The sequence below is a fragment of the Labrys sp. (in: a-proteobacteria) genome (assembly GCF_047605565.1).
Lineage (GTDB): Bacteria > Pseudomonadota > Alphaproteobacteria > Rhizobiales > Labraceae > Labrys > Labrys neptuniae.
The window spans coordinates 1-46,844 of the sequence record NZ_JASGFM010000050.1; the positions used below are offsets into that span (position 1 = coordinate 1).

A 46,844-nucleotide genomic window follows, 5' to 3' on the forward strand; every position below is an offset into this window, starting at 1 on the left:
CGACCCCGGCGGCGGCTCCCGCCCCGGCGGCACCTGCGCCTGCACCCGCCCCGGCCGCAGCCGCAGGCATTCCCGCCGACATCAAGGTGCCGAGCGATCCGATCGCCAAGGCCGCCTTCGACGTCCTGGACAAGCATTGCTCGCGCTGCCACCAGAACGGCATGCTCAACCGCGAGAAGCCGGCCAAGAATTTCGGCAATATCCTGCATCTGGACGAGATCGCCGCGGATCCGCATCTCGTTCAGGCCGGCAATCCCGAGGGCTCCAAGCTGTTCCAGCAGGTGCTCAACAAGGAGATGCCGTATGACGTGAACTACGAGTTCGACACCACGAAACCGGAAGTCACGACGGCGGATATCGAGGCGCTGCGCACCTGGATCAAGGCCACCGGCGACCAGGAGGCCGCCGCCTGCACCGGGCGCAAATTCGTCACGTCCGAGGACATCGTCGCCGCGATCTCGGCCGACCTGCAGAAGCAGGACGATCATCGCGTCCGCGGCATGCGCTATTTCACGCTGACCAATCTCTACAATGCCTGTGCCAGCGACGAAGCGATGAACGTCTATCGCCAGGGCCTGGTCAAGCTGATCAACGGCCTCGGCCGCCGTTCCGACGTGGTGAAGCTCGCCACCGTCGACGAGGCCAAGACCATTGTGGCGGTCAATCTCGAGGACCTGGGCTGGCAGGAAAGCGACTGGAACACGGTGCTCGCCAACTATCCCTACGCCGCCAAGCCGGATGTGCGGGCCTACGATTTCATCGCTCAGCAGACCAATACCGAACTGCCCTATGTGCGTGGCGACTGGTTTGCCTTCACGGCCTCCCAGCCCCCGCTCTATGACACGCTGCTGCAGCTGCCCAACGACTTTCCCGGCCTGACCGACAAGCTCGGCGTGCCGATGGCGGACAACATCAACAAGTTCATTGCCCAACGTGCCGGCTTCCAGAAGTCGGGCGTGTCGCAGAACAACCGCCTGATCGAACGCCATCCCATCAGCACCGGCTATTTCTGGACCTCCTACGACTTCGCCGGTTCGAAGGGCAAGCAGAGCCTGTTCCTGCATCCGCTCGGTCCGGAGCAGGACGGCATCGCCAACGGCTTCCATCATGATGGCGGCGAAAGCATCTTCTCCCTGCCCAACGGCTTCCAGGGCTATTACCTGAACAAGTCCAACGGCGAGCGCCTCGACAAGGGACCGACGCAGATCGTGCGCGATCCCTCGCGGCGCGACCTTTCGGTCACCAATGGCATTTCCTGCATGGGCTGCCACGACCAGGGCATGCGCAAGGCCAAGGACGAGGTGCGCAAGGCGGTGACCGCCGACCGTTCCTTCTCCAAGGACATCCGGGATACCGTCGCCTCGCTCTATCCCGACAATGCCAAGATGGATGCGATCATCGAGGACGACTTCCAGCGCTTCAACTCTGCGATGAAGCGGGCCGGCCTCGACCCCACGCTCAAGCTGGCCGGCGTCGAGATGACCAATGCCCTGTTCAAGCGCTATGAGGACGACCTTTCGCTGCGCCGGGCTGCTGCCGAATACGGCTATCCGCCGGAAGAGTTCAAGCAGCGCTTCATCGACGCCGGTCCCGAGGCCATCGCCCTGATGCGGCGCCTGGAGCAGGGCATCGTGCCGCGCGACCAGTTCGAGCAGCTCTTCCTGAAATTCGTGGAAGGCGCCACCGAGGATCGTGTGCTCGATACCTCCAAGCTCGAAGGTGCCCAGGCCGTGGCGCCGCCGATCGACAAGCCTGCGTCCGGCGGTTCCTTCGATCTGCAGCTGACCTCGGACAAGAGCGCCTATAACATCGGCGACAAGGCGGTGTTGCAGGTGATCTCCACCCGTGACTGCAACCTTTTCGTGGTGAATGTCGACAAGATGGGCACCGGCACCATCATCTTTCCCAACAAGTTCCAGACCGAAAATGCGGTTCGGGCGGGAGAGCGGGTGGTGCTGGGCGGTTCCGGCTCGAAATTCGCCTTCAAGCTGCGCGATCCCGGCCAGGAGAAGGTGGTGGCTGTCTGCCGCGTGGGTAATGCGACGCGCAGCATCGCCGGCACGACGGTCGATCCGGTGGCCAACAGCTTTGCCTCGATCCCCAATTTCGAGCAGGGCCTGACCCGCCAGATCATCGTCGAAGCCAATGAGGACCGCCAGCAAGCCTCCGGCCTTGACAATGACAGCCGCAAGCAGGCCCAGTTCGCCAAGATCCAGCAGGCCCTGGGCAACAAGGTGGCACCCGGCGCTCCCGACGCCGCCAAGCAGTCGGTCGCGTCCACTGCCATCGTGATCCCGGTGCGTTGAGGGAGGTGAGAATGGGCGTCTCCTTCATCCTGAAGCTCGGCGCCGCCACGGCCATCGGCCTAGCGGCGGCAAGCGCAGCCCTGGCCGATTGTGCCAGCCTGGATGGTGAGGTGAAGGCGGCGATCGGGGCCGGCAAGGCCGATGCCCTGCCGGCGCTGGCGGATGCGATCGCCAAGGATACGACCTGCGACAGCGCCTATGTCGCCAAGGCACGCCGCTCGATCGCCCTTGCCGTCCTGCTCGGCGGCGAACAGGCGGGGGGAGGCTACAGCTCGCAGGCCGTTGCCAGTGCGGCGGCGATCGCCCGGCCCTGGCAGGTGGCGATGGCGCTGGGCGACGTCAAATATGACGGCAAGGATTATCCGGCCGCGGTGGAGGCCTATGAAGCGGCCATCAACGACATCCGCAACGTCAAGGACGTGCCCAAGGCGCCGCCACGCGAGATCGAGGAATATCTGGCCAAGCGCGCCTATCAGGCCAAGTCGCTCGCGCCCAGCTATATTTCCTCGCGCGGCGTACGGGGCCAGGCCGAAGGCGTGATGGTGCCGACCTTCCGCAATTTCACCGCGGTGTCCGTGCCGGTGCCGATCCGCTTCAACACCAATGAGGCGGTGCTGACGCCTGACGGCGACAAGGCCGTGGACGACCTCTTCAATTTCCTCAAGACCCAGAGCGCCGGCGCGGTGATCCTGACCGGCCATACCGACGAGCGCGGCGATCCCCAATATAATATGGACCTGTCGCGGGCCCGAGCCCGGACCGTGGCCGACGCCCTGCGCCATCGCGGCCTGACCCTGGTGATCCGGGTGGAAGGCCGCGGTGCCCGCGACCCCTTCGCGGCGGACGATCGCTCCAAATACAGCCGCGACGACCTCTATTCCTTCGATCGCCGGGTGGAATATCAGGTGAAGTGACGGAGCGGTGGGGCCTCCACGGGCCCCGCAGCCGGCGCCGGCAGCTCGGTCTTGCATTTGTCCGATTATTTCGCTGTCCACCCCGCCGGTACGCTTGACTTTGGACCGGTGCTCCCGGACCTTTTGCCTCCCTGACGGTTCAGAGGCCGCAGGAGGAGGAAGGGTTTCCAGAGGAGAGCCATATGAAGTTTTCACGTCGCATTGCAGGCGCCGCGTTGACGGGGGCCGCCATGGCCCTGGCGCTGGGGCTTGCCGGCCCGGCATCGGCCCAGAGCCTGAAGAAGGTCGGCATTTCGGTCGGTTCGCTCGGCAATCCCTTCTTCGTCGCCACGATCAAGGGCATTACCGACAAGGCCAAGGCCATCAATCCCAACGCCGAAGTAACGTCGGTTTCCTCCGATTACGACCTCAACAAGCAGTTCACCCAGATCGACAATTTCATCGCCGCCGGTGTGAACGTCATCATGCTCAACGCCGTCGATCCGCAGGCGATCCTGCCGGCCGTGAAGAAGGCACAGGCTGCCGGCATCGTGGTGGCGGCCTTCGACGTCGCCGCGGCTGGCGCCGATGTCACGGTGATGACCGACAACGTCAAGGCTGGCTCCGAAGCCTGCCAGTACATCGTCGACCAGCTCAAGGGCAAAGGCAGTGTCCTGATCGTCAACGGGCCGCAGGTCTCCTCGGTGACCGATCGCGTCAAGGGCTGCAAGGAGGTGTTCGCCAAGAGCCCCGACATCAAGATTCTCTCCGACGACCAGGACGCCAAGGGCTCGCGCGATGGCGGGCTTGCCATCGCCCAGAGCCTGCTCACCCGCTTCCAGAAAGTCGACGCCGTCTTCGCGATCAACGACCCCACTGCCATCGGCGTCGAACTCGCCGCCAAGCAGCTCAACCGCAGCGAATTCTTCATCACCAGCGTCGATGGCGCCCCGGATATCGAGGTCCAGCTCAAGAGCGGCACCTCGATGATCAAGGCCTCTGCGTCGCAGGATCCCTATGCCATGGCCGGCAAGTCGCTGGAACTGGCGGCGGGGATTGTCGATGGCAAGAAGCCGGATCCGAACGTCATCCTGCTCGATCCCGTGCTGATCACCAGCGAGAATCTGGCGAACTACAAGGGCTGGGAAGCCGCTCGCTGAGCGATATCCCGGGAGCGGACATCCTGGCGACAGAACTTCCTGTCGCTCCGTCCGCTCTTCCTTTCCCGAAAACAAGACCCGGGAGCGCCTATCGCGACATGTGGCATGTCGTTGAGATATCCGTTCCCGGACCGGCGCTCTCGTCTCGGCTCCTTGACACCACCGGGTTCGTAACACAGAGTGAAACCGGTTTCACTTAGCAAAGAAGCGGGCATGCGCTTCGATCTCGCCATCCTCACGCCCTATGTCGGTTTCCTCGCCCAGGGGGCGCTGCTGACATTGGAGGCCTGTGTCCTCGCTCTCGCCGGCAGCCTCGTCTGCGGGGCGCTGGTGGCGATCGCGCGCACGTCGGCCTCGCCTTGGTTGCGGCGGGTTGCCTTCGTCTATGTCGACCTTTTCCGCAACATCCCCTTCATCGTGCAGCTTTTCTTCTTCTATTACGGGCTGCCCGAGATCGGCATCTATCTCAACGCCTTCGCCACAGGGGTGATCGCGCTCTCCATCGCCGGCGGCGCTTTCGCCTCCGACGTGATCCGCTCGGGGATTCTCGCCATCGACAGCGGCATCCTGGAGGCGGCGGAAGTGAGCGGCCTGTCGAAGCGCGCCATCTTCACCCGCATCGTCATGCCGATCGCCCTGCGCACCTCGATCCGACCGCTGGGCTCGGTCTTCGTCAATCTGGTCCTGACCTCCTCGATCCTCTCGGTCATCACGCTGAACGAGTTGACCGGCACGGCCAAGATCGTGGCCTCCAACACCTTCCGCCCCTTCGAGGTCTATGCGGCGCTGCTCGTCCTCTATGCCGCCATGACCTACCTCATCTCGCTCGCCATCAGCCTCATCCATCGCCGCCTCAACCGCGACATGATGGAGGCGGTCCGCTGATGCGCTACACCGAATTCACGCCCTACGACCTGGTATTGCTGGTGCAGGGGCTGGGCGTTTCCCTCGGCCTGTTCGCCGGCACTACGCTGGCCGGGCTCGCGCTCGGCGCCTTGCTGGCCGGGCTGCGCTTCTATCGTCTGCCCGGCTTGAACCCCGTCCTGACGGCCGTGACCGAATTGCTGAAGAACTCGCCCGTCCTCGTGCAGCTCTTCCTGGTCTTCTTCGGCCTGCCGGCCTTCCTGAAGATCAACGTCACGCCCGTCACGGCGGCATCGATCACCCTGACCGGCAACACGGCCGCCTTCGTCTATGTGATCGCCACGGCGGCGATCGACGCGGTGGGGCGCGACCAGCTCGAAGCCGCCAGGGTGTTCGGCCTCTCTCGCTGGCAGGTGCTCAAGCATGTGGTGGCGCCCCAGGCCACGGCCTTCGCCATCGGGCCGCTGACCGGGCTCCTGGTCAACCAGCTCCAGGTCACCTCGCTGATCTCGGTGATCGGGGTGATGGACCTGACCAAGGTCGGCAACATCCTCAACCTGCGCACGCTCAAGCCCTTCGTGGTGTGGAGCGTGGTCGGCCTCTTCTACTATGCGGCGGCTAAGACGTTGGCCTGGCTGGGTGCGCGTTACGAGACGAGGCTCAGGGCCCATAGCGCCTGGAGAGGTATCTGACGTGCTGAAAGTCGAGAAAGTCTGCAAGGATTTCGGCGCACATAGGGTGCTCGACGGCGTGGACCTCGCCATCGAGCCGGGGCAGGTCGTCTCCGTGCTCGGCTCGTCCGGTTCGGGCAAGTCCACCCTGATCCGCTGCATCAACGGGTTGGAGAGGCTCGACGCCGGCCGCATCACCATCGACGATTTCGACGTGTCCAGGCCGCGCGACCTCGTCGAGGCGCGCAAGCGTTCGGCGACCGTGTTCCAGCTCTTCAATCTCTATCCGCATCTGACCGTGCTGCAGAACATCACCCTGGCGCCACTGGAAGTGCTGCGCCAGGCTCGGGTGGAAGCCGAGCACCGCGCTATCGTCCTGCTGGAGCAGGTCGGCATGGGCGACAAGGCGGGTGCCTTTCCGGCCCAGCTCTCGGGCGGCCAGCGCCAGCGTGTCGGCATCTGCCGGGCGCTCGCCATGAACCCGCGCTATCTCCTGCTCGACGAGGTGACGAGCGCGCTCGATCCGGAAATGACCGCCGAGGTCCTCACCATCCTGGCCAAGCTCGCCCGCACCGGCACCACCATGCTGTTCGTCACCCATGAGGTGGAATTCGCCCGGCGCATCTCGGATCGCATCGTCTTCCTCGAACATGGAAGGTTGCTGGTCGACCTGCCGACGGAAGCCTTTTTTGCTCCCGAAGTCGGGCGCGACCATCCGCGCATCGCGCAATTCCTTTCGAAAATGCGGAAAGATTAGGCTCCATCATGCTGCTCCTTGCCAATGCCGAAGCCTGGCCTGGATTCCCGCTCGCGGTCGAGATGCTGCGGGCCGGTGCCGATAGCCTCGATGCCATGGTTGCCGGCATCGGGCAGGTCGAGGCGGAACCGCGCGTGCGCAGCGTTGGCTATGGCGGCTGGCCCAACATGCTTGGCGTAATGGAATGCGATGCCGCCGTGATGAACGGCACCACGAGGGAGGTGGGGGCGGTCGGCGCCGTGCCCGATACCATCCCGGTCGCCGCCTTGGCCCAGGCGGTGATGCAACGCCTGCCCCATGTCATGCTGACAGGAGCGGGCGCCCGGCGCTTTGCCAGTGAAATCGGTTTCTCCGTCGATGAGGTGCTGATCGACGATTCCAGGCGCGTCTGGCGCGAACGCCTCGAAGTCGAGCTCGAAGCCGAGCAGCTGGCTCGCTTTCCCGATATACCGCTCGCGCCTTTATCGCATGCGATCACAGATCCGGAGCGAGTGAGGGATACCACCGTCTTTCTCAGCACCGACGCAAGGCGCGGCAGCCACACGGCGACCTCGACCTCGGGCTGGGCCTGGAAATATCCGGGCCGCCTCGGCGACAGCCCCATTCCCGGCGCCGGCTTCTATGCCGACAGCCGCTACGGCGCCGCCGCCTGCACCCATACCGGCGAGATGACCATGCGCTGCGCCACCGCGCGCACCATCGTGCTCGCCCTCAAGCTTGGCCGCTCGCTGCGCGAGGCTGTCGATCTCGCCGTGGAGGAGCTCGCCGAGCTCCGCGAGGGCTTTCTCGGCGGCGTGGTCATCCATGCGGCCGATGCCCAGGGCCGCCACGAGGTTGTCAATTTCCGCTGCGAGGGCGAGATCCGCTACTGGCTGTGGGACGATACCATGGCCGAGCCCGAGCTCCGGCCAGCAAGAACAATCTGACAGAGGGGAGTGCACAATCATGAAGAAGATTCTGTCTGCATTATTGGGATTGGCGATCGCCGCCTGCGCCGCCCTGCCGGCATTTGCCGGCAAGCTCGACGACATCCGTTCGCGCGGCAGCGTGCGCATCGGCGTCTCGCTGGGCGGCGAGCCGATCGGCTTCCGCGATGCCCAGAACAATCCGGTCGGCTACGACGTCGACGTCGCCAATCTTCTCGCCGAGAAACTGGGCGTACCGGTGGAATTCACCGATGTCTCCGGCGACGCCCGCATTTCGATGCTGGTCTCCGGACAGCTCGACATCGTGGTCGCCAATACCTCGGCCACGCTGGAACGGGCGAAGACGGTGAACTTCTCCATTCCCTATAACCGGGCGGGCCTACGCATCCTGGTGCAGGCCGATGCCGGCATCACCAAGCTGGAAGATCTCGGCGGCAAGTCCGTGGTGGTGGGGCGCGGCACCACCGGCGAAAGTTTCCTCAAGAAGGCGGTGCCGACCACCAATCTCGTCTATGTCGACCAGTTCGCGCCCGATGGCGTGCTGCAGCTCCAGCAAAAGCGCGTGGATGCGGCGATCGAGGATTCATCCCTACTCGACTATCTCGCCACCAAGAATCCCTCGCTGGTCACACTGCCGGGGCTCTATTCCAACGATCCCATCGGCATTGCGGTGGCCAAGGGCGATCCCGAATTCGTGCGCTGGCTCGACATGTTCGTGTCCGACTATATCCAGTCCGGCGCCTATGAGGCCAATTACAAGAAGTGGTGGGGCGAGAAGGCCAATCCGCCCAAGCTGACCCCTCTTTGGTGAGGGGGCGGCTATCACCCCGTCAGGCGTGGCACGTAGCGGGTCGGCACCAGCTCCGGCGCGAACGTGCCTTCGCCGGCCGGCGGTTCGTTGAGCAGGCGCAGCATGCGGGCGACGTAGGCGGCCTTGTCATAGCCGATCGAGGAGATCGGATAGGCTTCGAAATCGAGCAGCGAGAGATTGTCGAAGCCGTAGAGGCGGAAGCGCGCCGGCCGATTGTCTGGAAAATCCGTCCGAAAGACGTCGAGGATGCCCATCGCCATGGCATCGGAGGTGCAGAAAACGGCGTCGGGCTGGCCACCATCGAGCAGACCCGGTGCCAGGGCGTGGCCGGAACGATAGGAATAGTCGCCCTGCCAGGTTCGCAGCAGCTGGATGTCGTGGAACTGGAAGGCTCGGCGATAAAGGCCGATGCGCGCCTGCTCAACCAGGGAACTCGCGCGCCCGGTGACAAGGCTGGCACGCTTCACGCCCTTCGCGGCGGCATCCGCGACAGCCTGGCCGATGCCGACGGCCTCGTCCGGGATGATGGCGGGCGAGCGATGATCGTGGCGTCCGTTGAGCATGATCACCAGATCGGAGCGGAACATGCGCCTCACCGTCGCGGCATCGGCGAAATCGGAGAATACCAGGGCGGCGTCGACATGATAGGCCACGCCCTGGCGCAGGAATTCCTCGACCTTGTCGGTAGAGCCGACCCGCACCAGGATGACCTGCCGGCCGCCCGCCTGGATCTCGGCCAGCAGCAGATCGAACAGATCGAGGTCGGAAAGGTCGTGAATGTGGTTGACCAGGACGGCGACGAGATTGACGGTCTTGGTCGTCAGGCTCTGTGCCAGGAGGTTGACGCGGTAGCCGAGTTCGGCGGCAGCGGCCAGGACGCGGTCGCGCTTGTCACCGGACACCGGCCGCTTGGAGGCGGAGAGTGCGCGCGAGGCGACGGCCCTGGAAACGCCGGCAAGCGCGGCCACGTCGCTGATGGTCGGTGCTGCCTTGCGCCTCATGCGGCCTTATAAGCTCCTCCAAAGCGTTTTGCGATTTGGCGGCGTGGCCAAGAATCGCAAAGACGCGTCGAACCAAAGAGTCAGAGCAACGCAGCGTCGGTGTGTAAACGCGCTTTGCTCCATGGGAGTGCGAAATCATAGCTGACGCCACGCCCTAATACAGGAAACAACGGTTTGGAAGGTCCCTTCTGTCAATGACGATCTGCTTCGACATCGGCGGCTCCGCCATCAAGGCGGCCATCGCCTCGCCGCGAGGCGAGATCAGGCCCTTTGCGCGGGTTGCGACGCCGCTCGGCGATTTCGAGGCCTTCGTAGCGGTGCTTGCGGATCTGAGGCGGCAAGGCGGAGCCGGGGCAGGGGATGTCATCGCCTTGTCCATCACCGGCGTCGTCGATCCCCGCAGCGAGATCATCACCTGTGCCAACATTCCCTGCATCGATGGGCGGCGGCTCGCTCCCGACCTGGCCGAGCGGCTTGGCGTGCCTGTGCACGTCGCCAACGATGCCGATTGCTTTGCCCTCGCCGAAGCCGTGAAGGGGGCCGGGCGCGGGCATCGCATCGTCTTCGGCATCATCATCGGCACCGGCATCGGCGGCGGCCTCGTCATCGACGGGCGGATCCTCGCCGGGGCTGGCGGTTTTGCGGGCGAGTGGGGGCATGGACCGGTCGCGGCGACCGAGGCGGGCGATCCGCCGGTCGCGATTCCACGCTTTGCCTGCGGCTGCGGCCAGAAGGGCTGTGTCGACACGGTGGGGGGCGCGCGCGGCCTCGAGAGGCTGCATCGCCACCTCACCGACGAGGAGCGCGACAGTACCGAGATCATCGCGGCCTGGCGATCCGGCGATGCCGCCGCGGCGCGCACGGTGGCCTGCCAGGTCGATCTCGTCGCCTCCCCCCTGGCCTTGGCCGTCAATATCGTCGGCGCCGATATCGTGCCGGTCGGCGGCGGCCTCGCCAGCGTGCCGGAACTGATATCAAGGCTGGACGAGGCCGTACGCCGCCGAATCCTGCGGCGGACCGCCGGGCCGCTGCTGGTGCCGAGTCTTCTGGCGGCGGAGCCCGGATTGATTGGCGCGGCCCTCTTGGCCCATCAGGGAGAACGCGCATGACGGCCCTGCTCGAAGTCTGCGTTGCCGACGCCTATAGCCTGGAGGCCGCGATCGAGGGTGGCGCCGATCGCATCGAACTGTGCTCGGCGCTCGAGCTTGGCGGATTGACGCCGTCATCAGGCCTGATGCGCTTGGCGGCGCAGGCACCGATCCCTGTCTATGCCATGGTCAGGCCGCGGGCCGGCGACTTCGTCTTCTCGGTCCGGGAAGGCGAACTCATGCTGGCCGATATCGAGGCGGTGGGTGGAGCGGAGCTCGCCGGGGTGGTGCTGGGCGCCTCCTTGCCCGATGGCAGGCTCGACGAGGCCCTGCTGACGCGCTTGCGCGGACAGGCGCGAGAGCTCGGCAGCACGCTGCATCGCGCCTTCGATCTGGTGCCGGACCGGCATGCGGCGCTGGAGACGGCCATCGCGCTCGGCTTCGAGCGCATTCTGACGTCGGGAGGGGCGCTGACCGCATCCGCGGGGCTGGACGAATTGGTGCGCCTGCATCGGGCAGCCGGCGGCCGCATCGGCATCATGCCGGGCTCGGGATTGACGCCGGCCAATATTGCCGCGCTGCTGGCGGCCCTGCCCGTTGTCGAAGTGCACAGCTCCTGTTCGGCTGCCGGGGAACCCTGGAGCGCCGATGCCATTCGCCTCGGCTTTGCGGTGGGCGGGCGGCGCCAGACCCAAGTCGAAATGGTCCGCGCTTTCCGCGCGGCGATGTCGTCGGTCTAAAAAGAAATGGCCGCCCGAAGGCGGCCATTCCAGCGAACGGGATGCGCCGCTTTAGATGATCTGGCGTAGCACCACGAAGAGCACGAAGGACAGGGCCATCGAAGCGGGCAGGGTAAGCACCCAGGCCATGATCAGGTTGCGGACTGTCGACATCTGCAGCCCCGTGCCATTGGCCGCCATGGTGCCGGCGACACCCGACGACAGCACATGGGTGGTGGAGACCGGCAGGCCGAGATAGTCGGCAGCGCCGATCGTCGCGGCCGCGACGATCTCGGCCGAGGCACCCTGGCCATAGGTCAGGTGGGTCTTGCCGATCTTCTCGCCGACAGTCACCACGATGCGCTTCCAGCCCACCATGGTGCCGAGGCCGAGGGCCAGGGCGATGGCGACCTTCACCCAGGTCGGGATGAACTTGGTCGTGTTGTCGGTGGCCACGTGATAGGTCTTGATCGTCTTCAGATCGGCATCCGACACCGGCAGCAGCTTCTTGGAATCGATCAGCTTGAGGGCTTCGCCGATCAGATACATGTCGTTGCGGGTGTTGGAGACCAGTCCCGCGGGCACCGCCGCGGCCGAGCCGTAGGGCGAGAGCTGGGAGGTGGTCTGTTCGATGAAGATCTTCAGGGCCGGCGTCGTCTCGTCGCTCCAGTTGCGCGTGCGCACCGCCTCGGCGACCTTGGCCTTGGCATCGGCAGGAGCAACCGTCACGCCCGGCTTGATGTAGTTGCCCAGCACCGAACCGGCTGCGGCCGACGCAGCCTTGTAGGTCTCGAGATAGTTGATGTGGGGCGTACGATTGAGGGCGAAGGCGGTGGGCACCACGCCGATCAGGATCAGCATGATCAGGCCCATGCCCTTCTGGCCGTCATTGGAGCCATGGAAGAAGCTGACCAGCGTGCAGGTGAGGATCAGCAGGCCACGGATCCAGAGCGGTGGCGGGTTGTTGCCCTTCGGCTCGACATAGAGGGCCTTGTTGCGCACCACGGTTTTCATCAGGAGCAGCAGGGCGCCGGCCAGGAAGAAGCCGAACAGAGGCGAGATCAGCAGCGACAGGCCGATATTCTTGGCCTGGGACCAGTCGACGCCGCTGGTGGCGGAGCCCGCCGGCGCCAGGAACTGGTTGGCGAGGCCGACGCCGATGATCGAACCGACCATGGTGTGCGAGCTCGAGGCCGGCAGGCCGAAATACCAGGTGCCGAGGTTCCAGACGATGGCGGCGATCAGAAGTGCGAACACCATCGCCAGGCCCGCACTCGAACCGACCTGCATGATCAGTTCTACCGGCAGCAGCGAGATGATGCCGAAGGCCACCGCACCGCTCGCCGTGAGCACGCCGAGGAAGTTGAAGAAGCCCGACCAGATCACCGCGAATTCAGCGGGAAGCGAATGGGTGTAGATCACCGTCGCCACCGCATTGGCGGTATCGTGGAAGCCGTTGACGAATTCGAAGCCGAGCGCAATCAGCAAGGCGAGGCCGAGCAGGATCCAGGGCACGGCCACCGCGCCGGTAAGATCGGCGACCAGCGCGTAGCAGACATAGCCCAGGCCCCCGAGCAGGATCAAGGCGATCACGATATTGGGCAGGTTGCCGAGAGAGCTTGGCCTGTCGAGCGGATGACCGCTTCTTTGGCCCGATGTAACGTCCGTCATCTCCAAAACACCCCCGTGTTTCCATGGTCTGGCGACCCTTAGGCGGGGTTCGTGAAGCTTAGATGACAAAATGTTAATCTGGCGCCGCGGGTACGGAAGAAGAGGGCCCCATCAGGCCTCTTTCGCGGGGGAAAACACCTGCCGGCGCCAGAGCAGCTGTACGGCCCGGTCGAAATCGGCAGTGGCCTTGTCGAAGGCGCCGAGCTGGCGATGCACGATGCTGCGCTTGAAGAGGGCATCGGCATGGCCGGAGTCGAGCGCGATTACCCTGTCATAATCGGCGATCGCCTGGGGGAAGGCCCGTTTGTGGTGATAGGCGAGAGCCCGTTCGTACAAGGTGTCGACGGCGTCGGGCTTGCGATCGATGGTCTGGCTGAACTCGGCGATGACCCTGTCGAGGTCCCGGTCGTCGGACTTTGCCGGGCCGGCATCGGCTGGCGTGGTTTCGGATTCGGACATGCTGACGGAACGCCCTTGCATCTCGGTGGCACCTACCGGGAGTACGGCGAAGCCCTCCTTCATCCGCCGCAGGGTCCCGAGTCACGCTCGAAAGAATCTGAGCGTATATGAACAGCAACGTTAGGGAATGTCCATGACGTTGCGTTAGAGGGCCGGGGGACGAAATTCGCAGCTTGGACGCTCTCAGTTCCGTAGGCGCTCGAGGGCCAGCTTGCGCCCCGCGATGGCTTGCGGCAGGCCGGGCTTGAGCTGCAGGGCACGATCGTAGTCGGCCAGCGCACGTTCGAAATCGCCACGTTTGCGATAGGCGCCTGCCCGGTTGAGAAAGGCCAGCGCATTGCTGCCGTCGAGCCCGATGGCCTGGTCGAGATCGGCGATGGCGCCGGCATCGTCGCCCATGAGGCCGTGGACGGCACCGCGCAGGCGCAGCGCTTCGGCATGGCGCGGATTGAACTTCAGCGCACGGTCATAGTCGGCGATGGCGAGATCGAACTCCCGGCGGCTGGCCCGCGCATAGCCCCGCGAGGTCAGGGCCAGCACATGCTTGGGATTGAGCCGGATCACGCTGTCATAGGCGAGGATGGCCTGTTCGAGATCGCCCTGGCGTCCATAGAGCCCGGCAAGGGCGTAGAATCCGTCGGGATTGCGTGGATCGAGCAGCGTGGCCTGGCGCAGATCCTCCAGAGCCCGGGCCGGCTGCTTCTTCGCGGCATAAGCACTGCCGCGCGCGATCAGGGCGACAGCCCTGGCCGCGTCGTTGACGCCGCTGAGATCCACGATCGAGGTGCAGGCGATGATGACGCGGTCAGGCGCACCCTGGCGGCAGGCCTTCCAGTCGAGAGGGCTGGCGGGACCGTGCGGATGAAGCGCCAGGAAGGCCGGGACCAGGGCTTTGAGAGGCAGCATCGTGAAGTCGCGATGAGGCGATAAACGCGGTTCCCATCTATAGGCTCGATCGTCTGCGGGGCAAATGGTTGCAAGCGGGCATTGGCCCTTGTTTTGTGCGGTCCTCGGGGAGGGAAGGGCAGGCAGGAACGCCCACAATTGCGAGAAAGGCGTTTTGCCTGGCTCGAATGTTCATGCGATACGGCGTTTGTTTGCTTTTTCCTTGACTTTGCGCTGCAAAAAGCGCAGCAACCGCGTGTAACGACCGCTCGGGGGTTCGCGCGGCGCGCTGGTTTTTGGCTTTTTGAGAAGCAGCGCCTCATCCCCGGCCGTCCCCAACAACATTCCGCTGCTCCCATCCGCGCGTGGGTCGCGATATCGCCGTACCGTTTCATCATGCCATTGCGGCTGAAGACGGGCTGTGATCGCGGACCCGGACGGTGGCCGCGCTGCCGTCCGATCGACGAGCGTGGCATGAAGGATTTGATGTGACTTCCGAAGTAACTTTTGCAGCGCTCGGCCTTGCCGAGCCGCTTTTGCGTGCGCTTGACGCCGCCGACTACCAGAACCCCACCCCGATCCAGCACAAGGCGATTCCCGCTCTCCTCGAAGGGCGCGACATGATGGGCCTGGCGCAGACAGGCACCGGCAAGACGGCCGCCTTTGCGCTGCCGATCCTGCAGCGCCTGTCGAAGTCGCGCCATGGCGCCGGCCCCAAGGGCGTGCGCGCCCTCATCCTGGCGCCGACGCGTGAGCTCGCCATCCAGATCGACGAGAGCTTCCGCACCTATGGCGTGCATATGGGCTTTCGCATTGCAGTGATCTTCGGCGGCGTCAGCCAGGGCCCGCAGGTCAAGGCGCTCGCCGACGGCGTCGACATCCTGGTCGCCACGCCCGGCCGCCTGCTCGACCTGCAGCAGCAGCGCAAGGTCCGCCTCGACAAGGTGGAGATCCTGGTGCTGGACGAGGCCGACCGCATGCTCGATATGGGCTTCTCGCGCGACGTGCTCAAGATCGTCGATGAGACGCCGCTGGAGCGCCAGTCCTTGCTGTTCTCGGCCACCATGCCGAAGACGATCAAGAAGCTCGGCGAGGAGATTCTCCTCAACCCGGTGCATGTGGAAGTGACGCCGGAAGTGGTGACGGTCGACAAGATCGACCAGCATGTCTACCACGTGCCGGCCTCGGTGAAGCGCTCGCTGCTCCTGCACCTGCTCAATGATCCGGCGATGAGCCGCGTCATCGTCTTCACCCGCACCAAGCACGGCGCCAACCGCGTTTCGGGCCATCTCGACAAGGCCGGCATTCCCTCGGCGGCGATCCACGGCAACAAGTCGCAGAATGCCCGCCAGAAGGCGCTGGAGGATTTCCGCTCGGGTTCCACGCGCATCCTGGTGGCGACCGACATCGCCGCCCGCGGCATCGATGTCGACGACATCACCCATGTCATCAATTTCGAGATGCCGGTGGATGCGGAAAGCTATGTGCACCGTATCGGCCGCACCGCCCGCGCCGGGCGCAGCGGCATCGCCTATTCGTTCTGCGATCCCAATGAGCGCGACGAGCTCAAGGCGATCGAACGCCTGACCAAGAAGCCGCTGATGGTGGCCGCTCCGGTGCAGGGGCTCGAAGCCGATCAGAAGCACGGCGAACGTGGTCCCCGCCACCCGCATCAGGGCAAGCCGAACGGCAAGCCCCGGAACAACAACGGGCAGCAGGAAAAGTCTCATTCAGGCCAGCCGCGTTCGGGGCGTTCGCGCCGTCCGGGTGGCCGCAACAATCAGCGTCGCGCCGCCTGAGGGCGCGGCCTTTTCATTCCCTCAATAGGACCTGCACATGGCAAAAGAAGAACTGATGGAATTTGAAGGCGAGGTTTCCGAAGTGTTGCCGGACGCCCGTTTCCGCGTGAAGCTCGACAATGGCCACGAGATGATCGCCTACACGGCCGGCAAGATGAAGAAGAACCGCATCAAGACCATCGAGGGCGACCGCGTCACCGTCGAGATGTCGCCCTACGACCTCGACAAGGGACGTATCATCTTCCGCCACAAGGACGAGCGTGCGTCGTCCGGGCCCCGTCCGCCGCAGCGCGGTGGCGGCAATATGCGCCGCCGCTGATCGGGAAGGCGGGTCTTCGGGCCCGCCCGCTCAGGCGCCTTCAGCCTGGGAGCACCGGGTTGGTGTGCCGGTCTCCTCAGCTCCATGTGATGGAGCGAGACCGGCCGGCTTCCCGCGCTCAATATCGCTCATTCGACGATTTGGGCTTGCCACCCCCGGCCCTTCTTCCGCATCGATGGCACAGCCTCGAATCCGGAAGATCCAATATGAGCCAAGACGATCCGCGCAAAGACGAACTCGACCTGCGCCGCGCCATCATCGACAAATGCCGCTGGATGAATGCCAACGGCCTCAACCAAGGCACCTCCGGCAATATTTCGGCCCGCTGCGGCGACCGCATGCTGATCACGCCTTCGGCCATTCCCTATCACGAGATGGAGCCGGAGATGATCGCCGCCATGCCCTTCGAGGGCGAGTATGGCGCCTGGGAAGGGCCGCTGAAACCCTCGGTGGAATGGCGCTTCCATTTCGATATCCTCAAGGGCCGCCCGGATGCTGGGGCCGTGGTGCATACCCACGCCACCTGGTCCACCATCCTCGCCATTGCCCATAAGCCGATCCCGGCCATCCACTACATGATCGCGGCCTTTGGTGGGCCCGACATACGCTGTGCGCCCTATGCCCGCTACGGCTCGGAGGAATTGTCGCGCTTCGCCCTCGAGGCCCTGGAGGGCCGCAATGGCTGCCTGCTCGCCAATCACGGCATGATCGCCGTCGGCTCCAGCCTCGACAAGGCAATGTGGCTGGCCCATGAGCTCGAAACCCTGGCCAAGCAATATTACCACGCCCTTCAGATCGGCGGCGCGAACATCCTGCCCGACAGCGAGATCGCGCAGGTGGTCGAGGGCTTCAAGAGCTACGGCCTGCAGGACAAGAAGCCATAGACTTCGCAGCCTCTGGAAGCGCCGGCGGGGTGCGTTCGGAAGAACGAAACCCTGCCCTGCGATACCCGGGGCTCACCAGGTCGGCACATAGGCGCCCTTATATTTGGCCAGGACGAAGTCCCGGACCTCGGGCGAGCGATAGGATTGCGCCAGGAGCGGCACCCAGGGCTTGTCCTTGTCCGCGGCACGCACGGCAATCAGATTGGTGTATTGCGGCTTGAGTTCTTCCAGGATCAAGGCCTGCCTGGTCGGGTCGAGGCCCGCAGTGACGGCATAATTGGCATTGACGGCTGCGGCATCGACATCGTCGAGGGAGCGCGGCGTCTGGGCGGCGTCGACCTCCAGGAAGCGCAATTGCTTGGGATTGGCGGTGATATCGGCCACGATTGGCTTGTATCCGACGCCGTCCCTGAGGCCGATGATGCCCTTGTCGCGGAGCAGGAGAAGGGTGCGGCCGCCATTGGTCGGGTCGTTCTGGATGGCGATGGTGGCGCCGTCGGGCACCTCGCTCCAGGCTTTGTGCCGGCGCGAATAGACACCCAGGCGCGAATTGATGATCGGGGCGATGCCGACGATCTTGTAGCCGCGGTCGGCGATCTGGTTGTCGAGATAGGGCTGGTTCTGGAAGGCATTGGCCTCGATTTCCCCGGCGTCGAGCGCCGCATTGGGCACGACATAGTCGGAGAATTCGATCACCTCGATGTCCAGGCCGAGCTTGGCGGCGACGGGCTTGGCCGCTTCCAGGGTTTCGGCCATCGGTCCGGGCGTGGCGCCGACTCGGATGCGTGTCGGTGAGGCGAGGGCGGCTGCCGGCGCGGCGAGCAGGGAAGCGGCAGCCAGCGTCAGGACGGAGCGGCGGTTCAGGGAAGAGGGCATCGATCGGTCTCATTGAGGAATGGGTCGATGCGATGGTAGGGAAATTAACTCATTAAATCCATAAAAATTATATACTATATGACTGCATTATTCCCCAATTCATTGAGAATCGATCCGAAGTTGGCGCAACCAGCCTTCTCTACGAAGTGGGCTTTGCATTGCATTTCTGAAAAGAAATGCATGGGGTGGCCTCGCAAAGCGGGGTCGGAGCGGGCGGGCAACGCAATAGTCATTGAAGGCTCGCACAACGGTCGCACAAGCTCGTTGTGCGGTGAGTGCTGCCCGCCACATCATCCGACCCGGCTCCGCCGGGCTACCTTCCCCAGTTGCGCTGGAGAAGGTAGATCGCGCCTCTTCCTGCGCGGGCGAAACCCGATCCTCAGAGGATGAACTGGCTGAGATCGGTGTTCTTGGCGAGGTCACCCACCGTCTTCTGCACATAGTCGGCGTCGATCGTCACTTTCTCGCCGCCCTTGTCGGGCGCGGTGAAGGAGATCTCGTCGAGGATGCGTTCCATCACCGTCTGCAGCCGGCGCGCGCCGATATTCTCGACGGTGGCGTTCACCTGCACTGCGATGGCGGCGATGGCATCGATCGCCTCGGGCGTGAAGCTGAGCTCAAGGTTCTCGGTGCCCATCAGCGCCACATATTGCTTGATCAGGCTGGCTTCCGTGTCGGTGAGGATGCGGCGGAAGTCGTCCTGGGTCAGCGCCTGCAATTCGACACGAATCGGCAGGCGACCCTGCAACTCGGGCAGGAGGTCGGAAGGCTTGGCGACATGGAAGGCGCCCGAGGCGATGAAGAGGATGTGGTCGGTGCGAACGGCGCCGTGCTTGGTCGACACGGTGGTGCCTTCGATCAGCGGCAGGAGGTCGCGCTGCACGCCCTCGCGGCTGACATCGGCGCCACCGCGGTTCTCACGGGCGCAGATCTTGTCGATCTCGTCGAGGAAGACGATGCCGTTGTTCTCGACCTGGCGGATGGCTTCCTGCACAATCTGGTCCTGGTCGAGCAGGTTGTCGGCCTCCTCCTGGATCAGCTGGTCATAGCTGTCGCGGACAGTGGTGCGCTTGGTCTTGGTGCGCCCCGAAAAGGCCTTGCCGAAGATGTCGCCGATCGAGACGACGCCCATCTGGCCCTGCGGAAGACCCGGCAGCTCGAAGGACGGCGAGGAAGTGTCCTTCATCTCGATCTCGATTTCCTTGTCGTCGAGCTCGCCGGCGCGCAGTTTCTTCTGGAAACTATCGCGGGTCGCCGGGCTCGCCGTCGCGCCGACCAGGGCGTTGAGCACGCGCTGTTCGGCGGCCAGATGCGCCTTGGCCTGGACTTCCTTGCGCTTTTCGGCCTTCACCAGCGCTATGCCGATATCGATGAGATCGCGTACGATCTGTTCGACGTCGCGCCCGACATAGCCGACCTCGGTGAACTTCGTCGCCTCGACCTTCAGAAAGGGCGCGTTGGCGAGCTTGGCGAGACGGCGCGAAATCTCGGTCTTGCCGACGCCGGTCGGCCCGATCATCAGGATATTCTTGGGCATCACCTCTTCGCGCAGCGTCTCATCGAGTTGCAGGCGGCGCCAGCGATTGCGCAGGGCAATGGCGACGGCGCGCTTGGCGTCGTGCTGGCCGACGATGTGGCGGTCGAGTTCTGAGACGATTTCGCGGGGGGAGAAATTGGACATAGGCACTCGGGAGGAAGGGTAAAGCTGCTACATAATGGCTGAAACGCGAAAATCCAGCATCGAGAATTGAAGCCGACCCCGCAATTGCGCGAAGCGAATGGCGCGAGGGCGGTATGATGATAACGCAACTTCTGTCCCGGGGCATATTGGTCTGAAGATTTGTGAGGGATGATGGGCTCTTTGCCTTGACAGGAGTCTTGTCCCACCGTCAGGATGCCGCCGCCTGTGGGGACCGTCTGCACCGATGGTGGGCCGGCTCCGGCAGGCTTTCTAAGTGTTCGCAACGGTCCGAAAGAGGCCGAAAAGGCAGAAATGCCGCCCTTGGTGGCGGTGATCGGGCTCATCATCCTTTTGCTTGGGGGAAACGTCGTGGCGTCAGTCGACTTCGTCAATGTCAGGAAATCATTCGGGACCCACCCCGTCATCAAGGGCGTGGACATCGAGATTGCCGATGGCGAGTTCGTGATCCTGGTCGGCCCCTCGGGCTGCGGGAAGTCCACGCTCCTGCGCATGCTGGCGGGCCTGGAGAACATCTCGGACGGCGAGATCCGCATCGGCAAGGACGTGGTCAACAACCTGCCGCCCAAAGAGCGCGACATCGCCATGGTGTTCCAGAATTACGCGCTCTATCCGCATATGAGCGTGGCCGACAATATGGGTTTCTCGCTCAAGCTGAAGGGCGCCAGCAAGGCCGATATCGAAAAGCGCGTGAAGCCGGCTGCCGAAATCCTCGGGCTTTCCAAGCTGCTCGACCGTTATCCGCGTCAATTGTCCGGTGGCCAGCGCCAGCGCGTTGCCATGGGCCGGGCAATCGTGCGTGACCCGCAGGTCTTCCTGTTCGACGAACCGCTCTCCAATCTCGACGCCAAGCTGCGCGTCGCCATGCGTGCCGAGATCAAGGAACTGCATCAGCGCCTGAAGACGACCACGGTTTACGTCACCCATGACCAGATCGAGGCCATGACCATGGCCGACAAGATCGTGGTGATGCATGACGGCATCGTCGAGCAGATCGGTGCTCCGCTCGATCTCTACGACCAGCCGGCCAATCTGTTCGTGGCCGGTTTCATCGGCTCGCCGGCGATGAACTTCATCAAGGGCAAGCTCGATCCCGCCGATTCCAGCCGCTTCATTGCCGAGGATGGCAGCGTGCTGCCGGCGCGGGCGCCGCGCCAGGCGACCGACAAGCCGCTGATCTACGGCCTCAGGCCCGAAAGCCTGCGCATCAGCGGCACCGGCATTCCGCTGACCGTCGTGGTCACCGAGCCGACGGGGTCCGAGACCCACATGACGGCCAAGCTTGCCGGCACGGATGTGACCTGCGTCTTCCATGAGCGCGTGGCGGCCCAGCCCGGTGAGACCGTGCAGGTCGCCATCGACGTCGGTTCGACCCATTTGTTCGACTCCGCAAGCGGGCAGCGCCTGGAGCCGGCCGCCTGATTGGCCCCAGGCCTTGCGGGACTGAGTGCATCGCCGGCCGGCGCGGGATCTTTCCGTGCCGAGGCCGGTGTTATTTTCCGGGATGCCGCGGCCTGGAAGCTCGCCTGTGCGCCCGGCATTCCAACCAAAAATAAACGGCGATCCTGAGGGAGGATTTCGATGACGATCAACAGACGCGATCTGCTTGCCGCTTCCGCCGGCTTCGCCGCGGCCGCCGGCCTCGGCCAGTTCGGCCTGGCGCCAGCCTTCGCCCAGGGCGCCGAGCCCAGCTACAAGCCCGAAGAGGGGGCGAGCCTGCGCGTGCTGCGCTGGACCCCCTTCGTGCAGGGCGACGAGGACGCCTGGCTCGCCAACACCAAGAAGTTCACCGAGGCGACCGGCGTGCAGGTCCGCGTCGACAAGGAAAGCTGGGAGGACATCCGTCCGAAGGCGGCGGTCGCCGCCAATGTCGGCTCGGGGCCGGACATCGTGCTGTGCTGGTTCGACGATGCCCATCAATATCCCGACAAGCTGACCGACCTCACCGAGCTCGGCACCTATCTCGGCGGCAAATATGGCGGCTGGTATGACGGCCTGAAAGGCTATGCCACGCGCGAGGGCAAGTTCATCGCCCTGCCGCTGGCGGCAATCGGCAACGCCATCTGCTACCGTGACAGCCATATGAAGGCGGCCGGCTTCAGCGAGTTTCCCAAGGATACCGCCGGCTTCCTCGAATTGTGCAAGGCGCTCAAGGCCAAGGGGACGCCTGCCGGCTTCCCCCATGGCAAGGCCGTCGGCGACGGCAACAACTATGCCCATTGGCTGCTGTGGAGCCATGGCGGCAAGATGGTCGACGAGAGCGGCAAGGTCACCATCAACTCGCCCGAGACCATCGCCTCGATCAAATATGCCAAGTCGCTCTACGAAACCTTCATTCCCGGCACCGAGAGCTGGCTGGACATCAACAACAACCGGGCCTTCCTCGCCGGCCAGGTCTCGCTGACCGCCAATGGCGTCTCGCTCTATTACGCCGCCAAGAAGGACGCCAAGCTCAAGGAACTGGCCGCCGATATCCGCACCGTCAACTTCCCGGTCGGTCCCGTCGGGCAGAAGATCGAACTGCACCAGACCACGTCGGCCCTGCTGTTCAAGCATTCCAAATATCCCGAGGCGGCCAAGGCCTATCTGAAGTTCATGTATGAGGAACCTCAGATGAATGCCTGGATCGGCGGATCCAGCGCCTATTGCTGCCAGGCTCTGAAGGCGTTTGCCGCCAATCCGGTCTGGAAGGCCGACCCGATCCATGAGCCCTATTCGCATGCCTCCGAAACGCTGCGGCCCAATGGCTATGCCGGTCCCCTTGGCTATGCCTCCGCCGGCGTGATGGCCGATTACGTGCTGGTCGACATGTATGCGGTCGCGGTGACCGGCCAGATGTCGCCGGAGGACGCGGCGGCCCAGGCCGAGAAGCGCGCCAATCGCTATTATCGGGTGTGAGGTCGCCAGGAGCAGTATCGTGGTGCTTGTACCCCTCATCCCCCTGCCGCCACCTCTAGCCAACTCCAAGGGAGTTGGCGACACCCGCAAGGGGAGAAGGGACTGGATCCTGAGAGGTTGGGTCGACCAAGCAACCTTCACTACGGCTCGACGCTCCCAAAACAATCCCCTTCTCCCCTTGCGGGAGAAGGTCCCGGCAGGGGGATGAGGGGTAAAGCCTCCTTCCTCCTTCCCTCCCACCAAGGCACTCCATGAGCATCGCGACATCGAGATCACGGCCGCGACCTTCCGCCTTCGCCAGGCTGGCGCAGAGCAGGGGAGCGCTCGGCACGCTCTTCATGCTGCCGGCGGCGGTGTTCCTGATCTGCCTGTTGGCCTACCCGCTGGGCCTGGGCGTCTGGCTTGGCTTCACCGATACCAAGATCGGGCGCGAGGGTATTTTCATCGGGCTGGAGAACTACGAGTTCCTCTGGGCCGATTCGGTGTTCTGGCTGTCGGTGTTCAACACCGTCGTCTACACGGTGGTCGCCTCGATCCTCAAATTCGGCCTCGGCCTCTGGCTCGCTCTGCTGCTCAACCAGCATCTGCCCTTCAAGTCGCTGTTCCGGGCGATCGTGCTGCTGCCCTGGGTGGTGCCCACCGTGCTGTCGGCGCTGGCCTTCTGGTGGATCTATGATTCGCAGTTCTCGATCATTTCCTGGTCGCTGATGAAGCTCGGCCTGATCCAGCAGCCGATCAACTTCCTCGGCGATCCCATCAATGCCCGCATCTCGGTGATCGTCGCCAATGTCTGGCGCGGCATTCCCTTCGTCGCTATCTCGCTGCTGGCCGGCCTGCAGACCATTTCTCCTTCGCTGCAGGAAGCGGCCTCGCTCGACGGCGCCACCAGCTGGCAGCGCTTCCGCCATGTCACGCTGCCGCTGCTGACGCCGATCATCGCGGTGGTGATGACCTTCTCGGTGCTGTTCACCTTCACCGATTTCCAGCTCATCTATGTGCTGACCAAGGGCGGACCGGTGAACGCCACCCATCTGATGGCGACGCTTTCCTTCCAGCGCGGCATTCCCGGCGGCCAGCTCGGCGAAGGCGCGGCCATCGCGGTGGCCATGGTGCCCTTCCTGCTGGCGGCGATCCTGTTCAGCTTCTTCGGCCTGCAGCGCCGACGCTGGCAGCAGGGCGGCGGGGAATAGCGGAGGCATGACGATGAGCTCGAACCAAGCTACCGCTCCGCTCGCCGATCACGTCGAGGGCATGGGCTATCTCTCCAGCCTGCCCCGGCGGGTGGTGACCGTCTACCTGCCGCTGCTGGTCTTCGTCATCGTGCTGCTGTTCCCATTCTACTGGATGGCGATCACCACGGTGAAGCCCAACGACCAACTGACCGACTATGCCAATTACAGCCCGTTCTGGGTGGTGGGCCCCACCCTCGAACATATCCGCTATCTCCTGTTCGAAACCTCCTATCCAGGCTGGCTGCTCAACACGATCTATGTCTCGGTGGGCGCGACGGCGCTGGCGCTTGTCGCTTCCGTCCTCGCCGCCTATGCGATCGAGCGCATCCGCTTCAGGGGATCGCGGATCGTCGGCCTCCTGATCTTCCTGGCCTATCTGGTGCCGCCCTCGATCCTGTTCATCCCGCTCGCCTTCATCGTCTTCAAGCTCGGCATCTACGATACCAAGCTCGCTCTGATCGTCACCTATCCGACCTTCCTGATCCCCTTCTGCACCTGGCTGCTGATGGGCTATTTCCGCTCGATTCCCTACGAGCTGGAGGAAAGCGCGCTGGTGGATGGAGCCTCGCGCTGGCAGATCCTGGTCAGGGTCATCCTGCCGCTGGCGGTGCCGGGCCTGATCTCGGCCGGCATCTTCGCCTTCACTTTGTCGTGGAACGAGTTCATCTACGCACTGACCTTCATCCAGTCGTCGGAGAACAAGACCGTGCCGGTGGGCGTGCTGACCGAACTGGTGCGCGGCGACATCTTCGAATGGGGATCCCTCATGGCCGGGGCGCTGTTCGGCTCCCTGCCGGTGGTGATCCTCTATTCCTTCTTCGTCGACTATTACGTGTCGTCGATGACGGGGGCAGTGAAGGAGTAACCGGTTCGCATCGCGACCGCTTTTCCCTGGGACCGCCAGCATCCTGCTGGCTCTTGGAAGCGCGGCCCTTGTTGGGAACAAGGAGCCAGCAGGATGCTGGCGGTCCCAGAGAGCGGCGATCGACCAGGCGGTAGCCACGCCGTCTCAGCGCCGGTTGCGCCGGTCCTCATACATCTGTTCGAGCGGGTCGATGAAAGATCCGCCGAACAGCACATAGGCGACGACGAAATAGACGAATTTGGCAAGGGTGAAGAAGCCAATCCATTGCAGCAGCACGAAGGGCGCGCTCACCGCGACGAGGCCGAAGCAGATCAGCGCGCTGGCGACGAGGCATGCCAGCAGCACCACCAGATGCATCAGCAATTGCGTCGCGCTGTCATAGGCGCTGAGATCGAATCTGCCCTTCATGCCGCCTCCGGTTCAGGACCGGGATTCTCCGCTATTAGTCCTGGGCGAATTTGTAGGCAGCCGCTTCCGGCGCCTTGCCGCTGATGCAGGCCTTGAACTTGGCGACCTCTTCGGGTCCGAAAGTGCCCAGGCCCTGCGCCTGGCATTCCGAACTCGCCTGGCTGTATTCGGCCTCGAGCTTGACGCAGCGCTCGCGCTGCGGCGAGCCGGGCCTGACGCCCCTGCGGCTGCAGGTATCGCCGGCAATGCCCTGGGAGGCCTTGCGCCGCATGCAGTCCGTCATCGCCGTGCCCGCCTTCACCCCCTCGGCCTGGCAGGCCTTTTCGAGCGGATTGGTGGTCGGAAATTCGGGTTGCTTGTCCGCCGCGCAGCCCGCGAGGGCGAAGGCGGCGAAGACGATGGGAAGGCTGATCCGGAAGGAGAGCATGCGCGGGCGGCTTTCTGCCTGTGGTGACTCTCGCCCTCTTATCAGAGATCGATGCTTTCGATTACCAGATTATGGTTGGTATAGACGCAGATATCCGCCGCGATGTTCATCGCCTTCTTGACGATCGCCTCGGCATCATAGTCGGTGTCAACCAGCGCCCTGGCAGCGGCCAGGGCATAATTGCCGCCCGAGCCGATCGCCATCACGCCGCCTTCGGGTTCCAGCACGTCGCCGGTGCCCGTCAGCACCAGCCCGGCCGACTTGTCGGCCACCAGCATCATCGCCTCGAGCCGCCGCAGATAGCGGTCGGTGCGCCAGTCCTTGGCGAGTTCGACGCAGGCCCGCGTCAGCTGGGTGGGGTATTGCTCGAGCTTGGCTTCCAGCCGCTCGAACAGCGTGAAGGCATCGGCCGTGGCGCCGGCGAAGCCGGCGATGACGTCGCCCTTGCCAAGCCGGCGGACCTTGCGGGCATTGCCCTTGATCACGGTCTGGCCGAGGCTGACCTGCCCATCGCCGCCGATCACCACGCGCCCGCCCTTGCGGACCATCAGGATGGTGGTGGCATGGAAGGGAGAGCGGGGACCGCTGTCAGGACTGGCGGAAGGGGGGAACGTCATGGGAACCTCACTGAAGCGTTTCGCACTTTGGCGGGATCGCCAAGAATCGCAAAGACGCGTCGAACCAAAAAGTTAGAGCAAACAAGCATTCGCACTTGGACGCGTTTTTGCTCCAGACATGTCCTCTATCTAGGAGGTCGCACGCAAAAGGCAAAGGGCAGAGAGGCGAGAGCGATGCGGTTCACTTGAGCGGCGTCCAGATTTGCACGATCTTTGGCATTGCCGGGCTCGACCCGGCAATCCAGCGCCTTGCGCCCGTGGCTCCTCGATAGCCGGGGCGAGCCCGGCTATGACAAACCGGAGTGCTCTCCCCTGAGCGAACCGCATTTGGGAGGGCGAGAGGCCCCTTTATCCCTTTACCCAACTCGTCTATCGATCGAGTATGAACAGCATCTTCGCCGGCCTTTCCACCACCATCTTCGAGACGATGTCGCGGCTTGCCCGCGAGCATGATGCCGTCAATCTCGGCCAGGGCTTTCCGGATGATGCCGGCCCGCTCGATGTGCGCGAGAAGGCGGCCGAGGCCGTGATGACGGGCTGGAACCAGTATCCGCCTATGCTCGGCCTGCCCGAGCTGCGCCGTGCCGTCGCCGAGCATTATGCCCGTTTCCAGGACGTGGCGCTCGATCCCGACAGCGAGGTAATGGTCACCTCCGGTGCCACCGAGGCGATCGCCGATGCGCTGATGGCGCTGATCGAGCCGGGCGACGAGGTGGTGCTGTTCCAGCCGATGTACGATGCCTATCTGCCGCTGGTGCGCCGGGCGGGCGGGGTGCCGCGCTTCGTCACGCTGCAGCCCCCGCATTGGCGTCTGACGCGCGAGGCGCTCGACGCGGCTTTTTCCGCGCGCACCAAGGTGGTTCTGTTCAACAACCCGCTCAATCCGGCCGCCATTGCCTTCCGCGACGAGGATCTGGCCCTGCTGGCGGAATATTGCGTCCATTACAATGCCATCGCCGTCTGCGACGAGGTCTGGGAACATGTGATGTTCGACGGCCGCGTCCACCGGCCGCTGATCGGCTTTCCCGGCATGCGCGAGCGCACGGTGAAGATCGGCTCGGCCGGCAAGATCTTCTCGCTCACCGGTTGGAAGGTCGGCTTCGTCATGGCCGCCGCGCCGATCCTCAAGGTGATCGCCAAGGCGCACCAGTTCTTCACCTTCACCACCCCGCCCAATCTGCAGGCTGCCGTCGCCTATGGCCTCGGCAAGGAGGGGAACTATTTCACCGGCATGCGGGTGGACCTGCAGCGCTCGCGCGACCTCTTCGCGGCGGGGCTGGCCGAGCTCGGCTTCGCCACCCTGCCGAGCGAGGCGAGCTACTTCCTCAACATCGACCTGCCTGCTAGCGGTATCGAGGAGGACGATGTCAGCTTCTGCCAGCGCCTGGTCGTCGAGCACAAGGTCGCCGCCATTCCGGTCTCGGCTTTCTATGCCCAGGATGCGGTAATGACGGTGGTTCGCTTCTGCTTCGCCAAGCGGGACGAGACCCTGGCAGCCGCGCTCGCCAATCTGAAGGGCGTGGCACGCCGGGGGTGATCGGGAGGGTGGTTCTGCCCTCAATCGCGCCGGCGCGCACCCAGCCGGGCCAGGAAGGCAAGCGAGACACTGGTGAGGCCCAACGCCATCAGCCACCAGGGCTGCCAGGCGGCGAGGCCTGCAAACATCATCACCAAAGCCGAGGCCGAGACGGCGAGGGCGGCAGGGGCCGAACGATCGTCGTCGCGGTTCATGCCCATCAGCGTCAGCCAGAGGGCAAGCGCCGCAAGCGCCACGCCGACGAGCCCAAGTTCCAGCCAGATCTGCAACGCGGCATTGTGAGGCGAGGCCAGGAGCTGGCCACCGACGCCGCGGGTCAGCGAGGAACTCGAATCGTATCCGAAGCCGGCTAAGAGATGATTGGGGAGGGCGTAGGTCACGTCGCGCCAGAGCGCCACCAGGTGATCACCCTCCGCCGGCAGCAGGAAGCCGCCCCAGCGCGCCATCATCCAGCCTGCCAGCGGTGCAAGCACCAGGAGGACCAGGGCCGAGATGGCCACGGCCAAAGCGGCGGCCCGCCGGCGCCAGAGGGCCAGGGTCATCACCACGATGCCGGCGATGAAGGCGGCGAAGATCACCAGATCATGCACCAGCCAGAGCGCCAGGATCATCACCAGACAGATCAGCAGGGCCTGCCAGCTCCGGCCGCGGGCCAGGACTGCGCCCACCGCCGGCCAGGCGAGCAGGGCCATGAGCATGGCCGCGCGCGTGCTTTCGGCATCCTCGGTCCCGGTCTCGCCAAGCCCCTGCAGCGGCGACCCCGGCAGGTATTCGAGGATCAGGGTCACGCTGGCGATGGCGACGCCGATCGGGATGAGGTTGGCGTCGCTGAAGCGCACCCGCGGCTTCAGGCAGGAAATCGTGACGGCAAACAGGAGCACGATGCCCAATATCCCCGGCAGCCGGCCGGCGGCCGAAGCGGGGCGGGGCGTCCACCAGATGCTGATGGCGGCCCAGACCAGCAAGGCGAGCAGCGCCAGGGTACGGGGTGAGGTCAGCGCGCCTTGCAGGCGGCGCAGCGCCGTCGGCAGACGATTGTCGAGCGCCGCGGCCAGGATCAGCAGGGCGGTGGCGATCGGCACGATGATCGCCACGGCATGGCGCGAGAACATGGCAAAAAAAGGCGCGAAAATCACCAGCAGGAACAAGCCCAGCCGGGTCAGGAGGCCCGACACCGCGAGTGCGGGGTCGAGCGGAGCTTCATAGGCGCGCCGTTCCATCGCCTCGTCCTCAATCGTCGAGAGCTAGCTATGGCCGAAGGCAGGCGAGGCGTCGATGACGAAAAAGTCACACTATGGTTAAAATCGTCCCGCGGCCTGCACGCTGCAATGCCACATTGGACGTAGTCCCTCATCCCTCACCACCTCCTTCCAGGAGAGAGGGCGCGATGATTGCCGGAGTTGCAGGCCGGGTCCGCCATTGCGCTTGCTCCCTGGATGCGTCACATCGGCGCGATGCGCGTGTTCGACCAGCCCCTGCCCATCGACGATGCCCTGCCAGCCCTCAGGCAAGCCCTGCAGGCGGGTTCCAATGCCGTCCTCGTTGCGCCGCCCGGCGCCGGCAAGACCACGCGCGTGCCCCTGGCCCTCATCGACGAGGCCTGGACGAAAGGGGGCAAGATCATCGTGCTGGAGCCTCGCCGCCTCGCCGCCCGTGCCGCCGCCGCCCGCATGGCCGCCACGCTGGGCGAGCCGGTCGGCGCCACCGTGGGCCTGCGCGTACGCCTAGAATCGCGCATATCGGCCAGGACCCGCATCGAGGTGGTGACCGAAGGCGTGTTTGCCCGCATGATTCTGGACGACCCCTCGCTCGACGGCGTGGCAGCCGTGCTGTTCGACGAGTTCCACGAGCGCTCGCTCGATGCCGACCAGGGCCTGGCCTTCGCGCTCGATGCCCAGGCCGGGCTGCGCGAGGACCTGCGCATCCTGCCGATGTCGGCTACGATCGACGGTGCGCGCGTCGCCGCGCTTCTGGGCGATGCGCCGGTGATCGAGAGCGCGGGCCGTGCCTTTCCTGTGGCCACGCACTATCTCGGCCGCGATCCGCGCCAGCGGCTGGATGACGCAGTTGCCGATGCGGTGATGCGGGCCCTGCGGGCGGAGACCGGCTCGATGCTGGTCTTCCTGCCCGGCCAAAGCGAGATCACCCGCACGGCCCGGCTCCTGGCCGAGCGCAATCTCGGGGATGGCGTCGACATCGCCCCCCTGTTCGGCGCCATGGAAGCGCGCGACCAGGACCGTGCCGTAGCACCGGCGCCGCCCGGGCGTCGAAAGGTGGTGCTGTCAACCTCGATCGCCGAGACCAGCCTCACCATCGAGGGGGTGCGCGTGGTCATCGATGCAGGCCTCGCCCGCGTGCCGCGCTATGAACCCGATCTCGGCCTGACCCGGCTCGAAACCGTCAGGGTATCGCGGGCGAGCGCCGACCAGCGGCGCGGCCGTGCCGGGCGTACCGAGCCCGGCGCCTGCTACCGGTTGTGGGAGGAGGCGGCCACAGGCGCTTTCGAGGCTTTCGCCAAGCCGGAGATCCTGGCGGCCGATCTCAGCCCGTTGCTGCTCGATTGCGCCGCCTGGGGCGTCGGCGACCCCCTGGCGCTCGCCTGGCTCGATCCACCGCCTGCTCCCGCGCTCAAGGAAGCAAGGACGCTGCTGACGGCAATCGAGGCGCTGGACGGCGATGGCCGGCTCACCGACATGGGGCGTCATCTCTCCAGCCTGGCGCTGCCGCCGCGGCTGGCCCGCATGATCGTGGCTGCGGTGCCCGCCGGCGAGGCCATGCTGGCCGCCGAGATCGCTGCCATCCTGTCGGAGCGAGGCCTCGGCGGCGATAGCACCGACCTCGTCGAGCGCATCGAGCGCTTTCGGCGTGACCGCGGCGGGCGGGCGCAGGACATGCGCCGCCTGGCCGGAAATTGGGCCAGGACGGCCGGCAAGGAAGCCGGAGGCGGCAAGGGCAGTCGGGACCTGGGCGGCGACGGCGATCCGGCCCGGGCCGGTGCGATTCTCGCCTTGGCCTATCCCGACCGCGTCGCCGTGGCGCGTGGCCAGCCCGGCAGCTTCACCATGGAGAATGGGCGCGCCGCGCGCCTGGAACCGCATGATCGGCTCGCCCGTGAACCGACGCTCGCCATTGCCGAGATTGCCGGCAGCGCCGGTTCGAGCCGCATCCTGCTGGCGGCCCCGATCGGCGCCGAGGAGATCGCTGCCCTGTCCGGCATCAGTGAAAGCGTGAGCGTGGGCTATGATGCCGCCAGTGCCAGTCTCAAGGCGCGCGCTGTCAGGCGCTATCGCCGGCTGGTGCTGCAGGAGGGCACGGCGCCGCTGGCCCTTGGCGCCGATGCCGCCGCCATGCTTGCCCGCGGACTCGCCCAAGGCGGCATCGGCCGGCTGCCGTGGAGCAAGGCCCAACGCCAGTTGCGCGACCGCATCGCCTTCCTCAGGGCCAGCGGTTCGCCGGACTGGCCCGATCTCTCCGACCGGGCCTTGGCCGAAACGGCCGAAACCTGGCTCGCTCCTGTTATCGAAGGGGTGCGAGGGCTTTCAGGCATCACGGCAGAGCATCTGGAGAATGGCCTTGCGGGCCTGCTGCCCTGGCACGAACGCAGAAGGCTCGACGTCGAAGCGCCGCCCTTTTTCGAGGCGCCGACCGGTTCACATCTTGCCATCGACTACGAGGCGGAGGGCTGTCCTGCCATTTCGGTCCGCGTGCAGGAATTGTTCGGTCTTGCCAACCATCCCAGCATCGCCGGCGGCCGGGTGCCGCTTACCATCAACCTGCTTTCGCCGGCACATCGGCCCGTGCAGGTGACCAAGGACCTGCCGGGCTTCTGGAGGGGGTCCTATGCCGCCGTGCGGGTGGAGATGAAGGGGCGCTATCCCCGCCATCCCTGGCCGGAGGACCCGGCCGTAGCCATGCCCACCACGCGGGCGAAACCGCGCGGCACCTGAGGGACCTTTCTTCTGCGTGATCGGCCGCTGCAGGTGGAATCGCGATCAGGATTTGGTGTTGTCGCTATGAGCCGCTCGCAGGGCTTCGGCGAGGGCGCGGGTCGCCTGCGTCCGCGGCATCGAGACGATACGGATGTCCGGCCGGGCTGCCTCTTCGTCGGCAGGATCGGGGCGGCACGGAAGATGATCCAAAATTCGATGCAATAATGCCAGAATGGACATGTCGATAACCTCGAATTTTATAATATTGATCTAAGTATTGATTTTGAAAGTGGCTAAAATCAGAGTGCCGAAATTCAAGAATGTTAACCAAATATAACACAAGGCCGGCGATTTTATGATCGCATTGAGTCGCTGGCCGAGGCGGATGTATGAATATCAGATGCCGAGTTGCTTTTTCATGAACGTTGCAGAGAAAAAGCCGGTGTGCGCCAGTGAAGGTTCCGGCTTCTTGATCGCCGGTCCTAACGCTTGCGCACGAATTCCGTGCGCAGGACGAGGCCCTTGATGGCATCGTGGCGGCAGTCGATTTCCTCGTCATTGTCCGTCAGTCGGATCGACTTGATGACCGTGCCCTGCTTCAGGGTCTGATTGGCCCCCTTCACCTTGAGGTCCTTGATGAGGACCACGGAATCACCATCGGCAAGGATGTTGCCGGCGGCATCGCGCACCACGAACTGATCGGCCTTGGCCATGGCCGCCATCTCCGAGGCCGGCCGCCATTCGCCGGTCGCCTCGTCATAGACATAGTCGTCGTTCTGGTCGGCCACTTCCTGCACCTTCGGTTATGGAATCTTCGCCCGTCGAGCTCGAGGCGCCGTCACGGACAGATCCACTTCACAAGCCGGGTCGAGGCCATCTACATCACCACAATCGATAGATCGAGGCAAAATCTCGGCGGCCTCCGGGCGCGGCCCGCAACGCTTGGCATAAGCGCGCGCTGTTACTCATATGGATCGGGCGGCCGGTCCTGAAAAGGGAGGGTCGTGCCGATAGCGGGATCGATCCCCGGCTTCGTCATGCCGTCGTCTTATTCTCCGCGACTTCTTGCGAGTCCTGATTGACTTCCCGGACGCCATCCCCCATAAGCACCGGCGAATTTGGCGTCGCCCATCGGGCCCGGACGCACCCAGGGCGAAGGCCGGGGCGCGTTTTTGGTGTTCGGGGGAGCGCTTTCCCAGTCAACTCGATCGGCATCCGGCCGCGACCGCGGAGAACGACCCGTGAAACGTACTTATCAACCGTCCAAGCTTGTCCGCAAGCGCCGCCATGGCTTCCGTGCCCGCCTGGGCACCAAGGCGGGCCGCAAGGTTCTGGCCGCTCGTCGCGCCCACGGCCGCAAGCGCCTGTCGGCCTGACCTGATCGGGTTGGCGCAGTGATTCCGCATCATTGCGCCCGAGCTTTTTGCTCAAGAGCCTCCGAGCCCTCATCGATGCAGCGTCTGCTCAAGCGTCGGGACTTCCTGTTCGTCCGCGAAGGCCGCAGGGCACATGCTGCAACGCTATCCTTGCAGGCACGCCGCCGCGAAAGCGCCGGTGCAGTCGAGGCCGAGCCATCGGCGCCTGAGGATCTGGAGCCGCGTGTCGGCTTTACCGTAACCAAGAAGGAAGGTTGCGCCGTCGAGCGCAATCGGATCCGCCGGCGCTTGCGCGAGGCGGTGCGGCTGTCTGGCGCGCTTCACGCGCGCGACGGCTATGATTATGTCGTGCTCGGGCGGCGCTCCGCCCTCGACGCATCTTTTGCGACGATCGTTGATGAAATGGTAACGGCGTTCGGCCGTGTGCATGGCGAGCGCCAAGGCGCCCGCAAGCCACGCCGTTCGGCCGATGAGGCTGTGCGATGAAGAATGTTGACACCAAGAACGTCGTTCTGGCGGTCGTCCTGACGCTGCTCGTCGTCGTCGTGTGGGAATATTTCATCGGCCAGCCCATGCAGCGGCGCCAGCAGGAAGAGGCGCGGCTGCAGCAGCAAGTCCAGCAGGCCCAGCAGGCACAACAACAGCAGCCGGCAGCGACGCCCACCCCCGGTGTTCCCGGCGGCGTCGGCGGCCAGAAGCAGTTCGCGAGCCGCGAGGAAGCGGTGGCGGGGAGCACGCAGCGCGTCAAGATCGATGCCCAGCGCCTGATCGGTTCGATCAACCTGGTCGGTGGCCTGATCGACGACGTGGCCCTGCGTGGCTATCGCGAGACGCTCGACCCCGCTTCTCCCAATGTCGATCTCTTCTCGCCCCGCGGCACCCCCGTAAAGCCGGCCGACCACAAGACCAACCTGGAAAATCGCGGTCCCTATTTCGCGGGTTTCGGCTGGAATGAAAAGCCGGGCTCCACGTCGCAGACCAAGCTCAATCTGCCCAATCTGAACACGGTCTGGACGGCCAAATCGCAGGCGCCTCTGTCGACCGCCACGCCTGTCCAGCTCGAATGGGACAATGGCCAGGGCCTGATTTTCCACCGCACCATTTCGATCGACGAGGATCGCAGCCAGAGCGGCTCGCTGTTCCCGTCCGCCGGGGAGACGCTGCCGGCCGACAAGCTCGACCTGCCTCGCCAGAACCTGCCCAAGGATCAGCAGGCCAATGTCGCCAAGCCGATCGGCGGTTTCATGTTCACCGTCAAGGACAGCGTCGAGAACAAGGGCACGGCGCCGATTGAGATCGCGCCCCAGGCCTACATTCTGCGCGTCGGCACCCCGGGGACCCAGGGTACCTACGTCCTGCATGAGGGACCGATCGGCCGCTTCTCCGGCTCCCAGAAGGAGTTGTCCTACAAGGATCTGGCGCCCGACGCCAAGCAGGAGCCCTTTGCCGATGTCACGGGATGGCTCGGCTTTACGGACAAGTACTGGGCCAACGCGCTGATTCCCGACCCTTCCGCCCATTTCACCGCCCGTTTCGTCGGCCAGGATGTCGGCGGTACGCCGGCTTACCTCGCTCAGATCGACCGGCCAACCGTGACGATTGCGCCGGGCGCCAGCGCGGAGGTGAGCACCAATCTGTTCTCCGGCGCCAAGGAAGTCGCGACCCTCTCCTATTACGACGAGAAGCTGAAGACGGATAACATCGCCTATCTGATCGACTGGGGCTATCTGTGGTTCATCACCAAGCCCTTGTTCCGCCTGATCGAGATCCTCTTCCATCTCATCGGCAATTTCGGCCTCGCCATTCTCGGCACCACCGTCATCCTCAAGGCCTTCTTCTTCCCGCTCGCCAACCGCTCCTATGAGTCGATGTCGCGCATGAAGAAGTTCCAGCCTGAAATGCAGAAGATCAAGGACGAGTTCCCTGACGACCGCATGAAGCAGCAGCAGGCGATGATGGCGCTCTACAAGGAGCACAAGATCAACCCGCTGTCAGGCTGCCTGCCGATGCTCCTGCAGATCCCGGTGTTCTTCGCGCTCTACAAGGTGCTGTTCGTCACCATCGAAATGCGCCAGGCACCGTTCTATGGCTGGATCCACGATCTGTCGGCGCCCGATCCGACCACTTTGTTCAACCTGTTCGGCTTGATTCCGTGGACGCCGCCCTCCGTCCTGATGGTCGGCTTCTGGGTGGTGGTGATGGGCATCACCATGTTCATCCAGATGCAGCTCAACCCCGCACCGCCGGATCCGACCCAGGCTGCCATGTTCCGCTGGATGCCGCTGATCTTCACCTACATGCTCGCCGCCTTCCCGGCCGGTCTGGTGATCTATTATTGCTGGAACAACACGCTCTCGATCCTGCAACAGGCCTTCATCATGAAGAAGAACGGCGTGAAGATCGAATTGTGGGACAATCTCAGGGCGATGTTCGGCCGCAAGCCTTCATCGGCGGCAAGTTGATGCCTGACGCCTCCGACTACATGGCGGCGGGCAAGAAACTCTTTGCCTCGACGTGGGATTTCCGCCACGCCGCCAATACGCTGGAGGCCTTGCCGCCGCCCGACGGGGTCGAGATCGCCCTCGCCGGGCGCTCCAATGTCGGCAAGTCGAGCCTGATCAACGCCCTGACCAACCGCAACGCCCTGGCCCGCACCTCGCACACGCCGGGGCGTACGCAGGAACTGATCTTCTTTTCGTCGAACGCGCCCCTGACCCTGGTCGATATGCCGGGCTATGGCTATGCCAAGGTCAGCGAGTCCAAGGTCAAGGCCTGGACCCGGCTGATCCATGACTATCTGCGCGGCCGCGTGAACCTTGCCAGGGTCTTCGTGCTGATCGATGCCCGGCATGGCCTCAAGACCACCGACGATGCCGTCCTGAAGACGCTGGACCTGTCGGCCGTGGTCTACCAGATCGTGCTGACCAAGGCCGACGAGGTGAAGAAGGCCGAACTGGAGCGCCGTATCGCCGAGACGAAGGAAAAGATCGCGCGCCGGCCCGCGGCCTTTCCGGAACTGATCGTCACCTCCAGCCGCGAAGGCACCGGCATGGAGGAACTGCGCGCCACCATCGCCCAGATCCTGGCCGAGCGCGGCGGCCTTTCGCTGTGATCGCCGACCGTCTCCTCACGGTGCTGGGCTGCCTGTTCGGGGCCGTCGGCATCGGCCTGATGGCGCTCGCCGCGCATGGCAGATGGCCCGACATCAACTATGCCGCCATCATGGTGCTCGCCCACGCGCCGGCCTTGATCGCCATCGTTGCGGCCCTTCGTGCCGGCCTGCTTCATGCCCTGCTGGCCCGTCCCGCCGCTTTCCTTCTCGCGGCAGCCGTGGCCCTGTTCTCGGCCGATGTCGCGCTGAACGCCATGACCGGCCAGCGCCTGTTCCCGATGGCGGCGCCCATCGGGGGGACCAGCTCGATGGCGGCCTGGCTGCTGGTCGGCGTGTCGGCGCTGGTGGCGAAGACGCGGTAGGGCGGTTGGAGCGCGGACATCCTGTCCGCTCTTGAGACCACTGCGCCTGCAGGAAGGGAAGAGCGGACAGGATGTCCGCGCGGCTTTCCTCACCTTATCGGCAGGACATTCGTATATTTCACCTGCGCCAGGGCGAAGCTCGATTCGATCGAGGCGAGGCCGTCGAGCCGGGTCAGCTTTTCCTTGATGAAGCGCTCATAGGCGGCGAGGTCGGCACAGACGACGCGCAAGAGATAGTCGCGTGTGCCGGTCATCAGATAGCATTCCAGTACCTCCGGCCAGGGCGCGATGGCGGCGGCGAAGCGGTCGAGGTCCTCCTCGCGCTGGCGTTCCAGCTTGATCGAGATGAACACGCTGACCGGCAGCCCGACCTCCTTCTGCTCGACCACGGCGACATAGCCGCGGATGACGCCGCTTTCCTCCAGCTGCCGCACGCGGCGCAGGCAGGGCGAATGCGACAGGCCGACCTGCTCGGCCAGGGCCTGCACCGTCATGCGGCCATCCTCCTGCAGCAGGCGAAGGATCTTGTTGTCGATGGCGTCAAGCGCAGTCATTGTCTCATCCTGCGCAATTTATGCGCATTTTCGATCCTGAATGGCGATACTCTCTAAAGAGATGAGTTTCGGCCTTCAAGATCAACCAAAATCACCTCGTGACTTTTGCTATAACAGGCGGGTTCACCTGGAATCCCGTCATGGCCGATCCCCGTCTCCCCTTTCTCGCTGCCCTCGAACGCAAGGCCCTGTGGCTGTCCTCCTGGATGATCCACAATGCCAATCATCTCCGGGCCAAGGAGGACGGGCTCAAGATCGGCGGCCACCAGGCGTCTTCGGCCTCGCTGGCGACGATCATGACGGCGCTCTATGGCGCGGTGCTCAGGCCCCAGGATCGCGTCGCGGTGAAGCCGCACGCCTCCCCGGTCTTCCATGCGCTCAACTATCTCTTCGGCCTGCAGAGCCTCGAAAAGCTGCAGAATTTCCGCGGCTTCAAGGGAGCCCAGAGCTATCCCTCCCGCACCAAGGATGTCGACGACGTCGATTTCTCCACCGGCTCCGTGGGGCTGGGCGTGGCCCAGACGCTGTTCTCGGCCCTGGTGCAGGACTATGTGAAGGCCAAGGGCTGGGGGGAGTGGCCGGAAGGGCGGATGATCTCCCTGGTCGGCGATGCCGAGATGGACGAGGGCAACATCTTCGAGGCCCTGCTGGAGGGCTGGAAGCAGGGCGTGCGCAGTGTCTGGTGGATCGTCGACTACAACCGCCAGTCGCTCGATGCCGTGGTACGCGAGGGCCTGTGGCAGCGCTTCGAGTCGATCTTCCGCAATTTCGGCTGGGACGTCGTCATCCTCAAATATGGCCGCCTGCTGGAGGCCGCCTTCGCCGAGCCGGGCGGCGAAGTGCTGCGGCACTGGATCGACAACTGCCCCAACCAGCTCTATGCGGCGCTGTGCTACCAGGGTGGTGCAGCCGAGGGAGGCAAAGTCTGGCGTCGCCACCTCAACGATGCCATAGGCGACCAAGGCGAGGTCAGCAGGTTGATCGAGGCCCGCTCCGACGCCGAACTCGCGGCGCTGATGACCAATCTCGCCGGCCATGACATGCCCAGCCTCATCGACGCCTTCGAGGCGGCGGCCCGCCATGACCGGCCGACCTGCTTCATCGCCTATACGGTGAAGGGCTTCGGCCTGCCGTTCCAGGGCCACAAGGACAACCATGCCGGCCTGATGACGCCGGCCCAGATGGAGGCCTGGCAGCAGGCCATGGCCATCCGCCCCGGGCATGAATGGGACAAGTTCGAGGGGCTCGACCTGACGCCGGAGGCGATGCAGGCGGCGCTCGACCGGGTGCCTTTCGTGCAGAAGGGCAGGCGGCGCCTCGCTGCCGCCAAGGTCGAGGTGCCCGCGACGCTGCCCTATCGGGCCTCGGCCTCGATGTCGACCCAGCAGGGCTTCGGCATCATCCTCAACGACCTTGCCGCGACCGATCTGCCGGTCGCCGAGCGCATCGTCACCACGGCGCCCGATGTCACCGTCTCCACCAATCTCGGCGGCTGGGTCAACCGGCGCGGCCTGTTCGCCTGCGAGGAACTGGCCGACGTCTTCAGGAAGGAGAAGATCCCCTCGACCTTTGCCTGGGACTTCTCGCCTGGGGGGCAGCATATCGAACTCGGCATCGCCGAAATGAACCTCTTCATCCTGCTCTCGGCGCTGGGCCTGTCCCATTCCATCAATGGCGAAAGGCTCCTGCCGATCGGCACGCTCTATGATCCCTTCATCCAGCGCGGCCTCGATGCCCTCAATTATGCCTGCTACCAGGATGCCCGCTTCATGGTGGTGGCGACGCCCTCGGGCATCACTTTGGCGCCGGAGGGCGGGGCGCACCAGTCGATCGCGACGCCGCTGATCGGCCTAGCCCAGGATGGCCTCGCCGCCTTCGAACCCGCCTTCGTCGACGAGCTTGCGGTGATCATGCGCTTTGCCTTCGACTATATGCAGCGGGACGGCGAGGGCGACCGTGACGAGACCACCTGGCTGCGCGACGAGACCGGCGGCTCGGTCTATCTGCGCCTGTCGACCCGCACCATCGACCAGCCGCAGCGCACGATGTCGCCGGCGCTGGCGGCCGACATCGTCAACGGCGCCTATTGGCTGCGCCCGCCCGGCCCCAATGCCGAGATCGTGGTGGCGGCCATGGGCGCCGTGGTGCCCGAAGCGGTCGAGGCCATCGGCCTGATGAGCGAAGACCGCCGTGATGCCGGCCTGCTGGTCATCACCTCCGCCGACCGGCTCAATGCCGGCTGGACGGCCGCCGAACGCGCCCGCCAGCGCGGCAATGCCGGGGCCAGGAGCCATATCGAGCGCCTGCTCGGCCCCCTCTCGCGCGATTGCGGCCTCGTTACCGTGCTGGACGGCCATCCGGCCACCCTGGCCTGGCTCGGCAGCGTGCGCGGCCAGCGAGTGACTTCGCTCGGCGTCGAGCATTTCGGCCAGACCGGCAGCATCCAGGAGCTCTATCGCCATCACGGCCTCGACGCCAATGCCATCCTGCATGCCGCCCAGGCCCTGTCGCCGGGGCGGCCGATCCGCAACCGCAGGGAACTCGCGCCGGCGTAGTAGGCGCTGCTTACCCTCCCCCTCCAGGGGAGGGTAGAGAAGCCCGTCGCGTCTCCTCCCCGGGGATTGCCACGAATCCCCAGCCTTGCGAGATTGAAGCTCTCGCAAGGGTAGCCCGATGTCCTCCTCCGTCCTGCGCGTCGCCACCTTCAACACCCAGCTGCTGGCGAGGCCCGGCGTGCGCTTTCACGAGCAGCCGCCCTACTCACCCGAAGAATATGAAGCCAAGACCGCATTCATCGGCGGGCTGCTCGAACGCGGCCAGGTCGATCTCGCCGGCTTCCAGGAAGTATTCCACGAGGAAGCCCTGCGCGAGGCGGTCTGGAAGGCGCCGCGTCTTCAGGGGGCAACCGTCAATGCGCCGCTCGCCGATGACGACGGACCCAAGACCCCGGATGGAGCACTCAATGCGCCGCGGGTCGGGCTGGCGAGCCGGCTCCCCGTGCTCAAGGTCGAATCGATCGCAGCCTTTCCACCCGGCCTCGGCCAGGGCTTTGCCGTCAGGCGCGACGAGAACGGGCGCCAGCAGGCCGTCCCGGTCGGCATCAGCTTCTTCGAGCGTCCGGTCCTGCGGGCCGAGGTGCTGCTGCCCGACAGCGTACCGCTGACCGTCTATGTGGTGCACCTCAAGTCGCGCCGGCCGGTGGTGCTGGAGGATGAGGACCGGCGTGATCCGGCCGTGCGGGCACTCGCCGTAGTGCGGGCGCTGCTGCAGCGCGGCGCCGAGGCCGCGGCGCTGAGAGTGATGCTGTCGCGGGAGATGGCAGGGCGGGGCACCGAACCCCGCCCGGTGATGGTGCTGGGTGATCTCAATGACGAACTCACCAGCGTGACCACCGAACTCATCCGCGGCGAGCAGCCGCTGCCCGAGAGCCTGAAGCCGCTGATGGCCGATCCCGGCGACTGGCAGCGCAAGAACCGCCGCCTGTGGGACCTGCATCTCTATGCCGCCTCCGACCAGCAGGCCATGCACATCAAGGGAACCACCCTCTATACCCACATCCATTTCGGCGATTATCAGGTGCTGGACCACATCCTGTTCAGCCAGGAGTTTCACAACCGCAATCCGCACCGGATCGGCGATTTCCGCTATCTGCAGGTCTATAACGACCATGTCGTCGACACGCATATGACCGACATGACCCGCAATGTCCGCACCGCCAGCGATCACGGCGTGCCGGTGGCGGAATTCAACCTGCTCACGGCTGCTTCACGCAAAGTGCTGCAAAATGGCACCAGCAGTGCAGGTAATGTGCCTTCCGGCACCGCCAATGCTTAACTTTTCGCTAAGACTTCCGTAACATCATGGTTACGAAATCGTTTCACAGGCCGAATCGTGACGGGAAAGATCCTCATCGTTCTGCATCAGGAACATTCATCGCCCGGGCGGATCGGGCGCTTTCTGATCGAACGCGGCTATGAACTCGATATCAGGCGCCCTCGTTTCGACGATCCCCTGCCAGAGACCATGCGCGACCATGCCGGGGCCGTGATCTTCGGCGGGCCGATGAGCGTGAACGACCAGGAGGCCTGGATCCGCCGCGAGATCGACTGGATCGGCGTGCCCCTGAACGAAAACAAGCCCTTTCTTGGTGTCTGCCTCGGTGCCCAGATGCTGACGCGCCATCTTGGCGGCCGGGTCTCGCGCCATGAGGGCGGCCAGGTCGAGATCGGCTATTGGCCGATCGAGCCGACGGCGGAAGGCCGTTCCCTGATGTCCTGGCCGAGCCATGTCTATCATTGGCACAATGAAGGTTCGGAGCATGTGCGCGGCACGCGGCTGCTTGCCACTGGCTCAACCTTTGCCAACCAGGCCTTCGCCTGCGGTCGCGCGGCCTATGGCCTGCAGTTCCATCCCGAAGTCACCTATCTGATGATGAACCGCTGGACGACCGGAAGCGAGGAGAGCTTCAAGCTGCCCGGCGCGCAGGATCGCGAGCAGCAATTCTCCGGCCGCTGGCAATATGATCCGGGCATGCAGCAATGGCTGCACGGCTTCCTCGATCTCTGGCTGATGCCGGCCATGGCGATGGCTGCGGAGTGATTTGGAGCGCGGGCTTCCAGCCCGCTCTTGGAAACGCAACGGCTGGGAAGGAAGAGCGGACTGGAAGTCCGCGCTCCATCATCTCCCCAGCTTGGCCAGCGCTTCCGCCGCCAGGCGCTTCGTCAATTCGCCCGCCGAAGATGCATCCCGACCCAGGCGCGCAGCCTGGCCGGACCATAGCGACATGAAGTCGCCGGAGCCCTGCGGCTCGGTTTTGGCCCGCAGCGGCGCCAATGCTCCGCCGGCGAGCGGGAAGGCGGGAGCGAGTTCCGATATCGGGCCGACTTCGCGCATCAGGCGATTGACGATGCCACGGGCTGGCCGCCCCGTGAACAGGTTGGTGAGGGCGGTCTTGTCGGCATCGGGGCTGCGCAGGGCGGCGGCATGCGGGGCAGGCATGCGTGCCTGTGGCGTGAACATATAGGCAGTGCCGATCTGCACCGCAGCGGCGCCCAAGGCGAAGGCCGCAACGATGCCGCGAGCGTCGGTGATGCCACCGGTGGCGATCACCGGTACCTTCACGGCATCCACCACTTGCGGCACCAGGGCGAAGGTACCGATCTGGGTGGCGATGTCGTCGGTGAGGAAGACGCCGCGATGGCCGCCCGCTTCGAAACCCTGGGCGATGATGGCGTCACAGCCATGATCCTCGAGCCAGCGTGCCTCGTCGACCGTGGTGGCGGAGGAGAGGACCTTGGCACCCGTGGCCCTCACGCGGTCGAGCAGGGTTTTTTCGGGCAGGCCGAAATGGAAGCTGACGATCGGGGGCCTGAACTCCTCGACGATGGTGCAGAGCTCGTCGTCGAAGGGAGCCCGGTTCGAGCTTGGAATCGGCGCGGCGGCATCGATACCCACCTCGCGGTAATAGGGCTCGAGCCGTTTGCGCCAGCCGGCCTCGCGGGCCAGGTCGGGCGTTGGCGAAGTGTGGCTGAAGAAGTTGACGCTGAACGGCTTCGTGATCTGCTGGCGGATGAGGCCGAGTTCGGTGCGGACCTGTTCGGGCGTCAGTGTGGCGCAGGGCAGGGAGCCGAGCCCGCCTGCCTCGCTGACCTCGATCACCATCTCATAATGGCAGGGGCCTGCCATTGGCGCCTGGATGATGGGGATCTCGATGCCGAAGAGCTCCTGAATGCGCTGATCGGGCCACATCGCCGTTCTCCTTGGTTGGCCTCGCCGCTCCAGGGCGAGAACTAAACTGGAGACAGGCCTATCATTTCATTTTTGAAAATGATAACTGTTTTTTTATTCTCAAAAAGAGAACTAAATTGGATCTATCCTCCCTCGATATCTTCCTTGCCGTTGCCGACGAGCAGAGCGTTACCCGGGCTTCGAACCGTTTGGGACGGGTGCCCTCCAACGTGACCACACGGGTCCGGCAGCTCGAGCAGGAACTGGGCGTGGCGCTGTTCAGCCGGAACGGCAAGCGTATGCGTCTGACCCGGGAAGGACAGGTCTTTCTCACCTATGCCAATCGCCTGGTCGCCCTGGCGGACGAAGCCCGCGGCGCGCTGAAGCCATCGGGGCCAGCCGGATCCTTCCGGGTGGGGGCGATGGAGAGCACGGCTGCGAGCCGCCTGCCGCCGGTGCTGGCGAAATTCCACGCCGCCTGGCCCGCCGTATCGCTGCAACTGATCACCGGCGGCACGAAGGGCCTGATCCGCCGGCTGCTCGCGCATGAGCTCGATTGCGCCCTGATCGGGCAGCCGCCCATCGAGGGGATCGACACCGGCTATGATGCCGGGCGGCTCGAAGGCGAACGTGTCTTCACCGAGGATCTGCTGATCGTGCTGCCACCCGGCCATCCGCCGATTGCCAAGGCTGCCGACCTCAGGGTCGACAGCCTTGCCGCCCTTGAGCCGGGCTGTACCTACCGGGCCGTAGCCGAGCATTGGGCGCGCGGCGCCAGGAGGCTGCGCGTGCAGGAGCTGGCCTCCTACCATGCCATGCTGGCGGCGGTCTCGACCGGCAACGCCGTCGGCGTCATGCCGCGTTCCGTGCTCGATCTCCTGCCGGGCGGAAGCGAGGTACAGACCCATCGCCTCGGACAGATCGAAACACTGCTCGTCCGGCGCAGAGGCGAGGCGTCGCCGGCCTTTGAGGCATTCCGGCGGGCGCTTACGGAAGGGTGATTCCGCCCGATGTTGCCGTCAATCCTTCAGGCAGGCCTCTGCCAGCTTCTGGAAGGAGCGGGCGCGGTGGGAGACGGTGTTCTTCTGCGCTTCCGTCATCTCGGCGAAGGTCTTGTCCGAGCCCTCGGGCTGGAACATCGGGTCATAGCCATGCCCGTGTTCGCCGCGGGTCGGCCAGACCAGGGTGCCGTCGGCCCGCCCTTCGAAAGTCTCGGAATGACCGTCGGGCCAGACCACGCTGAGAACGGAGACGAAACTGCCGCGCCGTTGTGCCGGCTCGGTTGCGCCGACTGCGAGCAACTCGTCCTGGGCCCTCTGCATGGCGATGTCCCAGTCGCGGGTCGGACCGGACCAGTCCGCCGTGTAGACGCCGGGCGCCCCGTCCAGGGCCTCGATGCACAGGCCTGAATCGTCGGCGATGGCCGGCAGGCCGGTGGCTTCGAGGGCGGCGAGCGCCTTGATGCGGGCATTCTCGACGAAGGTCGTCCCGGTCTCCTCCGGCACGGGCAGGCCGAGCTGGCCGACGGAGACGACATCCACGCCATAGGGCGCCATCAACGCCTTGAACTCGGAGAGCTTGCCGTTGTTGTGCGTGGCAAGCACCAGCTTGCCGGCGAGGCGGCGGCCCATCACGCCACCGCCTGCTTCTGCAACTCGACCAACTCGCCGATACCCTTGCGGGCCAATGTCAGCATCTCCAGGAACTGTTCCTGGCTGAAGGGTGCCCCCTCGGCCGTGCCTTGGATCTCGACGAGGCCGCCCGAGCCCGTCATTACGAAATTGGCATCGGTCATCGCTTCCGAATCCTCGACATAATCGAGGTCGAGCACCGCCGTTCCCTTCGAGATGCCGCAGGAAATCGCGGCGACATGGTCCTTGATCGGGCTGACGGTGAGCATCTTGCGCTCCATCATCCACTTCACGCATTCCTGCAGGGCCACGAAGCCGCCGGTGATCGAGGCGGTACGGGTGCCGCCATCGGCCTGCAGCACGTCGCAATCGATGGTGATCTGCTTCTCGCCCAGACGCACCAGGTCGACCACGGCACGCAGCGAACGTCCGACCAGGCGCTGGATCTCCTGGGTACGGCCGGATGGCTTGCCGGAGGAGGATTCGCGGCGCGTGCGCTCATGCGTGGCGCGCGGCAGCATGGCATATTCGGCCGTAACCCAGCCCTTGCCGGTGCCGCGCAGCCAGGACGGAGGCTTGTCCTCGAGGCTGGCGGTGCACAGCACATGGGTTTCGCCGAATTTGATCAGGCAGGAGCCTTCGGCATAGCGGGCGACGTTGCGCTCGATCGAAACGGGACGCAGCTCATCGAAAGCGCGGCGGGAAGGACGCATCGGATTCTCCAAATTTGTGGCCGCCTTGTAGCCCGGCCGGCGTCGCCTGTCACGGTGCCGTGCATATTGCCTGGCAGTGAAAGGCGGCAAGCCGAGACCGGGGCGATGCCGGCATGGCCTCCTCTGAGCGGAAGTAGCCTACCTGGAAGGGTAGGCGGTTGATTCAGAGGAAAATCTCATGAACCATGTTACATGTTACAAAATTTGAAATATGTAACCTCAATTTTTGGCCCAAAACTTGTTTGGAGAGGAATGTGTCCCTATCTGATATGTCATTGATTGGAAATGATTATCTTGTAGATCTATGCATCTTGAGAGCGCGGGGCGACAGGCGTTTCAACCTGGGGTCGCCTATCGCTTGAACCCTGCTTCCAAAGGGGCTATCGGAGGTGGGGAACGAAACTCACCTTTGGCTACAATCTCAGGGACATTACGTTATGGCACGTAGCAAGATCGCTCTTATCGGGGCGGGACAGATCGGTGGCACGCTGGCTCTTCTGGCCGGTCTGAAAGAACTGGGCGATATCGTGCTCTTCGACGTGATGGAAGGCGTACCGCAGGGCAAGGCCCTCGACATCGCCGAGGCTGCCCCGGTCGACGGCTTCGACGTCAAGCTTGCCGGCACCCAGAGCTACGAAGGCATCAAGGGCGCCGATGTGGTGATCGTCACTGCCGGCGTGCCGCGTAAGCCCGGCATGAGCCGTGACGATCTCCTCACCATCAACCTCAAGGTGATGGAGCAGGTCGGCGCCGGAATCGCCAAATATGCCCCGGACGCTTTCGTCATCTGCATCACCAATCCGCTCGACGCCATGGTCTGGGCGCTGCAGAAGTCTTGCGGCCTGCCGGCCAACAAGGTCGTCGGCATGGCCGGCGTGCTCGACTCCTCGCGCTTCCGCCACTTCCTGGCCGACGAGTTCAACGTCTCTGTGGAAGACGTCACCGCCTTTGTGCTCGGCGGCCATGGTGACACCATGGTTCCCTCCGTGCGCTATTCCACAGTGGCCGGCATCCCGCTGCCCGACCTCATCAAGATGGGCTGGATCACGGAAGCGCGCCTTGCCGAGATCGTGCAGCGCACCCGTGACGGCGGCGCCGAGATCGTCAACCTCCTGAAGACCGGCTCGGCCTTCTATGCGCCGGCCGCCTCCGCCATCGTGATGGCCGAGAGCTATCTCAGGGACAAGAAGCGCGTGCTGCCCTGCGCCGCGCATCTCACCGGCCAGTATGGCGTCAACGACCTCTATGTCGGCGTGCCTGTGGTTCTGGGCGCCGGCGGCGTCGAGCGCATCGTCGAGATCCAGCTCGACAAGGAAGAGCGGGCCGGCTTCGAGAAGTCGGTCAATGCGGTGAAAACCCTGGTCGACGCCTGCAAGACCATCGCTCCCTCGCTCGCCTGATCCCCAGAGCAAGCGCGTTCGAACGAAAACGCGTCTTTGGGATTTGGGGAGATTTCATCAAATCTCGAAACGCTTTAGCCAATCTGGAGCTACTGGCCATGAACATTCATGAATACCAGGCAAAGGCGGTCCTGAAGGAATTCGGCCTGCCCGTATCGAAGGGCGTCCCGGCCTTGACGGTCGAGGAAGCGGTGAAGGGGGCGAAAGAGCTCTCCGGTCCGCTTTACGTGGTGAAGTCGCAGATCCATGCGGGCGGGCGCGGCAAGGG

Annotated in this window: 47 protein-coding genes; 30 read left to right on the forward strand and 17 right to left on the reverse strand. The window is 64.6% G+C overall.

Translation table 11 applies throughout. The annotated features are described in order from the left end of the window. The 8 genes from QM672_RS28810 to QM672_RS28845 all read left to right on the forward strand — a co-directional run. A partial coding sequence (locus QM672_RS28810) for a DUF4384 domain-containing protein (protein ID WP_415086735.1) occupies positions 1-2,306 on the forward strand: 2,306 nt, incomplete at its 5' end. A gap of 11 nt (positions 2,307-2,317) precedes the next feature. Beyond that, the gene (locus QM672_RS28815; protein ID WP_415086737.1) at positions 2,318-3,220 is read left to right on the forward strand and encodes an OmpA family protein; all 903 of its coding nucleotides are present in this window, start codon (positions 2,318-2,320) and stop codon (positions 3,218-3,220) included. Between the two features lie 182 nt (positions 3,221-3,402). Then, a complete protein-coding gene (locus QM672_RS28820) occupies positions 3,403-4,359 on the forward strand; it encodes an ABC transporter substrate-binding protein (RefSeq protein WP_311944118.1) in 957 nt (318 codons plus the stop codon). Between the two features lie 213 nt (positions 4,360-4,572). After that, the gene (locus QM672_RS28825) at positions 4,573-5,244 is read left to right on the forward strand and encodes an amino acid ABC transporter permease (protein WP_415086739.1); all 672 of its coding nucleotides are present in this window, start codon (positions 4,573-4,575) and stop codon (positions 5,242-5,244) included. Continuing rightward, positions 5,244-5,915 carry an amino acid ABC transporter permease gene (locus QM672_RS28830; RefSeq protein WP_311944124.1) on the forward strand — a complete coding sequence of 224 codons (672 nt, stop codon included), beginning with the start codon at positions 5,244-5,246 and terminating at the stop codon, positions 5,913-5,915. Before QM672_RS28825 ends, QM672_RS28830 begins: the two co-directional genes overlap by 1 nt. Before the next feature lies 1 nt (position 5,916). After that, positions 5,917-6,651, forward strand: coding sequence for an amino acid ABC transporter ATP-binding protein (locus QM672_RS28835; protein WP_415086742.1), 735 nt, complete (start codon positions 5,917-5,919; stop codon positions 6,649-6,651). Between the two features lie 8 nt (positions 6,652-6,659). Continuing rightward, positions 6,660-7,577 (forward strand): isoaspartyl peptidase/L-asparaginase, encoded by a 918-nt coding sequence (locus QM672_RS28840; protein WP_367626802.1) that lies wholly within the window; start codon positions 6,660-6,662, stop codon positions 7,575-7,577. 19 nt (positions 7,578-7,596) lie between these two features. After that, positions 7,597-8,388, forward strand: coding sequence for a transporter substrate-binding domain-containing protein (locus QM672_RS28845; RefSeq protein WP_415086744.1), 792 nt, complete (start codon positions 7,597-7,599; stop codon positions 8,386-8,388). A gap of 11 nt (positions 8,389-8,399) precedes the next feature. Here QM672_RS28845 and QM672_RS28850 read toward each other — a convergent pair whose 3' ends face one another. Further along, positions 8,400-9,389, reverse strand: coding sequence for a LacI family DNA-binding transcriptional regulator (locus tag QM672_RS28850; protein WP_367626804.1), 990 nt, complete (start codon positions 9,387-9,389; stop codon positions 8,400-8,402). A gap of 194 nt (positions 9,390-9,583) precedes the next feature. Here QM672_RS28850 and QM672_RS28855 point away from each other — a divergent pair, with 194 nt between their 5' ends. Both QM672_RS28855 and QM672_RS28860 read left to right on the forward strand, forming a co-directional pair. Further along, entirely contained in the window at positions 9,584-10,498 is a 915-nt protein-coding gene (locus QM672_RS28855; protein WP_415086746.1) for an ROK family protein, read from the forward strand. Beyond that, positions 10,495-11,217, forward strand: a complete 723-nt coding sequence (locus QM672_RS28860; RefSeq protein ID WP_415086748.1) for a copper homeostasis protein CutC — start codon at positions 10,495-10,497, stop codon at positions 11,215-11,217. The genes QM672_RS28855 and QM672_RS28860 overlap by 4 nt, the downstream gene beginning before the upstream one ends. Before the next feature lie 51 nt (positions 11,218-11,268). Here the strand turns inward: QM672_RS28860 and QM672_RS28865 are convergent, their stop codons facing one another. The 4 genes from QM672_RS28865 to QM672_RS28880 form a co-directional block, all read right to left on the reverse strand. Then, positions 11,269-12,867 (reverse strand): inorganic phosphate transporter, encoded by a 1,599-nt coding sequence (locus tag QM672_RS28865; RefSeq protein WP_415086750.1) that lies wholly within the window; start codon positions 12,865-12,867, stop codon positions 11,269-11,271. A 111-nt stretch (positions 12,868-12,978) separates the two neighbouring features. Then, positions 12,979-13,326: a tetratricopeptide repeat protein gene (locus QM672_RS28870; RefSeq protein WP_415086752.1), complete on the reverse strand. Its 348-nt coding sequence runs from the start codon at positions 13,324-13,326 to the stop codon at positions 12,979-12,981. 183 nt (positions 13,327-13,509) lie between these two features. Further along, complete coding sequence (locus QM672_RS28875) at positions 13,510-14,232, reverse strand: tetratricopeptide repeat protein (protein ID WP_415086754.1); 723 nt, start codon at positions 14,230-14,232, stop codon at positions 13,510-13,512. Between the two features lie 171 nt (positions 14,233-14,403). After that, the gene (locus QM672_RS28880; protein WP_311944146.1) at positions 14,404-14,556 is read right to left on the reverse strand and encodes a hypothetical protein; all 153 of its coding nucleotides are present in this window, start codon (positions 14,554-14,556) and stop codon (positions 14,404-14,406) included. Positions 14,557-14,699: 143 nt separating this feature from the next. Between QM672_RS28880 and QM672_RS28885 the strand changes: the two genes are divergently transcribed. The 3 genes from QM672_RS28885 (at position 14,700) to QM672_RS28895 (ending at position 17,213) form a co-directional block, all read left to right on the forward strand. After that, a complete protein-coding gene (locus QM672_RS28885; protein ID WP_311944148.1) occupies positions 14,700-16,010 on the forward strand; it encodes a DEAD/DEAH box helicase in 1,311 nt (436 codons plus the stop codon). 37 nt (positions 16,011-16,047) lie between these two features. Beyond that, complete coding sequence (infA, locus tag QM672_RS28890) at positions 16,048-16,329, forward strand: translation initiation factor IF-1 (protein ID WP_068294521.1); 282 nt, start codon at positions 16,048-16,050, stop codon at positions 16,327-16,329. 206 nt (positions 16,330-16,535) lie between these two features. Continuing rightward, positions 16,536-17,213, forward strand: a complete 678-nt coding sequence (locus QM672_RS28895; protein ID WP_311944150.1) for a class II aldolase/adducin family protein — start codon at positions 16,536-16,538, stop codon at positions 17,211-17,213. A gap of 72 nt (positions 17,214-17,285) precedes the next feature. On the opposite strand, the gene QM672_RS28900 is transcribed toward QM672_RS28895, so the two are convergent. Both QM672_RS28900 and hslU read right to left on the reverse strand, forming a co-directional pair. After that, a complete protein-coding gene (locus QM672_RS28900) occupies positions 17,286-18,089 on the reverse strand; it encodes a MetQ/NlpA family ABC transporter substrate-binding protein (protein WP_415086758.1) in 804 nt (267 codons plus the stop codon). Positions 18,090-18,468: 379 nt separating this feature from the next. After that, positions 18,469-19,770, reverse strand: coding sequence for an ATP-dependent protease ATPase subunit HslU (gene hslU / locus QM672_RS28905; RefSeq protein ID WP_367626810.1), 1,302 nt, complete (start codon positions 19,768-19,770; stop codon positions 18,469-18,471). Positions 19,771-20,139: 369 nt separating this feature from the next. Here hslU and QM672_RS28910 point away from each other — a divergent pair, with 369 nt between their 5' ends. From QM672_RS28910 to QM672_RS28925, 4 genes are all read left to right on the forward strand, one after another. Further along, entirely contained in the window at positions 20,140-21,210 is a 1,071-nt protein-coding gene (locus QM672_RS28910; protein ID WP_311944155.1) for a sn-glycerol-3-phosphate ABC transporter ATP-binding protein UgpC, read from the forward strand. Between the two features lie 159 nt (positions 21,211-21,369). Further along, a complete protein-coding gene (locus tag QM672_RS28915; protein ID WP_311944156.1) occupies positions 21,370-22,686 on the forward strand; it encodes an ABC transporter substrate-binding protein in 1,317 nt (438 codons plus the stop codon). 251 nt (positions 22,687-22,937) lie between these two features. After that, positions 22,938-23,876: a carbohydrate ABC transporter permease gene (locus tag QM672_RS28920; RefSeq protein WP_394314985.1), complete on the forward strand. Its 939-nt coding sequence runs from the start codon at positions 22,938-22,940 to the stop codon at positions 23,874-23,876. A 7-nt stretch (positions 23,877-23,883) separates the two neighbouring features. Then, positions 23,884-24,783 (forward strand): carbohydrate ABC transporter permease, encoded by a 900-nt coding sequence (locus QM672_RS28925; RefSeq protein WP_068294510.1) that lies wholly within the window; start codon positions 23,884-23,886, stop codon positions 24,781-24,783. 144 nt (positions 24,784-24,927) lie between these two features. On the opposite strand, the gene QM672_RS28930 is transcribed toward QM672_RS28925, so the two are convergent. Genes QM672_RS28930 through hslV form a run of 3 tightly spaced genes read right to left on the reverse strand, consistent with a single transcriptional unit; the run spans position 24,928 to position 26,235 of the window. After that, a complete protein-coding gene (locus tag QM672_RS28930) occupies positions 24,928-25,191 on the reverse strand; it encodes a hypothetical protein (protein ID WP_311944159.1) in 264 nt (87 codons plus the stop codon). Positions 25,192-25,225: 34 nt separating this feature from the next. After that, entirely contained in the window at positions 25,226-25,618 is a 393-nt protein-coding gene (locus QM672_RS28935; protein WP_415086762.1) for a hypothetical protein, read from the reverse strand. A gap of 41 nt (positions 25,619-25,659) precedes the next feature. After that, the gene (hslV, locus tag QM672_RS28940) at positions 25,660-26,235 is read right to left on the reverse strand and encodes an ATP-dependent protease subunit HslV (protein WP_311944162.1); all 576 of its coding nucleotides are present in this window, start codon (positions 26,233-26,235) and stop codon (positions 25,660-25,662) included. A 382-nt stretch (positions 26,236-26,617) separates the two neighbouring features. Between hslV and QM672_RS28945 the strand changes: the two genes are divergently transcribed. Beyond that, complete coding sequence (locus QM672_RS28945) at positions 26,618-27,772, forward strand: aminotransferase (protein WP_415086764.1); 1,155 nt, start codon at positions 26,618-26,620, stop codon at positions 27,770-27,772. Between the two features lie 20 nt (positions 27,773-27,792). Here QM672_RS28945 and QM672_RS28950 read toward each other — a convergent pair whose 3' ends face one another. Further along, positions 27,793-28,992 (reverse strand): hypothetical protein, encoded by a 1,200-nt coding sequence (locus QM672_RS28950; RefSeq protein WP_311944165.1) that lies wholly within the window; start codon positions 28,990-28,992, stop codon positions 27,793-27,795. 234 nt (positions 28,993-29,226) lie between these two features. On the opposite strand from QM672_RS28950, the gene hrpB reads away from it, so the two are divergent. Next, positions 29,227-31,719 (forward strand): ATP-dependent helicase HrpB, encoded by a 2,493-nt coding sequence (hrpB, locus tag QM672_RS28955; RefSeq protein WP_415086781.1) that lies wholly within the window; start codon positions 29,227-29,229, stop codon positions 31,717-31,719. 45 nt (positions 31,720-31,764) lie between these two features. Here the strand turns inward: hrpB and QM672_RS28960 are convergent, their stop codons facing one another. Further along, positions 31,765-31,941, reverse strand: coding sequence for a hypothetical protein (locus tag QM672_RS28960; protein WP_415086766.1), 177 nt, complete (start codon positions 31,939-31,941; stop codon positions 31,765-31,767). Positions 31,942-32,183: 242 nt separating this feature from the next. Then, the gene (locus tag QM672_RS28965; protein ID WP_415086768.1) at positions 32,184-32,489 is read right to left on the reverse strand and encodes a zinc ribbon domain-containing protein YjdM; all 306 of its coding nucleotides are present in this window, start codon (positions 32,487-32,489) and stop codon (positions 32,184-32,186) included. 453 nt (positions 32,490-32,942) lie between these two features. Between QM672_RS28965 and rpmH the strand changes: the two genes are divergently transcribed. From rpmH to QM672_RS28990, 5 genes are all read left to right on the forward strand, one after another. Next, the gene (gene rpmH / locus QM672_RS28970; protein WP_082980037.1) at positions 32,943-33,077 is read left to right on the forward strand and encodes a 50S ribosomal protein L34; all 135 of its coding nucleotides are present in this window, start codon (positions 32,943-32,945) and stop codon (positions 33,075-33,077) included. 75 nt (positions 33,078-33,152) lie between these two features. Then, on the forward strand, positions 33,153-33,563 hold the full coding sequence (gene rnpA / locus QM672_RS28975) for a ribonuclease P protein component (protein WP_311944171.1): 411 nt from the start codon (positions 33,153-33,155) through the stop codon (positions 33,561-33,563). Further along, complete coding sequence (yidC, locus tag QM672_RS28980) at positions 33,560-35,539, forward strand: membrane protein insertase YidC (RefSeq protein WP_415086771.1); 1,980 nt, start codon at positions 33,560-33,562, stop codon at positions 35,537-35,539. Before rnpA ends, yidC begins: the two co-directional genes overlap by 4 nt. Further along, complete coding sequence (yihA, locus tag QM672_RS28985) at positions 35,539-36,189, forward strand: ribosome biogenesis GTP-binding protein YihA/YsxC (RefSeq protein WP_367626816.1); 651 nt, start codon at positions 35,539-35,541, stop codon at positions 36,187-36,189. Before yidC ends, yihA begins: the two co-directional genes overlap by 1 nt. Next, positions 36,186-36,551 carry a DUF423 domain-containing protein gene (locus QM672_RS28990; protein ID WP_311944176.1) on the forward strand — a complete coding sequence of 122 codons (366 nt, stop codon included), beginning with the start codon at positions 36,186-36,188 and terminating at the stop codon, positions 36,549-36,551. Before yihA ends, QM672_RS28990 begins: the two co-directional genes overlap by 4 nt. 89 nt (positions 36,552-36,640) lie before the next feature. Here QM672_RS28990 and QM672_RS28995 read toward each other — a convergent pair whose 3' ends face one another. Continuing rightward, positions 36,641-37,105: an Lrp/AsnC family transcriptional regulator gene (locus QM672_RS28995; RefSeq protein WP_149253666.1), complete on the reverse strand. Its 465-nt coding sequence runs from the start codon at positions 37,103-37,105 to the stop codon at positions 36,641-36,643. A gap of 140 nt (positions 37,106-37,245) precedes the next feature. On the opposite strand from QM672_RS28995, the gene QM672_RS29000 reads away from it, so the two are divergent. The 3 genes from QM672_RS29000 (at position 37,246) to QM672_RS29010 (ending at position 41,704) form a co-directional block, all read left to right on the forward strand. Beyond that, on the forward strand, positions 37,246-39,660 hold the full coding sequence (locus QM672_RS29000) for a transketolase (protein WP_415086774.1): 2,415 nt from the start codon (positions 37,246-37,248) through the stop codon (positions 39,658-39,660). Positions 39,661-39,778: 118 nt separating this feature from the next. After that, positions 39,779-40,939 (forward strand): endonuclease/exonuclease/phosphatase family protein, encoded by a 1,161-nt coding sequence (locus tag QM672_RS29005; protein WP_311944180.1) that lies wholly within the window; start codon positions 39,779-39,781, stop codon positions 40,937-40,939. Positions 40,940-40,996: 57 nt separating this feature from the next. After that, the gene (locus tag QM672_RS29010; protein WP_367626818.1) at positions 40,997-41,704 is read left to right on the forward strand and encodes a glutamine amidotransferase; all 708 of its coding nucleotides are present in this window, start codon (positions 40,997-40,999) and stop codon (positions 41,702-41,704) included. Between the two features lie 78 nt (positions 41,705-41,782). Here QM672_RS29010 and QM672_RS29015 read toward each other — a convergent pair whose 3' ends face one another. Beyond that, positions 41,783-42,853, reverse strand: a complete 1,071-nt coding sequence (locus QM672_RS29015; RefSeq protein ID WP_415086776.1) for an NAD(P)H-dependent flavin oxidoreductase — start codon at positions 42,851-42,853, stop codon at positions 41,783-41,785. Between the two features lie 116 nt (positions 42,854-42,969). On the opposite strand from QM672_RS29015, the gene QM672_RS29020 reads away from it, so the two are divergent. Then, a complete protein-coding gene (locus QM672_RS29020; protein ID WP_415086778.1) occupies positions 42,970-43,833 on the forward strand; it encodes a LysR substrate-binding domain-containing protein in 864 nt (287 codons plus the stop codon). A gap of 18 nt (positions 43,834-43,851) precedes the next feature. Here the strand turns inward: QM672_RS29020 and rdgB are convergent, their stop codons facing one another. Together rdgB and rph are read right to left on the reverse strand one after the other, a co-directional pair. Next, on the reverse strand, positions 43,852-44,463 hold the full coding sequence (gene rdgB, locus QM672_RS29025) for an RdgB/HAM1 family non-canonical purine NTP pyrophosphatase (protein ID WP_367626821.1): 612 nt from the start codon (positions 44,461-44,463) through the stop codon (positions 43,852-43,854). After that, entirely contained in the window at positions 44,463-45,176 is a 714-nt protein-coding gene (gene rph / locus QM672_RS29030) for a ribonuclease PH (protein ID WP_311944187.1), read from the reverse strand. The genes rdgB and rph overlap by 1 nt, the downstream gene beginning before the upstream one ends. Positions 45,177-45,613: 437 nt before the next feature. Between rph and mdh the strand changes: the two genes are divergently transcribed. Both mdh and QM672_RS29040 read left to right on the forward strand, forming a co-directional pair. Then, the gene (gene mdh, locus QM672_RS29035) at positions 45,614-46,576 is read left to right on the forward strand and encodes a malate dehydrogenase (protein WP_311944190.1); all 963 of its coding nucleotides are present in this window, start codon (positions 45,614-45,616) and stop codon (positions 46,574-46,576) included. 98 nt (positions 46,577-46,674) lie between these two features. Continuing rightward, a partial coding sequence (locus QM672_RS29040; RefSeq protein WP_415086783.1) for an ATP-grasp domain-containing protein occupies positions 46,675-46,844 on the forward strand: 170 nt, incomplete at its 3' end.

Bases quoted from the DNA above. Each gene is read 5' to 3' on its own strand.
- QM672_RS28815 (WP_415086737.1), top strand. From the start codon at position 2,318: ATGGGCGTCTCCTTCATCCTGAAGCTCGGCGCCGCCACGGCCATCGGC.
- QM672_RS28820 (WP_311944118.1), top strand. From the start codon at position 3,403: ATGAAGTTTTCACGTCGCATTGCAGGCGCCGCGTTGACGGGGGCCGCC.
- QM672_RS28825 (WP_415086739.1), top strand. From the start codon at position 4,573: ATGCGCTTCGATCTCGCCATCCTCACGCCCTATGTCGGTTTCCTCGCC.
- QM672_RS28830 (WP_311944124.1), top strand. From the start codon at position 5,244: ATGCGCTACACCGAATTCACGCCCTACGACCTGGTATTGCTGGTGCAG.
- QM672_RS28840 (WP_367626802.1), top strand. From the start codon at position 6,660: ATGCTGCTCCTTGCCAATGCCGAAGCCTGGCCTGGATTCCCGCTCGCG.
- QM672_RS28845 (WP_415086744.1), top strand. From the start codon at position 7,597: ATGAAGAAGATTCTGTCTGCATTATTGGGATTGGCGATCGCCGCCTGC.
- QM672_RS28850 (WP_367626804.1), bottom strand. From the start codon at position 9,389: ATGAGGCGCAAGGCAGCACCGACCATCAGCGACGTGGCCGCGCTTGCC.
- QM672_RS28855 (WP_415086746.1), top strand. From the start codon at position 9,584: ATGACGATCTGCTTCGACATCGGCGGCTCCGCCATCAAGGCGGCCATC.
- QM672_RS28860 (WP_415086748.1), top strand. From the start codon at position 10,495: ATGACGGCCCTGCTCGAAGTCTGCGTTGCCGACGCCTATAGCCTGGAG.
- QM672_RS28865 (WP_415086750.1), bottom strand. From the start codon at position 12,867: ATGACGGACGTTACATCGGGCCAAAGAAGCGGTCATCCGCTCGACAGG.
- QM672_RS28870 (WP_415086752.1), bottom strand. From the start codon at position 13,326: ATGTCCGAATCCGAAACCACGCCAGCCGATGCCGGCCCGGCAAAGTCC.
- QM672_RS28875 (WP_415086754.1), bottom strand. From the start codon at position 14,232: ATGCTGCCTCTCAAAGCCCTGGTCCCGGCCTTCCTGGCGCTTCATCCG.
- QM672_RS28880 (WP_311944146.1), bottom strand. From the start codon at position 14,556: ATGTTGTTGGGGACGGCCGGGGATGAGGCGCTGCTTCTCAAAAAGCCA.
- infA (WP_068294521.1), top strand. From the start codon at position 16,048: ATGGCAAAAGAAGAACTGATGGAATTTGAAGGCGAGGTTTCCGAAGTG.
- QM672_RS28895 (WP_311944150.1), top strand. From the start codon at position 16,536: ATGAGCCAAGACGATCCGCGCAAAGACGAACTCGACCTGCGCCGCGCC.
- QM672_RS28900 (WP_415086758.1), bottom strand. From the start codon at position 18,089: ATGCCCTCTTCCCTGAACCGCCGCTCCGTCCTGACGCTGGCTGCCGCT.
- hslU (WP_367626810.1), bottom strand. From the start codon at position 19,770: ATGTCCAATTTCTCCCCCCGCGAAATCGTCTCAGAACTCGACCGCCAC.
- QM672_RS28915 (WP_311944156.1), top strand. From the start codon at position 21,370: ATGACGATCAACAGACGCGATCTGCTTGCCGCTTCCGCCGGCTTCGCC.
- QM672_RS28920 (WP_394314985.1), top strand. From the start codon at position 22,938: ATGAGCATCGCGACATCGAGATCACGGCCGCGACCTTCCGCCTTCGCC.
- QM672_RS28925 (WP_068294510.1), top strand. From the start codon at position 23,884: ATGACGATGAGCTCGAACCAAGCTACCGCTCCGCTCGCCGATCACGTC.
- QM672_RS28930 (WP_311944159.1), bottom strand. From the start codon at position 25,191: ATGAAGGGCAGATTCGATCTCAGCGCCTATGACAGCGCGACGCAATTG.
- QM672_RS28935 (WP_415086762.1), bottom strand. From the start codon at position 25,618: ATGCTCTCCTTCCGGATCAGCCTTCCCATCGTCTTCGCCGCCTTCGCC.
- hslV (WP_311944162.1), bottom strand. From the start codon at position 26,235: ATGACGTTCCCCCCTTCCGCCAGTCCTGACAGCGGTCCCCGCTCTCCC.
- QM672_RS28945 (WP_415086764.1), top strand. From the start codon at position 26,618: ATGAACAGCATCTTCGCCGGCCTTTCCACCACCATCTTCGAGACGATG.
- QM672_RS28950 (WP_311944165.1), bottom strand. From the start codon at position 28,992: ATGGAACGGCGCGCCTATGAAGCTCCGCTCGACCCCGCACTCGCGGTG.
- hrpB (WP_415086781.1), top strand. From the start codon at position 29,227: ATGCGCGTGTTCGACCAGCCCCTGCCCATCGACGATGCCCTGCCAGCC.
- QM672_RS28960 (WP_415086766.1), bottom strand. From the start codon at position 31,941: ATGTCCATTCTGGCATTATTGCATCGAATTTTGGATCATCTTCCGTGC.
- rnpA (WP_311944171.1), top strand. From the start codon at position 33,153: ATGCAGCGTCTGCTCAAGCGTCGGGACTTCCTGTTCGTCCGCGAAGGC.
- yidC (WP_415086771.1), top strand. From the start codon at position 33,560: ATGAAGAATGTTGACACCAAGAACGTCGTTCTGGCGGTCGTCCTGACG.
- yihA (WP_367626816.1), top strand. From the start codon at position 35,539: ATGCCTGACGCCTCCGACTACATGGCGGCGGGCAAGAAACTCTTTGCC.
- QM672_RS28995 (WP_149253666.1), bottom strand. From the start codon at position 37,105: ATGACTGCGCTTGACGCCATCGACAACAAGATCCTTCGCCTGCTGCAG.
- QM672_RS29000 (WP_415086774.1), top strand. From the start codon at position 37,246: ATGGCCGATCCCCGTCTCCCCTTTCTCGCTGCCCTCGAACGCAAGGCC.
- QM672_RS29005 (WP_311944180.1), top strand. From the start codon at position 39,779: ATGTCCTCCTCCGTCCTGCGCGTCGCCACCTTCAACACCCAGCTGCTG.
- QM672_RS29015 (WP_415086776.1), bottom strand. From the start codon at position 42,853: ATGTGGCCCGATCAGCGCATTCAGGAGCTCTTCGGCATCGAGATCCCC.
- rdgB (WP_367626821.1), bottom strand. From the start codon at position 44,463: ATGGGCCGCCGCCTCGCCGGCAAGCTGGTGCTTGCCACGCACAACAAC.
- rph (WP_311944187.1), bottom strand. From the start codon at position 45,176: ATGCGTCCTTCCCGCCGCGCTTTCGATGAGCTGCGTCCCGTTTCGATC.
- mdh (WP_311944190.1), top strand. From the start codon at position 45,614: ATGGCACGTAGCAAGATCGCTCTTATCGGGGCGGGACAGATCGGTGGC.